Genomic DNA, 57,671 nt, shown 5'->3' with positions numbered 1-57,671 from the left:
CGACACCCTTTCGGGGGGTGCCACACTCTTATCCGGTCGACGACGACACGAAGCAGGTACTGGGCAATGAAGCATCAGCAGAACGACACACAGGCGGCGGCTCCGGTGCGCAGTCGGCGGCGACGAGTCGGCACGATCGTCGGGGCGATGCTCGGCGCGGGGGCGATGCTCGCCGCAGGACTGGCCCAGCCTCAGGTCGCCAGCGCGACCGCGACTCCGGACTCGCACCACCCCACCACCACCCTGAGCGCAGCACAGAGGGCGACGCTGCTCGGGATCGCCAAGGACACCTGGAAGTTCTTCGAGAAGGACGTCGACCCGGTGACCCACCTGCCGCTCGACAACCTCGGCCCGGGCGACACGACAGGCGCCTACACCTCCGCCGCGAACATCGGTGTCTACCTGCAGTCGGTCGTGGCCGCGAACGACCTGAAGATCATCAGTCGCCCCGAAGCCCGTTCGCTTCTCTCCGCGACCCTGAAGACTGTCGGCGCGATGCAGCGAGACCACGGTTTCCTTCACCAGCGGTATGACACCGGCACGGCTCAGGCGATCCTCAACCCGGGCCAGGCGGCCTGCGACCCGGCCGCAGCGCCCGCGCAGGACAACTGCTCGTTCCTTTCCGCGGTGGACAACGGATGGTACGCCTCCGGTCTGCTCGTGACTCGGTCGGCCTTTCCCGAGCTGAAGAAGACGGTGAACGCGCTGATCGCCCCGATGGACTTCTCGATCTTCTACGACAACCGCGCGCAGAGCGCGTGCAACACCAATGCGGCCATCGAGGGCAACCAGCCCACCGGCCAGATGTACGGCGGGTACTACTCCGGCCAGGGGCCCGCGGGCTACCACAACGGGGCGCTGTACAGCGATCCGCGCATCGCGATGTACGTGGGGATGGGTCTTCACCAGATGCCCGGCGACGTCTGGTGGCGCACCTGGCGCACACTGCCTCCGAAGCAGTGCGACACCGATCCCGACTTCTCCTGGCAGGGGCAGGCCCCGGCCGGCTACTGGACCACCATCAACGACCCGCAGTCGGGCAAGCCGTTCCGCGTCTGGGAGGGTCACTACACCTACCCCGGCACCGATCTCACACACCTCCCCACCTGGGGCGGCGGCATGTTCGAGGGGCTCATGGCCAACCAGATCGTGCCAGAGACCCAATGGGGACCGAAGGGACTCGGCCTCGCCGACATCCGCCTCGCCCAGGTGCAGCAGAAGTATGCGACCGAGCAGCTGAAACTGCCGGTCTGGGGGATGTCTCCCTCGAGCACCGCGGATGACACCGGCGGCTACGGCATCTTCGGCGAGATCGGCCAGAAGTTCGGCACTGGCAACGGGCTCTCCCAGTGCGGTGCGGGATGTGCCAACGCCGAGACCGAGACAACGGTGACCCCGCACGCGTCGTTCATCGCCCTCGGTGTGACACCGCAAGAGGCCTTCACCAACATCGAGAAGCTGCGCACTCTCTACCCGGACGTCTACACGACCGACGGTGGCTTCTACGATGCGGTGAACCCGACGACCGGGGCGGTCGGCCATCGCCGGCTGGTGCTCGACCAGTCGATGATCATGCTCTCGCTCGACAACGCCCTGGCGAACAACGCCCTTCGCAACCACTTCGCCGCCGACCCGGCGTCCTGGGCCGCGAAGCTCTACCTCGGTGTCGAGACGATGTCGCTCGGCGCGACATCGGTCGGAAAGGGACGTTGAGCATGAAGGCACGATCACTGGTCAGAACGATCGCGGTGGCCGCAGTACTGGCCCTCGCGGTTACCGGATGCAGCATCCAGATCCAGAGCAAGCCCGACCCGTCCATCGGCGCGGACACCATGCTCATCGCCGCGGACACCGGGTCACCGACCCTTACCCGCAACTTCAACCCCTATCTCAGCAATGCCCGAACGGCGACCCCGTACATCTACGAGCCGCTCGTCGTGGTGAACAACCTCGACGGCGCCGAGCATCCGTGGCTGGCGAGTTCGTACACGCAGCCCGACGCGCAGACCGTGGAATTCAGCATCCGTAAGAACGTGACCTGGTCGGACGGAGTGAAGTTCACGCCGGCCGACGTGGCCTTCACCTACGCGTTGCTCAAGAAATACCCCACCCTCGACACGAGCGGAATCTGGCAGTACATCAAGTCGGTGGATGTCGCGGGCGACGTGGTCACCGTGCACCTCAAGGGCGCCGACTCGCCGGCCGCGATCATCATCGCCCAGGTGCTGATCGTGCCGCAGCACCTCTGGAGCAAGGTCGCGAAGCCCGACACCTTCCTCAATCCGAACCCGGTGGGCACCGGGCCGTACAAGCTGGGCAACTTCTTCCCCCAGCAGTACAGCCTCGATAAGAACGAGAGGTATTGGCAGGCCGACAAGGTGGCCGCGAAGCATCTCGTGCTTCCGGGTTCCAACACCCAGCTCGACGTGGTGACCAAGGGCTACGACTGGGCCTACTCGTTCATCAGCGACGTGAAGGGCACCTGGCTCGCAGCGAACAAGGACAACAAGTACTGGTTCCCGCCGGGGGGCACGATCGTGCTGTACCCCAACCTCACGAAAGCCCCGTTCGACAATCTCGACTTCCGCCAGGGGCTGTCGGCGGCGCTCGATCGCAAGGCGGTCGGAGACTCGGCCGCTGAGGGCTACATGGACCAGGCGGGCCAGAGTGGAATGCTGCTGCCGGCCCAGAAGTCCCTGCTCAACCCGGCCCTTCCGAACGACGGGCTGATCACGCAGGACACCGCCAAGGCGATGGCCTCGTTCAGCGCCGCCGGCTACACGCTGCAGGGCGACAAGCTCGTCGATGCCGCCGGAAAGCAGGTCTCGATCTCGATCACGACGGCGAACGGGTACACCGACTGGCTGCGCGGAGTGCAGGAAGTGCAGAAGCAACTCGGAGCAGTCGGCATCGCCGTCAAGGTCATGCAGCCGCAGCCCGCGGCCTACCAGCTCGCACTGCAGAACGGCGACTACGACCTGGCGATGGGAGGATTCGGTGGCACCGGAACGGTCTACCAGGACTTCAACGCCGCACTGTCGAGCTCGTTCCTCACACCCGTCGGCAAGGCCGCTCCGAGCAACTTCGAACGGTTCTCGGATGCGACGACGGACTCACTTCTCTCGCAGTACCGCGAGACCACCGACAAGGCGAAGCAGTTGCAGCTCGGATACCAGCTGCAGAAGGTGATGTACGAAAAACTTCCCGTGATCTCCTTGTACTACGGCGGATCGTGGGGCCTCTACAACACCCAGAAGTTCACCGGCTGGCCCACGGCGGATGACCCGTACACCAGCCCGAAGAACTATCAGTCGACGCCGCTGCTCGTGTTCACGCACCTGAAGCTCGCGGACCAATCGAAGGCGGCGAAGTGATGTTCGCACTGCGAAAACTCGGCCTGTTCGTGCTCACCCTGTGGGCCGCGGTCACCCTCAACTTTATCCTTCCGCGCCTCATGCCCGGGTCGCCGACGGACGCCGCGCTGGCGAAGCTCGCCCAGAGCGGCCCGGTCTCGGCGGCCACCAAGAAGGCGATCGAAGCCCAGCTCGGGGTGCCCACCGGCAATCTCTGGGACCAGTACGTGTCGTACCTCCACCAGGTGGTCACGCTCGACTTCGGGGTGAGCTACACGTTCTTCCCGCAGCCGGTCTCGACCCTCGTCTCCGAGGCTCTGCCCTACACGATCGTGCTGGTGGGTGCCGTGACGATCATCGCCTTCATCGGCGGCACGCTTCTCGGTGTGCTCGCCGCCTGGAAGCGCGGCACCTGGCTGGATGCCCTTCCCACTCTCGGAGGCAGCTTCGGCAGCGCATTCCCCTACTTCTGGACGGCGCTGCTGCTGCTCTTCTTCCTCGGCTACGTTGCGCACCTCTTCCCCACCTCGGGGGCAGCGGGGGTCACCTCGACGCCGGCGTTCACCGGGGCGTATATCGTCGACATCCTCTATCACGCGGCACTTCCGGCCCTCACGATCCTGATCACCTCCCTCGGCGGCTGGATCCTCGGGATGCGCAACACCATGATCAACACCCTCGGTGACGACTACGTGATGTTCGCAGAGGCCAACGGGCTGAAGAGCCATACCGTGGCCATTCGCTACGCGGCCCGGAACGCGATCCTGCCGAACCTCACCTCCTTCGGGCTCGCGCTCGGCGGCGTTGTGGGAGGTTCGCTGCTCGTCGAGTCGGTGTTCGGCTATCCGGGTATCGGCTACCTGCTGCTCAAGGCGGTCACCAACCAGGACTACCCGCTCATGCAGGCCCTCTTCCTGATGATCACCGTGAGCGTGCTCGTCGCCAACTTCCTCGTCGACATCCTGTACGGCGTACTCGACCCGCGTACCCGAAAGTAGGACACGACGATGACGTCTCCCGCAACCCTCAACCCCGCTCCCGTGCAGAACAGCGGCACCCCGATGGAGGTCGCAGCGGCGCCCTCGGCCTGGCGTGTCGTCGGCCGAGTCGCCGCCACCATCTGGAGCAATCGCAAAGCACGTATCGGGGTGGTGATCCTGGGCATCTTCCTGCTCACCGCGATCTTCGCACCGCTGCTCGCCCCCTACGACGGCAGCGCCAACGGCTTCGCCCGCAGCGCCAACGGCAGCGCCGCGCACTGGTTCGGCACGACCGCCGCGGGCGAAGATGTCCTGAGCCAGCTCATCTACGGAGCCCGGGTGAGCGTGCTGGTCGGCTTCGTCGCCGGGCTGTTCTCCACGATCATCGCGGTGCTCATCGGTCTCAGCTGGGGCTATGTTCGCGGCTTCGCCGCCGACGTGATCAACTTCATCGTCAACCTGTTCCTCGTGGTTCCCGCCCTGCCGCTCATGATCGTGATCGCCGCCTACCTGCAGAACGGTGGCATCGGCATGATCATCCTCGTCGTGGTGATCACCGGCTGGGCCTGGGGCGCTCGAGTACTGCGCAGCCAGACGCAGTCGCTGCGCTCACGCGACTTCATCACGGCGGCGATCTTCAGCGGGGAGGGTTCGTTCCGCATCGTCTTCCGCGAGATCCTTCCCAACATGACCTCGCTCATCGTCGGAAGCTTCTTCGGCGCCGCGACCTCCGCCATCCTCGCCGAAGCGGGGCTCGAGTTCCTCGGGCTCGGCGACTCGTCAACGGTGAGCTGGGGCACAATGCTCTTCTGGGCGCAGAACTCCAATGCGCTGCTCACCGGCCAGTGGGTGCTGCTCTTCGCCCCCGGCCTCTGCATCGCCCTGCTCGCCACCTCTCTCACCCTGATCAACTTCGGCGTCGACGGGCTGAGCAACCCGCGTCTCCGGGAAGGAACCGGACGATGACCGACACGGCAACCCTCACCGCTCCCGTGGTCGAAACGCGCCCGCTCCTCGACGTGCGCGATCTCTCGGTCGTCTACGAGACATCCGGCACCGAGACCGTGCGCGCCGTGACCGAGGTGTCGTTCGCCCTGCAACAGGGCGAGTTCGTCGGGCTGGTCGGGGAGTCCGGATCGGGCAAGTCGACCCTCGGCTTCGCGCTGACCCGCCTCTCCAAGCCGCCGGCTCGCCTGAGCGGCGGGAGCATCCTCTTCGACGGCCGCGACATCGCAACCGTCGAGGGGGAGGAGCTGCGCCGGCAGCGGCACGGCGGATTCGCGATGGTGCTGCAGTCCGGCATGAATGCTCTCAACCCGGTGCGCAGCATCCGCAACCACTTCGTGGACATCTACCGGGCCCACGGGCACGTGGCACCGGACCGCTGGGAGGCGCGTTCGACCGAACTGGTGGAGAAGGTGGAGTTGCCGAAACAGGTGCTCGACCGCTACCCCGGCGAGCTTTCGGGCGGCATGCGCCAGCGGGTCTCCATCGCGCTGGCCCTCTCGCTCGAGCCGCAGCTTCTGGTATTCGACGAGCCGACCACCGCGCTCGACGTTCTGGTGCAGCACGCCGTGATGGACACGATCAAGCAGCTCCAGCACTCCGAGAACTTCACCGCGCTGCTCATCAGCCACGACCTCGGCGTCGTGCTCGAGGCCACCGAACGGGTGCTCGTGATGCACGAGGGCCGCATCGTCGAAGACGGCTCGGCCCGCGACATCCTGAACCGTCCGAAGGACGACTACACGCGGATGCTTCTGAGCCACTACGCCGACCCCCGGGCCGAGGTGGTGCAGCTGCCGGGCTTCGAGAACCGAGCGCCCGCGCCGACGACCGAGACCGGATCCCGGCCGAGCGCGAACCGGGCCGCCACGAAGACCCTGGTGGTCGACCACATCTCCAAGGTCTATCCACCGCCGCGCCGGGGCGAGAAGGCCGTCACGGCGGTCGACGACGTCTCTTTCACGCTCGAACCGGGTGAGGCGCTGGCGTTGGTGGGCGCATCCGGAAGCGGCAAGTCCACCATCGCCAAGCTCATCACCGCCGTGGAGAAGCCCACTTCGGGCAGCGTGACCTTCGGCGACCTGCGGGTCGACACCCTGCGCCGAGGCGCCTTCCGCGCCCTGCACCGCGATGTGCAGATGGTGTTCCAGGACCCGTATGCCGCGCTCAATCCGCTGCACACAGTCGAATACACGCTCATGCGCCCGGTGGTCAACTTCACCGGGCTGCATGGCCGCGAGGCTCGCGGCCGGGTGCTCGAACTGCTCGAGACGGTCGGGCTCTCCCCGGTTGAGCAGTTCGCCGCGAAGCTGCCTCACCAGCTCTCCGGAGGCCAACGTCAACGTGTTGTCATCGCCCGGGCGCTGGCAAGCGACCCGCAGGTGATAATCGCCGACGAGCCGGTCTCGATGCTCGACGTCTCCCTGCGTGCCGGCGTGCTCGCCCTGCTCGACGATCTCCGGGTGCAGCGCGGAGTCAGCATGCTGTACATCACGCACGACCTGCTCAGCGCCCGGGTGGTGACTGACAACATCCTGGTGCTCAACGGCGGGAAGGTCGTCGAGCGTGGCGAGACGGCGACCGTGCTTCGGCATCCCACCAACGAATACACCGTGCGGCTTCTCGATGCCGTGCCGAACCCCAGTCGCGACACCGTCTAAGGAACCCCCATGCTCGAATTCCCCGCCGGCTTCCTCTGGGGTGCCGCCACGGCCGCCCACCAGATCGAGGGCAACAACATCAACAGCAACTGGTGGGTGCACGAACATGCCGCCGACACCACGATCGTGGAGCCGAGCGGGGATGCGGCCGACAGCTATCACCGCTACCGCGAGGACATCCGGCTACTCGCAGAGCTCGGGCTCAACTCCTACCGCTTCAGCGTGGAGTGGGCACGCATCGAGCCGGAGCGCGGATTCGTCTCGCGCGCCGAGATCGACCACTACCGCCGCATGGTCGACACCTGCCTCGAGTTCGGGCTGAAGCCCATCGTCACCCTCATGCACTTCACCGTGCCGCGGTGGTTCGAGCGGGACGGATTCTGGCGGGCACCGGATGCCGCGGACCTCTTCGCCCGCTACACCGAGCTCGCCCTGCCGATCGTGTCGAGCGGCGTGGACTATGTCTGCACCATCAACGAGCCGAACATCGCGGCGATGCTCGCCGGTGGCGAGGATGCGTCGAACCTGGTCTCCTTCGGACTGCCGAACCCCGACCTGCAGGTGGCGGATGCCCTGCTCGCCTCGCACCAGCGCTCGCGCGAGGTGCTCTCCTCGGTGTCGGGCCTCAAGACCGGCTGGACGGTGGCGACACAGGCCTTCGCACCCACCACCCTGCCCGACGGCTCGGTCGAGCCCGGAGCCGCGGAGGCGCTCGCGGCCTACGGCTATCCCCGAGACGACTGGTACCTCGAGAACATCGCTGGTGACGACTTCGTCGGCGTGCAGGCTTACACGCGCACCTTCATCGGACCGGACGGCCCCGTGCCGGTCGCCGCCGGCGTGGAGACGACCCTCACCGGCTGGGAATTCTTCCCGCCGGCCGCGGAGCTGGGCATCCGTGCCGCCTGGGAGCTCAGCGACCGCGTGCCCGTGATGGTCACCGAGAACGGTATCGCGACAGCGGATGACTCGCGCCGCATCGCCTACACGCAGGGGTCGCTCGAGGGTATCCACGCGACGATCGAGGACGGCATCACCGTGCTGGGTTACCAGCACTGGAGTGCCCTCGACAACTACGAATGGGCGTCGGGGTTCGCACCGACCTTCGGGCTCATCGGCTGGGATCGCGAGACCTTCGCCCGCACGCCGAAGCCAAGCGCAGAGTGGTACGGAGGGGTGGCCCGAGCGAACGGGGTGTGACTGTCTGACTGTTCCTCTTCGTCAATCGTGGCGCGGGGAGGTCCGCTGCCGCGCGACCACCACGCACAGCACCGAGAGCGGACCCAGCAGCAGTTTCTCCCATCGGCTCGCGGAGGCGAAGTTGCCGAGCGCGCTCAGCGCCAGACGCGGTACGAGCAGGCGACCTACTCGACCGGCGGTGGTACCGGGGGAGTGGGAGCCGGATCCGTCCACCCGAGGTTGCGCGCCATCCGCTCGAGGGTGTCGAGCGCCTCGGAATACTGCTGTTCGGAGATGCCGTCGGCAGTGAGCGCTCGGGTCTTGTCGACGGTCGCCGCGAGAGCCGCGAGGGCGGTGCGGCCGGCGTCGGCGAGGGAGTATCCGGACGGCGAGAGGGCGACCCATCCGCTCTCCACGAGTTCGGCCAGATGCTCCGCCACCGTCTCGCCATCGACGGCCGACAGGAACGGCGCGAGCGCGGCATCCAGCTGTGCGCCGGTGGCCGGCCCGCGCGAGAGCACGTTGAGGAGCTGCCACTGGCGGCGGGTCACGCCGTGCTCCTCGAGGGTGTCCGCGAAACGTTCGTCGATCAGGCGATCGACGAGCTTGAGCCAGAATCCGATGGGGCGCTGATCGGTCATGAGCACAGGGTAGCGGGCACTGCGCCCCCATTCGGTGAAGTTGGAGTGTGGAGTCGCGCGGTGTGCTCGGGTACTGCGCGCCCGAAAGTGCACTCTGCGGTTAATGGTCAGCAGGCGGCGAACACTGCGCCCGATAGTTGACCCTGCTGCCGAAGGATGTGGCGCGGAGTCAACTTTTTGCCGCAGAGTTTCTTTTCCTGCGGGCGCCGAGCGCCCTACTCGACCGGCGATAGGGTCTCGACACGTCGCTGCGCTCCTACTCGACCGGCACAGGTCTCGTGCTCGACCGGCGGAGGGTCTCAGTACTCGAAGCCGAGCTCCTCGGGATAATCGCCGAGTGCGGTGAGCGTCGTCGCGGCCTTCTGCAGGTGCGCGAGCGTGAGGCCGAGCACGCCCGGACCGAAGCTGACCCGCGCGACGCCGATTTCGGCGAGCCGCTTCAGCGACACCGAGGTGGGGTTGGAGATGACCGAGACCGGGCCGTTGACATCGCGGATCGCACGCTCGACGAGCCCCTCGGTCGGCAGCCGCAACACGAAGATGCTGGTCGCGCCGGCGTCCAGGTAGCGGTTGGCCCGTTCCATCGCGCCGGCCCAGTCGGCGGGATTGCTTACGAGCGAATCCACTCGCGCGTTGATCGCGAGCGGGACACCGGCCGCATCGGCGGCTGCCCGGGCGGCGGCGACCCGTGCCACCGAGCTCTCCAGGTCACGGAGGGGGCCGGATGCCGACTCCAGCGAGTCTTCGATGTTGAGGCCCGCGGCCCCGGCTTCGATCAACCTCGCGACGTTGTCGCGAACGCCCGCGGCATCCGCTGCGTAGCCCTTCTCGAAGTCGACCGAGACCGGGATCGACACGGCAGCGGCGATGATCCGCGCGGCCTCGAGTGCCTGCTCCACCGTGAGTCCCTCGTTGTCCGGCACCCCGTGCGCGAAGCTGACGGCGTGACTGGCGGTCGCGAGGGCCTTGACGCCCTTGGCCTGCGACACGACGCGGGCGGTGACCGCATCCCAGATGTTGGTGACGATCAGCGGTTCGCCCGGGATGTGTAGCGAGGTGAGCAGGGCGGCCTTGTCGGCAGTGGAGGTCATGACTTCAGGGTATCCGGCGGTGAACAGCTAGTTCGAGCGCGCCTTCACCGGGATCAGCAGGATCAGCCCTACGAGCAGCACGATCACGATGCCGAGGATGCCCCAGTATTGGGCGCCCGCGACGGCGACGAACGTGGAGAACAGCAGAGGCGCGAGAAAGCTGACCGCGCGACCGGTGGTGGCGTAGAGCCCGAAGACCTCTCCTTCGCGTCCCGCCGGCGTGACTCGGGCGAGGAAGGTTCGGCTGGCGGACTGGGCCGGTCCCACGAAGAGACAGAGGAGGAGACCGCCGATCCAGAATGCGCTCTGCCCGCCATCGTGCGCGAGGAAGACACCGAGACCGGCGAGGATGAGCCCCACGAGCGAGACCACGATCACCGGCTTCGCCCCGAAGCGGTCGTCGAAGAGCCCCGAGATGAACGTGCTCACTCCCGCGACCACGTTCGCGGCGATGGCGAAGATGATCACCTGGCTGCTCGAGAATCCGAAGGTGCCCTGCGCGAGGATGCCGCCGAAGGTGAACACGCCCACGAGCCCGTCGCGGAACAGCGCGCTCGAGATGAGGAAGAGCACAGTGTTGCGGCTCTCCCGCCACAGGTTCGCGATGTCACGGAACAGCACGACGTACGACTCGAAGAACCCGACCCGGTCGCGGCGGTTCTCGCGGCTGATCTCCGGCACGGTGAACAGGATCGGCAGCGAGAAGGCGAGCGTCCAGAGGGCCGCGATCACGGCGATCAAGCGGATGTTGAGGCCGTCGTCGTGGGAGATTCCGAGGAACCCACCCGAGTCGGCGGTCAGGCCGACGAGCCCGAGCAGTACGAACAGCAGCAGCACGATGCCGCCGAGGTAGCCGGCCCCCCAGCCGAGACCGCTCACCTTGCCCACGGTGCGAGGCGTCGAGACCTGGATGAGCATGGCGTTGTAATTGACGGTGGCGATCTCGTAGAAGATGGTCCCCACCGAGACGAGGCCGACCCCGAGAAGGAAGAACGCGGGCTTTCCCTCGACGAAGAACATGAGGGCGGTCATCAGGACGACCACCCCGGTGTTGATGGCCAGCCAGAGCTTGCGGCGGCCCGAGGCATCCGTACGCTGCCCGAGTACCGGAGCGATCAGGGCGACGATGACTCCGGCGATGGCGAGGCCGTAGCCGAGGCTCGCGGTGAGGGATGCCTCGGCCGCGGTGAACGCCCGGTGGGCGGCGCCGGTGGGGGAGGTCTCCGCATCGCGGGCGGCGACGATCGCGGGATCCACGAAGTAGCTCGAGGTGAGGTACACCGTGAACACGAAGGTCGTGATGACCGCATTGAAGGCGGCACCACCCCAGTCCCAGAAGGCCCAGGCCACGACCCATCCGCGCGGGATCTTCTTGCCCTCCTGCAGGTCGAGGCCCGCGACCGCGATCGCGCCGGTGCGAGCGGGCTTCGGAACGGTGGGAGGAAGAGGAGCACTGTCCGTCATGTGCACAGGCTAGTGCTCGCGGGCGAACGCGAGGGTGAACGGATCGCGCGCACCCCCAGTTCTGGGCAAACTGCGCTTTCGCCTGTGGGAACGGCCGTGGTGGCCGATAGCTTAGGGAGCCAACCCGACCGCAATATATCGCAGCTCTCCGCTCTCGTTCGCCCACGCCGGGCGAGCCCTTCTAGTGGAGTCTCCGCTGCGCGCCTCAACCCGGAGCTGTGATGAAGACCTTCCTGCGTTCGCTTGTGATCACCGCGCTGGTGGCCCTCTCCATCGTCGTTCCGGTCACCTCCGGCGCCCAGGCCGCCGGCTCGCCGAACGTGCAGCTCAGCCGCACCGTCGATTCCTCGACCCTGTACGGCCGGAATGTGGCGATCACGCTGAGCGCGACCCAGACGACAGGACCCCAGGCCTACAACCTGTCGTTCACCGACATCCTGCCCGCCGGTGCCGTGATCACCTCCAGCGCCTACCCGGTTACGAAGCTCATCGCCCTGCCCGGTGGCACCACGCAGGTCATCTGGTCGAACGTGGCCGACCTCTCCACCGGCACCGTCGTGCCACTGGCCTATTCCTACTCGTATCCGACGGCCACCTATGACGTCGGGGCCGTGTTCACCGGAACCGGCGGCGCCTACGTCAACAGCGATGCCCGCACCGTGCCCAAGTTCTCGGCCACGACCGGCGCACCCACCGTCGGCAGCTTCACCGGCTCGGACACCTCAACCTCGTCGACGACCCTCGTGCCCTACCTGGTGGAGAAGTCGGAGCCGAGCCCGGAGAGCGAGCTGTTGCGTGGAGTGCACGACCACAAGACGGTCTACACGGTGAAGATCACGAACAACCTCGTCAAGTCCACTACCGGATTCACCCTCACCGACTACCTGCCCGCCGGCCTCGAATTCCTCGGCTGCACGAACGTCGACAACACCACCGTCGGTGACGTCGAGTACCCCGGATCCGGACGCATCTCCGACACTGCGCTGCCCACCATGAGCACCTGCGTTGTCCCGAGCGCCGTCACCACCGTGACCTCCGACCCGGATGGCGCCGGCCCGCTGGTGAGCGGCGTGTACACGAAGGTCGACTGGACCGGTCTCGGTGACCTGGCACCGAATGGCACCCTGATCCTCGAATACGCTGCGGCCATCCCACTGCGGGCGAATGTCGCGTTCGCCGGAACTGCCACCGCCAACCTCGACAACAACACGGGCCCGCTCACTACCGACGAGCAGCAGCTCACCAACCTCGCGGTGGCCACGGGGGTCTCCGGCGGTACGACCTACCCGGTGTCCGACACCTTCACCGTCTCGGCCGAGGATGTCGCGCTCCAGAAGTCGGTGAACCAGGCCACGATCACCCAGGGCGGCGCGAGCGCCTGGACTCTCAACATCGAGTCCTCGGAGTTCGCGCTGTCGACCGGCCCGATCACCGTCGTCGACACTCTTCCGGATGGCCTGGACTTCGTCTCCAGCACTCCTGCTCCCAGCTCGATCTCGGCCCCGGCGGCGAACGGCACGATCACGATCATCTGGACCCTCGCGGGTTTCACGGCATCGTCGAGCACCGCCACGATCACCCTGAATACCGTCGCGCGAGCCACCTACCGTTCCGGTGGCGGCCCGGTGAGTGCGAACGACTCGTGGACGAACTCCGCCACGCTGGCGACGAACGCCACCGTGATCACCGCCGCGGATGGCTCCACGAACGTGCTGCCGATCGTCGACGCGTCATCCGCTAGCCAGAGCGCCGTCGGCGTGCAGCTCGACAAGCAGGTGGCCGGGCCCGGCCCAGCGATCCCGGTCGATTGCGGTGCCGCGAGCGGATTGGCGTTTCACCAAAGCCAACAGGGGCCGTTCCATCCCGGAGACCGGGTCTGTTACCTGCTGACTGCGGACTTCCCCGGCGCACTCAACACCCTCAACAACAGCTTCACCGACTTCCTGCCGGCCGGCTACAGCTATGAGTCCTACCAGCTCGGCTCGGGCAACACAGTGACGGGCATCACCTTCAGCGGCGGCACCGTCGCGGCGCCCAATCCCACCTGGAAGATCTCGAACGCCTCGATCGGCACCCGCTTCGAGGTGCTGCTCACCACGCGCATCACCGACGCCAATGCGATCGCGACGGGGGACATCACCTCCAACCTGTTCAAGCTCACCTATGAGAACTCCGCCGGCAGCGTCTTCCAGCTGCGCGATCTCGCCGACACCCTCGTCACCAAGCCGGTGCTCGCGCTGGCCAAAGGCATAACCGCGCTCAACGGCACCGCCGTTCCGGGAGCGCCGGTCGACACCCTCACGGTGCAGCGCGATGATGCGGTCACCTATGCGGTCACCGTGAACAACACCGGCGGGCAGGATGCCTCCAACGCGGGCGTGCGCGATAACCTGCCTCCACTCATCCACTGCGCCGACGTCACCCTCATCAGCGCCGGCGGCACCTGCGACTCGGGCACCAACCGCATCGTGTGGTCGGGAGTCGCCGTCGCGGCCGGTGCCAGCACCACGCTCACCTACGTCGTGACCACACCGGCGACCGCCTCACCGCGGGACACCTACCTCAACACCGCCGGGGTCACGACGTATCAGGGCGACACGAACACCGGCACGCCTTTCACCTACGTGCCCTCGAGCAACATCGATCCGACCCTCGAGACGCAGGCGAACTCCGCCCCGGCGAAGGACACCGCCCAGGCCACCGTGCGGCAGCCGTCCATCACGAAGACCGCCGCCACCTCGGTGACCGAGGGCGGCAACGCCGACACGAGCCCGACAGTCGACCAGGCGACCATCGGTGAACTGGTCACCTACACCGCCACAGCCACTATCCCGCAGGGTACGAGCCTGTACGGCCCGGCCTCGATCACGGATGCCGTGGACGGCCGCTTCGTCATCGTCGGCACCCCCACGTTCACCGTCGCCGGGGGAGCGCCCCAGAGCGCGACGCTCGCGGGCAACACCATCACCGCGACCATCCCCACCACCTATTCGAACCTCGCGGACAGCGGTGACGACGTGGTCGTACTCTCCTTCAGCGCGCGGGTGAAGGATGTGGCCGGGACGGTGAGGGGCAACGTGATCCCCAACCAGGCGACCCTCGGCTGGTCCAACTCCGTCGGCACAGCGCGCACCGTCACCAGCGCCGCGACGCAGACCACCGTCGTGGAGCCGAACATCAGCATTCCCAAGTCGAGCAACGCGGTCGCCGGCAGCGTCGTGGCGGGCCAGATCGTCTCCTTCACGCTCGGGCTCACCAACGGCGGCGGTGCCAATGTCTCGACCGCGCACAACCTCGTCATCGTCGACACGGTGCCCTCCACGCTGACTCCGGTCGATGCGGCAGGGGTTGCGGCAGTCGACGGATCTGTGCTGCCCGCCGCTGACGGTACTACCTCGCCGAACGGCGGTGTGTGGAATCTCACTGCCCGCACGATCACCTTCAGCCGCACGTCTATCGCTCCGGCCAGCCTGGAGAACTTGACCTATCGGGCACAGGTGAACAACCCGCTGGTCAGCGGCGCCTCGATCGTCAACACGGTGAAGGTGACTGCGGACTCTCTCGCTACTGGTGGACGTACCGGATACCAGGCCACGAGTTCGCTCACCCTCACCGCTCCGGAGATCGGCGTCACGAAGTCGGCGACACCCGGCGCGCGCACGATCGGTGAGGTCGTCACCTACACGGTCGACGTCACGGTGCCCGCGTCGGTCGTCGCCTATGACGTCACCGCCCGCGACACATTGCCGGCGAACACCCGCTTCGGCCAGTTGCTCACCGCCACGTGTACGCAGGGTGCAGGATCCTGTGTACCGGACATCGTGCCGACCGTCATCGGCACCCCGACTGCTGCCGACACCGTCATCGGCTACTTTCTCGGTGACCTCGACTCTCCCGCCGCAACGGCGCGGATCGTGCACCTCACCTACACCGGCATCGTGGCCCCGGGAGCGGCCTCCGGTGACAGCCTCGTCAACTCGATCGCGCCGTTCTACAACCGCACCGACAAGATCACCGGAACGCCGACAACCGTACCGGCGGGCGTCACCTTCGATGCATCCGCAACTCCCGCGACGGCCAGCGTCGCCGTAGTCGAACCACGACTCACCATCGACAAGGACGTGGTCGGCCAGGTCGCCGACACCGACACCCGCCGTGCGAAGCCGGGTCAGACTCTCACCTACACCGTCGCCGTGCGCAACACCGGCACATCGCCCGCCTACGCCGTGAAGGTCACCGACACCCCGGACAACCGGGTCACGGGCTTCACCTCCACCCCGCCCGCCGGCGTGGTCGCTACCGACACCGACCCCTCCGACGGCACGCTCTCCTGGACCATCGCCGGCCCGATCGCCGTCAATGCAACGGTGACCATCGCCTATTCCGTGACGATGCCGGCGCTCACCGCGGCCGACGAGATCGTACCGGGTCCCGAGATCGTGAACACGGCGGACATCCCCTCCTACGCCGGGGTGGACCCGGCCCTCCAGCAGCCCGGGATCACCTACCTCGACTACAACAACGTGACGGCGGATGTCGTGGGCGTCGAGCTCGACCTCGCGTCCGTCGCCAAGCACGTCTGGTTCGACGCGAACGGTGATGGCGTCCAGAACGCCAGCGAGCCCTCTCTCCCCGGAGTCGGGGTCACCGTGCTCTACGCCGGCGCCGACGGCATCTTCGGCAACGCCGATGACGAGTCGCACAGCACCACCACCGACGCGAACGGCGACTACCTGGTTGACCAGCTGCCCGGCGGCCTCTACCGGGTGACCGCCGCGACTCCGACCGGCATGTCGCCGAGCTACGACCTCGACGGCGGCACGACCACTCCGAACGGCGTTTGGCAGGGCGCGCTCGCAGAGAACGCGAAGAAGGTCGACGTGAACTTCGGCTTCACCGGCACCGGCTCGATCGGTGACCGGGTCTGGTTCGACCAGGACGGCGACACGACCCAGGACGCCGGCGAGCCCGGTCTTCCCGGCATCCCTGTCACCGTGGTCTGGGGCGGCCCGGACGGCCTCCTGACTACGACTGCCGACAACGTGAGCTACCCCACGACCACCGGCGCGAACGGTGCCTATCTCGTGTCGAAGCTGCCCCCGGGGCCGTACATGGTCACGCTCGGCACGCTGCCGAACGGTTACACCGTGGATGCCGACCCGGCCGGTGGCACCACCAACACGAGCGCCCTGACTCTCACGGCGGGCCAGAACAACCTGGTGCAGGACTTCGGCCTCGACGGCACCGGCTCGATCGGAGACTTCGTCTGGCTCGACCGTGACGGGGACGGGGTGCAGGATGCCACGGAGCCCGGCATCGTCGGAGCGACCGTCGTGCTCACCTGGCTGGGCGTCGACGGCGTCGCCGGCGGTGGGGATGACGCCACCTTCAGCACCACCACCAACAGCACGGGTGGGTACCTCTTCGATCGCCTGCTGCCGGGCACATACTCGGTGCGGGTGACCGGCGGACTTCCGCTCGGAGCGACCAACTCCTTCGACCTCGACGGCAACAACAACTCGATCGCCCCGGTGATCCTCGCCGCCGGGCAGTCGAACCTCGGCGTCGACTTCGGCTATCACGTGACATCCATCATCGGAGACCGCGTGTGGTGGGATCGCAACCGTGACGGCGTGCAGGATGCCGGCGAGCCGGGCATCTCCGGGGTCGGCATCTCCGTCACCTACCTCGGCGCCGACGGCGTCGCGGGAGGCGGGGACGACCTCGTCTTCACCACCACGACCGACGTGACCGGCGCCTGGAGCGTGACCCAGATCCCGGACGGGAAGTTCGTCGTGCAGGTGACCGGAGGGGTTCCCACCGGCTTCTCGCCGACCTACGACGCCGACAGCGGCACGGCCTCGCCCGACGGGAAATCAACGGTCACCTTCAGCGGAAGCAACCTGCTGCAGGACTTCGGCTATGCGGGTACCAGCGGCCTCGGCGACACCGTCTGGCTCGATCTCGACGGCGACGGCGTGCAGGGGACCGGCGAACCGGGACTCTCCGGATTCACCGCGACCCTGGTCTGGTACGGACCGGATGCCGTGAAGGGGGGCACGGATGATGTCACCTTCACGACAACCACAGACGCCGCCGGGCACTACGGATTCGCCGGGCTCCCGGCCGGCGAATACGACGTGGCCGTCGCGCCCTCGGCATCCTCCACCGGGCTCGTGCCCACCTACGATCTCGACGGGACCGCCACGCCCTCCACCACTCACGTGTCCCTCGCTGCGGCGACGGTGCTCGCGACGGCGGACTTCGGATACATCGGATCCGGGTCGATCGGCGACACCGTCTGGCTCGACCAGAACGCCGACGGCGTGAAGTCCGCCGGTGAGCCCGGCCTCGCCGACGTCGTCGTCACTCTGCGCTGGGCCGGACTCGACGACCTGCTCGGCACCGCCGACGACGTGACGTCCACCACCACCACGGACTCCGCGGGTGCCTACCTGTTCGAGCGACTGCCGGCCGGCGTCTTCACCGTGACGCTGTCGAACCTTCCGGCGGGCATCACCTCCACCGTCGATCCCGATGGCGGGGCCGACAACAGGTCGCAGCTCACGCTCGCGGGGGCCGAGGCCAACCTCACGCAGGACTTCGGCTACGTCGGCGATGCCGGTGTGGGTGACCTGCTGTGGCTCGATGTGAACCATGACGGCATCCGCGATGCCGGCGAGCCGGGCATCCCGACCGTTCTCATCACCGTTCGCACGCCAGGCGCCGATGGCGTGTTCGGCACCACCGATGACATCGTGGTGAAGCAGCGAACGGATGCCGACGGCAAGTACCTCGTCGAGGGACTCCCGGCCGGCGGGGTCGTCGTCTCGTACGACCCGACCGAGCTGCCGCTCGGACGGGTGCCGTCATCCGACCTCGATGGCACCGACGCCGTCACGACAAGCACGACGCTCACCGCCGGGGCTACGCGCCTCGACGTCGACTTCGTGGTGGTCGGCAGCGCCACGCTCAACGGCACGATCTACGACGATCGCAACGGCAGTGGCCAGCGGGACGCGGGCGAGCCGGGCATCCCCGGCATCGGCGTGATCGTGGTCTGGCATGGTCCGGCTGGGAATGCAGCGGTCCACGTGGTGACGGACGCCGACGGGCACTGGCAGTTGCCGACCCTCCCGGCGGGCGACTACACGGTGACGCTCGACCCCTCGACGGTGCCCACCGGATTCCGGGCGACGACGTCGGGCCTCACTACCCTCGCGCTGCCGCCGTTCGGTGTGTTGTCGGCGGTCGATGGGCTCACGACCCTCCCCCTCGCCTCCACCGGCGGAGCGATCGGGGTCACCGGGTTGATCGCGCTGTTGCTGCTCTCGGCGGGACTGGCATCCGTGCTGGTCGCGCGTCGTCGGCGCGCCGCGTAGGGGTCCACCCCGCTCTCCCAAAACGCAGGACATTCGCCATCGCGCGGCACGTTTCGCCGCCGATGGGCCCCTTCCGTGGCGAATGTCCTGCGTTTTCGGTGCCACGTCGACAGGATCAGCGGGCGGGGAGCGCCGCTTCCCGGGCGATGCCGACCTGCTCCTGACGGGGCACGACCTTGACGCGCTCGCGCACCACGGCCGAGACGTCCGCGTCGCCGAGGGCGCGCTCGTGCGCGTCGAGGGCCAGCCACCCGTCCCAACTGGTGAAGCGGATGCCGCGCGCATCCAGCACCTCGATCACGTCACCGTCGTCCACCTCGCGTTCGAGGAGCGTGTCGATGTCGGCGAGCAGGTGGGCGACGGTCTCGGCGGCGTCGCTCTTGGTGTGGCCGATGAGCCCGACCGGTCCGCGCTTGATCCAGCCGGTGGCGTAGAGCCCCTCGGTGTCAGGGCCGAGCACCAGTCCCTCCACGTTGGGGATGACGCCCCGGGTCTCGTCGAACGGCACCTCCGGCAGTGCCGATCCGAGGTAGCCGACGGCGCGGTAGACGGCCTGGACGGGGTGGTCCACGATCTCACCGGTCTCGCGGAGCGAGCCGTCGTCCGCCAACGCGGTGCGCGCGAACCGCATGCCCTCCACCCGTCCGTCGCCGTAGATCTCGAGCGGGGAGTGCAGGAAGTGCAGGTGGAGCCGACGGGAGGCCCCGGTCGGTTCGCGGTCGAGCCAGCCGCGCAGGGTGCGGGTCATGATCTTCTGCTGGTTGCTGCCGCCGACGATTCTGGCGGCCTCCGCCTCGGGCGACTCGAAGTCTTCCGGGTATACGACGATATCGACATCGGGGATGTCGCCGAGCTCGCGAAGCTCGATCGGCGTGAACTTCACGTGGGTGGGCGTACGTCGCCCGAACACGTGCACGTCGGTGACGGGCGAGCCCTCGAGGCCGGCCTGCACGTTGGCGGGGATGTCGGTCGTAAGCAGGTTGAGCGGATGCTTCGCGAGAACGCGCGCAACGTCGAGCGCGACGTTGCCGTTGCCGATCACCGCGATGTCGGTCGCGTCCAGCGGCCAGGTGGCCGGCACGTCGGGATGCCCGTCATACCAGGACACGAACTCGGCCGCCCCGTAGGATCCCGGCAGGTCGATCCCGGGGATGTCGAGCCGGGCATCCCGGATCGCACCGGTGGCGAAGATTACCGCGTGATAATGGGCGCACAGGTCGTCGAGGTCGAGATCGACCCCGTAGGTCACGTTGCCGAGGAAGCGGATCGTGCCGGCGTCGAGCATCTCGTGCAGCGATCCCACGATGCCCTTGATGCGCGGATGGTCCGGCGCGACTCCGTACCGGATCAGCCCGTAGGGCGCCGGCAGGGAGTCGAAGAGATCGATCGTGACCTCGTGGCCCGCCTCGGCGGCGGATCGGTCGAGGATGTTACCGGCGTAGATGCCCGCCGGGCCGGCACCGATGATCGCGACGCGCAGGGGAGTGGACATGGAGCTGCCTTTCGGGCGGGAGAGGGAAGAAGGGTTTAGCGACCGCCGGCGGCCAGAAGGCCGCGACCGCGCAGGAGGCGTCGCTCGATCGGAGCGAAAACGAGCAGTTCGACCAGTATGCCGATGGCCAGGATGATGAGGATCGTCACGAGCACGCTCGACAGGTCGGCGAGCTCGCGGCTCTGCTGAAGCAGCGAGCCGAGGCCGAACCCGATCGATCCGCCGGTGGCGATGATCTCTGCAGCCATGAGCGATCGCCAGGAGAACGCCCAGCCCTGCTTGAGCCCGCCGAGATAGCCGGGCAGGGCCGCGGGCAGCACCACGAGCCTCGCTTGCTGCAACCGGGATGCCCCGAGCACGGTTCCCACTCGGCGCAGTTGGGGCGGCACCTGGTCGACGCCGGAGACGAGGCCGTTGGCGATCGACGGCACGGCGCCCATCAGCACGACGAAGTAGACCGTGGCATCGGAGAGCCCGAACCAGAGGATGGCGGCAGGCACCCAGGCGACCGAGGGCAGCACCTGCAGGCCGGAGACGAGCGGGCCGAGGGCGCGCCGCACGAGGCGCACCTCGGAGAGCAACATCCCGAGCGGGGTACCGACGGCGACGGCGATGAGGAATCCGAAGACGCCGCGGGAGAGGCTCGTGGTCACCGCAGCCTGCACCCGGCCGGTGCTCCACGAGTCGCCGAACGCGTTGACGACGTCGATCGGGCCGGGGAAGAGGTCGGGCCGCGGATGCGCGATCACTACGTAGAGCTGCCACGCCGCGACCAGCGCGACGAGCAGAACGACAGGAGGAAGCACCCCGGAGAGGAATCGGCGCCACGCCGGACGCTCGGCGACCGCGACGGACTGAAGCGCATCGAGGCCGGACTCGAGAGTACGGAGGTCGTTCGGCCGGTTTCGCTGGTTGGAGCGATCGGTCTCAGGCAACAGCGTGGGAGCGGGCATTGCGGCGGATCTCCTTCCGGAGCTGGTCGGTGATCTCGATGGCGAGCTCCGCCACTTGAGGCGATTCGATGCGGCGCGGCCCCGTGTCGGCGATGCGCCATTCGTGGGTGATCCGCCCGGGGCGGGACGACATCAGCAGCACCCGCTGGCCGAGTCGCGCGGCTTCCCGCACGTTGTGAGTCACAAAGACGATCGTGCGACCGGTGCGCCGCCAGACGAGTTCGAGCTGTTCTTGCAAAAGATCCCGGGTGATGGCGTCGAGGGCGGCGAAGGGCTCGTCCATGAGTAGCACCGCCCGGTCCTGCGCGAGGGAACGGGCGAGGGCGACCCTCTGTCGCATTCCGCCGGAGAGTTCGTGCGGGCGCTTGTCCGCGGCATCCACGAGGCTTACGACGTCGAGCAGCTCGAGCGCCTGGCGACGTCGCTGGTCGCGGGCGACTCCGCGCAGCGAGAGAGCGAGTTCGACGTTCTTACGCGCGGAGAGCCAGGGGAACAGCGCGGCATCCTGGAACATCACCGCCGCGTTGCCGCTCGCCACCGTGACGGATCCCGTCGTCGGCAGCTCGAGGCCCGCGATGATGTTGAGAAGGGTGGACTTGCCGCAGCCGGATGCCCCGAGAAGGCAGACGAACTCGCCGGGCTCGATGCTCAGGGTGACGTCGTCGAGCACGGGGGCCCCGCTCCCGCCGAAGCGCTTGCCCATCGATTCCACTCGGATGGCGGGAGACACGGTCGTCATTGCGAGCCGAGCCCATGAGCGGAGACCGTCGCATCCCCCGCGGTGCGGAGGATGCCGTTGACGAGGCCGAGATCGAACAGCCCGTCGAGACTGCCGCTCTTGGCCGTGCCGGTGCCGACGGCATGTTTGAGCAGGGTCGGATAGGTCGCGGCCTGCGGGTCGGCGGAGAAGGTGACGGATTTGAGCGCCCGCGCGATCACGGCATCCTCAAGGCCCTTGCCCGAATCCTTGGCGATCTGGCCGTTGATCACGCCCGCGGCTTCGGTGGGGTTCTTGTTCAGCCAGTCGACGGACTCGACGTGGGCGCGCAGCAGGTCCCTGACCGTCTGCGGATGGTCGGCGAGGAAGCTCTTGTTCACGAGCAGCACCGTCGTGGGGAAGGCGCCCTTCGTCCACAGCGATGCCTCGTCGACGAGCACGTGCGCCCCGCCGTCGATGACGAGCCGCGAGACCCACGGCTCGGGGAGCCAGGCGCCGTCGAGCTTGCCCGACGTGAAGAGGGTGAGCGTGTCGGCATTCTCGGTGGGGGCGATCGTCACGTCACCGCCGCCGGTGATGCTCGTGGAATAGCCCTTGCCGGCGAGCCACGACCGCAGCGCGACATCCTGCGTATTGCCGAGCTGGGGGGTCGCGAGTGTGGCGCCCTTCAGATCCGACGCGCTGGTGATCCCGTCGCGAACGACGAGGGCCGCTCCACCGGTCGCGGCTCCCGCGACGATCACTGCGGACTGGCCGCCGCTCTTGATGTAGCTGTTGATGGCCGGGCTCGGACCGATATAGGCCGCATCGATCGCGCCGGCGCTCAGCGCCTCGATGGTGGCGGGGCCAGCCGAGAAGAGCTGCGCGGTGAGTTTCGTCGAACCGAGTTCTTTGGCGAAGAAGCCCTTGGCGAGGCCTACCAGAGCCGGGCCGTGCGTCACGTTGGCGAAGTATCCGAGACGCAGCTCCGTCGCGGGCTTCGTCGTGTCGGCGCGGGCCGCGGGAGCCGCAGCAGAGCACCCGCCGAGAGCAAGGGTGAGTGTCGCCGCGACGGCGGCGGCGATCAGGATTCGCGTCGATAGTGCCCTCATGCGCGGACTTCCGTTTCACTGAGCACGATGCCGGCCGCGAGGGTCGCGCCATCCTGCGGGTTGATCACCAGAAAGGCGCCGGAACGGCGATTCTCGGCGTAGGGCTCGAGCGGCAGCGCTGCGGCGAGCCGAACCGTGGCCTGCCCGATGTCGTTGACCTCGAGTGTCGAGGCCGGCTCGAGGGCCAGGGTGTCGAGGTCGCGACGACCGGTGATGGCGGTGACGAGTGCCTGGACAGTGGCCGTTCCGAATTTCACGAGCACCCGGGCACCCGGGAGCAGCGGCCGCAGGTCGAGCCAGAACAGGCTCGCCGCGAGTTCGGTGCGCGGCGGCGGAAGGGTTCCGGCCGCGGCGATGACCGCTCCGCGCGCCAGGTCGAAGTTGTGCCCGAGGCGGAGGGAGACCGACTGTGGTGCCAGCGCCGACTCGAGTGACTTCCCGGCGAAATCGATGGCCGTGACGATGGTCGACGCCCCACCGGGGACTGTCACGGCGTCCCCGACGCGCACGATTCCCGAGGCGATCTGGCCCGCGTACGCTCGATAGTCGCGGTATTCGCCGGTATCCTCCCCGATCGCAAGCGCGCCCTGGGGCCTGATCACCAGTTGCACGGGCAGGCGGAACGCCTCGAGCCCGGCCTCCAGCGCATCGGTGGCCGGCAGTGTCTCGAGCAGTTCGAGCAGGCTCGGTCCCGTGTACCAGGGGGTGAGCGCGGATCGGTCGACGACGTTGTCTCCGGCCAGGGCCGAGACGGGGATCACGTGCACCCCCACGAGTCCGAGTTCGTCGGTGACGGCGCGCACCTGGGCCTCCACCGCGACGAACGCCTGCTCGGAGTAGCCCTGGAGGTCGATCTTGTTCACGGCGATGATCACGTGCGGCACGCGCAGCAGGTGCACGGCCGAGAGATGGCGCCGGGTTTGCTCGAGCACGCCCTTGCGCGCGTCGATGAGCACCACGACGGCATCCGCCGTCGTCGCACCGGTGACCATGTTGCGGGTGTACTGCACGTGCCCGGGGCAGTCGGCGAGGATGAATGAGCGCCGGTCCGTGGCGAAGTAGCGGTAGGCCACATCGATCGTGATTCCCTGCTCACGCTCGGCGCGCAGGCCGTCCGTGAGCAGCGCGAAGTCGATGCCGCCGGAAGCCCCGCCGAATCCGCGCTCCCTCGAGGTGCGCGTCACTGCCTCGAGCTGGTCGGCCAGGATCGCCTTCGAGTCGTGCAGCAGGCGGCCGACGAGGGTGGACTTGCCGTCGTCGACCGAGCCGGCGGTGGCGAAGCGGAACAGCGTGGATGGCGCGTGCTCGAGTGCTGCCATCAGAAATACCCGTCTCTCTTGCGGTCTTCCATTGCGGCTTCGGAGATGCGGTCGTCGGCGCGGGTGGCACCGCGTTCGGTGAGGGTGCTCGAGGTGACTTCCCGCACGACGGCGGCGACCGTGGCGGCATTCGATTCCACGGCGCCGGTGCAGCTCAGGTCGCCGACAGTGCGGTAGCGCACGGTGCGCACCTCGACGCGCTCGCTTGCGGTGGGACGGGACACCGGGCTGACGGCTCGCCACATTCCATCGCGGGCATAGACCTCCCGCTGATGCGCGTAGTAGAGCGAGGGGAGCTCGATGCCCTCGCGCTCGATGTAGCGCCACACGTCGAGTTCGGTCCAGTTGCTGATCGGGAATACCCTCAGGTGCTGGCCGACGGTGTGACGGCCGTTGTAGAGATTCCAGAGCTCTGGACGCTGGTTGCGCGGGTCCCACTGGCCGAATTCGTCGCGAAGGGAGATGATGCGCTCCTTGGCGCGGGCCTTGTCCTCGTCGCGACGCGCACCACCGAAGACGGCGTCGTGGCGACCGGCGGTGATCGCGTCAAGCAACGGAAGGGTCTGCAGAGCATTGCGTGTGCCATCCGACCGCTCCTGGAGGCGGCCGTCGTCGAGATAGTCCTGCACGGAGGCGACCTCGAGCCTCAACCCGAGTCTCGCCACCGTGTCGTCGCGAAAGCGAAGCACCTCGTCGAAATTGTGCCCGGTGTCGACGTGGAGAAGCGAGAACGGTACGCGCGCCGGCCAGAACGCCTTGGCGGCCAGGTGCAGCACCACGACAGAATCCTTGCCGCCGCTGAACATCAGCACCGGACGTTCGAACTCCGAGACGACCTCGCGGATGATGTGGATGGCTTCGCTCTCGAGCACGTCGAGGGTGGAGAGTCCGTGTCCCGTCACGACAGCCATCGGCGCCTGCGCGCTCATTCGTGCAGCCCGCATTCGGTCTTGGTGATGCCGGCCCAGCGACCCGCCCGGGGGTCCTCGCCGGGTGCGACCGCACGAGTGCAGGGCGCGCAGCCGATCGACGGGTAGCCGTTCGCCATCAGCAGGTTCACCGGCACCTCGTGGGCGGAGGCGTAGTCGAGGAGCTCGTCGAAGCTCCAGGCCGCCAGCGGATTGACCTTCACGAGGCCGTTGCGCTCGTCGAAGGTCACGAGCGGCGTGGTGCTGCGCGTGGGAGCCTCCTCGCGGCGCACTCCGGTAAACCACACCTCGTAGCCGGCCAGTGATTTCTGCAGCGGGGCCACCTTGCGCAGGGCGCAGCAGAGGGACGGATCGCGCGAGAACAGCTCGACACCGTGCTCGGCGTCCTGCTGCGGCACCGTCTTCTCGGGCAGCACGTCGACGACGCGCACCTCGAGCGCGCGGGCGACCTCGTCGCGCGTGGCGTAGGTCTCCGGGAAGTGATAGCCGGTGTCGAGGAACAGCACGTCGATGCCGGGGAGCTGCTGGGAGACGAGGTGGGGCAGTACGGCGTCGGCCATGGAGCAGGCGACGGTCACGGCATCCGTCGCGAAGTTCGCGGCGATCCACGCCACCACCTCTTCGGCGGAGGCATCGACCAGCGCTGTGGCGCCCGCCTCCGCGAGTGCGCGGAGCTCGTCGTGTGTGCGAAGGGTGGCGGTCGTCATCGGAGTGCCTCTTCCTCTGCTCGATGCGCCCAAGTTGCGAACGTCTCGTCGACGGTGCGGTCCGCGAGGAAGCGCCGCACCAGCCGCTCGACATACGCGCTCAGGTCGTCGGCGGTCACCTTGAGCCCGCGCACGGTGCGACCGAGACCGGCTTCGTCCCGGGAGTCGGACACCAGTCCGCCGCCGAGGTGCACCTGGAAACCCGGGGTCTGGCCGCCGTCGCCGTCGGGCAGCAGCTGCCCCTTGAGCCCGATGTCCGCGGTCTGGATGCGGGCGCAGGAGTTGGGGCATCCGTTCACATGCAGGCTGATCGGATGCGGCAGGTCGAGACCGGCCAGCCGGGTCTCGAGCTCGAGCACGGCATCCGTCGCTGTCTGCTTGGTGTCCACGATCGCGAGCTTGCAGAACTCGAGGCCGGTGCAGGCGATGGTGGACCGGCGGAACAGGCTGGGGCGGGCGGAGAGCCCGATCTCGTCGAGGGCGGCGATCAGCGGCTCGACCTGCTCTTCGGCGATGTCGAGCACCACGAGCTTCTGGTGCGGTGTGGTGCGAAGCCGGGCGGAGCCGTGGGCGGTGAGGAGGTCGGCGAGGGCCGTGAGCATCGAACCGGAGACCCGTCCGACGATCGGCGTGACTCCGATGAAGAATCGGCCGTCCTTCTGCGGATGCACGCCGACATGGTCGCCCGCGCTCGTGGGGGTGGGGGCGGCCGGGCCGTCGGGCAGGGCGTGCCCGAGGTATTCGGTCTCCAGGATCTCGCGGAACCTCTCCGGTCCCCACTCGGCGACGAGAAGCTTGAGGCGGGCCTTGTTGCGCAGCCGGCGGAAACCGTAGTCACGGAAGATCGCGGTCACGCCGTACCAAACGTCGGCGACCTCGTGGGGCGCCACAAAGGCGCCGAGACGCTGGGCGAGGCGCGGATCGGTGGACAGCCCGCCGCCCACCCAGAGGTCGTAGCCGACGCCGAGCACCGGATGCTCCACCGCGACGAAGCCGATGTCGTTGATCTCGTGCACCACGTCCTGGCTGGGATGCCCGGTGATCGCGGTCTTGAACTTGCGCGGCAGGTTGGCGAGCTCCGGGTCGCCGATGTACCGCTCGGTGATCTCCTGGATCGCGGAAGTCGGATCGATCAGCTCGTCGGCCGCGATGCCGGCGACGGGCGATCCGAGCACGACGCGGGGCACGTCACCGCAGGCCTCTGTCGTTCCGAGCCCCACCGCTTCGAGGCGGCGCCAGATCTCGGGAACGTCCTCGACGCGGATCCAGTGCAGCTGGATGTTCTGGCGATCGGTGAGGTCGGCGGTGTCCCGCCCGAACTCTGTCGAGATCGCACCGATCACCCGCAGTTGCTCGGTGCTGAGCTGGCCTCCGTCGATTCGCACCCGCAGCATGAAGTACTTGTCTTCGAGTTCATGGGGTTCGAGAGTGGCGGTCTTGCCACCATCGATGCCGGGCTTGCGCTGCGTGTAGAGCCCCCACCAGCGGAAGCGGCCGTGCAGGTCGGTGCCGTCGATCGAGTCGAAACCGTTCTGGGAATAGTCGTTCTCGATGCGCTCGCGAACGCTCAGTCCGCCGTCCGCCTGCTTCCACGCCTCATTGGCGTTGAGCGGCGCGGTGCCGTCGACTTTCCATTGCCCGTTGGAGCGCGCCGGAATGGATCTGGCCTCGGTGGTCACGTTCGTCAGCGGCATCGGCGTCCCCTTCGCTGGTCGACTTGCTGCTGAGGAACCTAGCGGCGAGGCATGTCCGCTGTCCCCTGAGCGGGTCACAGCCGTTCACGCGGGGTAACGGGGCGTCACACGCTGGTCAGAACCGCAGCTGCCCGATACAAGAGGGCTGCTGAGTACCGGTCGCAGACGATGTCGACGAGCTGCCGCGGTGCCGGGAGCTCGGCCGCGAGAAGCGGCGCTGTCGCGACATCCGCTCCCGAGTTCTCGACGATCGACTGGAAGTAACCGGGCGCGAGCAGGTAGCTGCTCGCCACGATCCGCGAGCCGGGGGATGCCGACCGTGCGGCGGAGATCGCTTCGGCCAGGGTCGGGGCGGCCGCCGACAGGAAGCCGACGGTTACCGGCCGGCCGAGACGGGTCGCGAGCAGGGCGGCGGCCGAATGGCATTCGGCGACGGCGCGCGCATCGCTGGATCCCGCCGCGGCGACGACCACGACATCGTCGGGTGCGAGACCGGCCTCCTCGAGCCGGGCGTGCTGCAGTTCCGCCAGTCTCGGATCCGGCCCGAGGGCCCGCGCCAGCGTCGTGGATCCCGGCCGATCGCTCACCGCCTCGTGCAGGTCGACGTGCACGTGGTAACCCGCGGAGAGCAGCAACGGCACGACCACGGCGCTCGCCGGTGTGTCCCTTGCGGGGTCGAGGGAGGCGAGGGTCTGCGGGACATCCGGTTGCTGCACGTCGACGAACCCGCTTGCCGTGGTGATGTCCGGGCGCGCCACGGCGACGGCCGCCATCAGCCGCGCGACCGCGGACCTCCCGGCCGGCGACGACGTGCCGTGCGAGATGCCGACGAGCGCGGGAGAGGCGTCAAGCATCCCGACAGTGTGCGGCAGCGCTCGACCGCGGCGGGCGAGTGTTACGGGATGCGTCACCGCCGACGACCTCCCCAAAACGCAGGAGATCCGCCACGAAACGCCGCGGTGTGCGGCGAGAGGCGGCATCCGGTGGCGAATCTCCTGCGTTTTGAGAAGGCGTGGCGTCAGTACAGCTCCGCGATGGCCTCCGCGAAGAGCTCGTCGACGTCGCAGTCCAGGCACTGGCGCACGAACCAGTCGCACACGTTCACGCAGTCCCGCTGCAGCAGAGCCATGCCGTTGGGGTTGCTCACCACCTCCACGAGCTGTGGGAGGTCGATAGCCACCACCCGGTCCTCGTGTACGAGCAGGTTGTAGGGCGAGAGGTCGCCGTGCGCGGTGCCGGCACGAGCGAAGCCGAGCAGGATCTGCCGCACCTGCGCGAAATAGTCCGCGAGCGTGGCAGCGGATGCCCGCACCTGCGCCAATCGCGGAGCCGCGTTTGAGCCGTCGCCCACGAACTCCATCAGCAGCTCGGTGCCGAACACCTGCACGGGGTAGGGGACGGCGACGCCTCGCTCGTACATTGTGCTGAGCGCCTCGAACTCCGCGTTCGCCCACGCTCCTGCCGCCACGGATCGTCCGTAGGCCGAGCCGCGGGCCACCGCTCGGGTGTCGCGGGAGCGTCGCATCTCGCGCCCCTCGCGATACTGCGAGGACCGGTGAAAGTCGCTGTTCTCGGGTGAGCGGTAGCGCTTGGCGGCGAGGATGCTGGAGCGCGCCGAGCCCGGCACGGCACGCTCGATCAGGAAGACATCCGCCTCCTTGCCGCTCTTGACGATGCCGAGCTCGGTGTCGAAGGCGCCGGCGTCGGTGACGACCCAGTCGGGGAACGGGCGCGGACCGCGCTGGCTCGGGATGGTGGAGAACCAGGTGGACCAGCGTTGGCCCTCACCCGGCTCGAGTGTAGAAAAAGTGGGGATGTCGAATGACACGAGAGAACTCCAGCGAGAGGGAGGCCACTCGGCGAAAGAGCTAGGCGGTGACCTCGAGGGAAAGGGGAAGAAGGCGGGGCACGATGACCGTGGTCATGGCAGTTCCTCCTCTCGCGTTGCAGTGGGAACAGCATGGCGCAGATCCCCCGAAACTGACAGTTGAGCTAGATCGACTCAAGTTTTCGAATCCTGACTTGACAAAGTTATTCACAGGTTTCAAACTTGAGTACGTGGGACTCAAGTCTCACCCTGGATCTCAAGAAACAGACCCCACGCAGCACCGCACAAGCAAGGAGAAAGAGCATATGGCTCGAGCAGTAGGTATCGACCTCGGAACCACGAACTCCGTCGTCTCGGTCCTCGAGGGTGGAGAACCCACCGTCATCACGAACGCCGAAGGATTCCGCACGACGCCGTCCGTCGTCGCCTTTACGAAGGATGGCGAGGTGCTCGTCGGTGAGACCGCCAAGCGTCAGAACGTCACCAACGTCGACCGCACCATCTCGTCGGTCAAGCGCCACATGGGCACCGACTGGACCGTCGACATCGACGGCAAGAAGTACACCCCGCAGGAGATCTCGGCACGCATCCTCGCCAAGCTCAAGCGCGACGCCGAGCAGTACCTCGGTGAGGCCGTGACCGACGCCGTCGTCACCGTTCCCGCGTACTTCAACGACGCCGAGCGCCAGGCCACGAAGGAGGCCGGCGAGATCGCCGGACTCAACGTGCTGCGCATCATCAACGAGCCCACCGCGGCCGCTCTCGCCTATGGCCTCGACAAGGGCAAGGAAGACGAGCTCATCCTGGTCTTCGACCTCGGTGGCGGTACTTTCGACGTCTCGCTGCTCGAAGTGGGCAAGGACGACGACTTCTCGACCATCCAGGTGCGTTCCACCTCCGGTGACAACCGCCTCGGCGGAGACGACTGGGACCAGCGCGTCGTCGACTACCTGATCAAGCGCTTCAAGGACTCGACCGGTGTCGATGTCTCGGGCGACAAGATCGCCAAGCAGCGGCTCAAGGAGGCCTCGGAGCAGGCGAAGAAGGAGCTCTCGAGCTCCATGAGCACCAGCATCCAGCTGCCGTACCTGTCGCTCACCGAGAACGGCCCGGCCAACCTCGACGAGACGCTCACCCGCGCCAAGTTCGAAGAGCTCACCGCCGACCTGCTCGAGCGCACCCGCAAGCCCTTCACCGACGTCATCAAAGAGGCCGGGATCAAGGTCGCGGATGTCGCGCACGTCGTGCTCGTCGGTGGATCGACCCGCATGCCCGCCGTCGTCGAGCTGGTCAAGAAGCTCACCGGTGGCAAGGACCCGAACAAGGGCGTCAACCCGGACGAGGTGGTCGCCGTCGGCGCCGCCCTCCAGGCCGGCGTGCTGAAGGGTGAGCGCAAGGACGTGCTGCTCATCGACGTCACCCCCCTGAGCCTCGGTATCGAGACCAAGGGCGGCATCATGACCAAGCTCATCGAGCGCAACACGGCCATCCCCACCAAGCGAAGCGAGACCTTCACCACAGCGGACGACAACCAGCCGTCCGTGGCGATCCAGGTCTTCCAGGGCGAGCGTGAGTTCACCCGCGACAACAAGAACCTCGGAACCTTCGAGCTGCAGGGCATCGCTCCTGCTCCCCGGGGCATCCCGCAGGTCGAGGTGACTTTCGACATCGACGCCAACGGCATCGTGCACGTGTCTGCAAAGGACAAGGGAACCGGCAAGGAGCAGTCGATGACGATCACCGGCGGTTCGTCGCTGTCGAAGGACGACATCGAGCGCATGGTGCGCGAGGCCGAGGAGCACGCCGCGGAGGACAAGGAACGCCGCGCCACCGCCGAGACCCGCAACACCGCCGAGCAGCTCGCGTACTCCACCGACAAGCTCATCAAGGACAATGCCGACAAGCTTCCGGATGACGTGAAGTCAGACGTGCAGGCGGATGTCGACGCGCTCAAGAGCGCCCTCGCCGGCGAAGACGAGGCGGCCGTGAAGACCGCCTTCGAGAAGCTCAGCGAGAGCCAGCAGAAGCTCGGCGAGGCGATCTACTCCCAGGAGCAGGCCGCGGCCTCCGCCGAGGGTGCAGCCGAAGGTGAGCAGGCTCCCGCCGCCGATGACGAGGACATCGTGGATGCCGAAGTCGTCGAGGACGAGCCGGAAGCCGGCGACAAGCCCGATTCCGCGAAGCCCAAGGGCAAGAAGTAGCGCTGATGGCAGCCAACAAGAATCCGAAGCCCGGCAAGGGCAAAGGCGATCCGGAGGAGCCCGATAACGGGGCATCCTCAGAGGGATTCGAAGGTCCGGATGTCGAGACGTCGTTCACCGACGATGATCTCGCCTTCCTGGCCGGCGATGCCGCTGCCGGGTCGAGTGACGGCAAGGCATCCTCGCCGAAGGATCCCGCCGCCGAGATCCTCGGTGACCTCAAGCGGGTGCAGGCCGAGTTCGCCAACTACCGCAAGCGCGTCGAGCGCGACCGGGAGGCGAACCGGGAGGCGAACATCGCCGAGGTGGTGAAATCGCTACTCCCCGTGTTCGACGACCTGTCGCTGGCCGAGGCGCATGGCGACCTCGCCGAGGGACCGATGGTGGTGATCGTGGCGAAGCTGCGGGCGAGCCTCGAGAAATTCGGGCTCACCGTGGTGGGGGAGAAGGGCGACGTGTTCGACCCCCACCAGCACGAGGCACTCGTGCAGCTGCCGACACCGGGAGTGACGGTCAACACCGTCGCCGACGTGATCGCCCCGGGCTACAAACTCGGCGAACGCCTGCTGCGGCCCGCAAAGGTCGCGGTCGCGGTTCCCGCAGAATAGAACCACAACCCCTGCTGATCGAGTAGGGAGCTCCCGCGACCGTGTCGAGATCCATCGGGTTTCGACACGGCCGCGGGCGGCCTACTCAACCAGCAACCCCGTACGAAAGGAGGCGCCTGTGGCCAGCCAGGATTGGTTCGACAAGGACTTCTACGCCGTTCTCGGCGTCTCCAAGGATGTGTCCGCGGCAGACCTCAAGAAGGCCTACCGCAAGCTCGCCCGCAAGTACCACCCGGACTCCAACCCGGGCAACGCGGCGGCGGAGGCGAAATTCAAGGAGATCAGCGAGGCGAACTCCGTGCTCGCGGACGCCGAGCAGCGCAAGGAATACGACCAGATGCGGGCCATGGGCCCCGGTCGTGCGCGCTTCACCTCGGGTGCCCCCGGCCAGAGTGCCGGCTTCGAGGATGTCTTCGGCGGCATGTTCGGCCAGGGCGGCCAGCGCGGTGGACAGCGCTCCGGCGGCTCCGGCGGTTTCGATGACATCTTCAGCGGCATGTTCGGCCAGGGAGGCTTCGGGCAGCCCAGTGGCGGATTCCGCGGTGCCGGAGGCCCGACCAAGGGTCGCGACCAGACCGCGGGAACCACTCTCGACTTCCTCACTGCCATCAACGGCGACACGGTGAAGCTGCAGCCTGCCGAGGGCAAGCCGATCAGCGTCAAGATCCCGGCCGGCGTGAGCGACGGGCAGAAGATCCGCCTCAAGGGCAAGGGCGAGCCGAGTTTCGACGGTGGCCCCGCCGGCGACCTCACCCTCACCGTGACCGTGCGACGCCATCCGGTGTTCGAGCGCGACGGCCTCAACCTGCGCGTGGATGTGCCGGTCACCTTCACCGAGGCGACCCTCGGCGCGACCATCGAGGTGCCGACCCTCGGCGGCGAGCCGGTGAAGTTGCGGGTCGCGGCGGGTACCCCCTCCGGGCGTGTGCTGCGGGTCAAGGGCCGCGGCGTCACCACCGACAAGGGGGTCGGCGACCTGCTGGCGACCGTGCAGGTGGCGGTGCCGTCGCATCTCACGACGGATGCCCGCGAAGCTCTCGAGAAGTTCGCCTCCCTGCAACCCGACGAGAATCCCCGAGCCGACCTGATCGCCAAGTCGCGGGCCTGAGCGGAAAGGCACAGCAATGGAAGCGACCGATCCGGTCTTCGCGATCGCGATCGCGGCCGAGCTCGCGGGGATGCATCCGCAGACGCTGCGCCAGTACGACCGACTCGAGCTCGTGATCCCGCAGCGCACCTCCGGACAGTCCCGGCGATACTCGATGCGGGATGTCATGCAGTTGCGCGAGATCGCACGCCTCGGCACCGAGGGCGTGAGCCTCGAGGGTATCAAGCGCATCCTCCAGCTCGAGAACCAGGTGACGGCGCTGTCCGAGCGCGTGCGCGAGCTCGAACACGCGCTCGCCGATGAGCTGCTCTCCCGCCCGGGCAACCGCGTCTTCGCCGGCGGAGGAACCGGCGAGGTGGTCTCCCTTCGGGCAGGGACCCGCGCCCAGCGCAACACCCAACTGGTCGTCTGGCGACCGCTCGACCACGATTGAGGGACAACCGATGACCGACTATCCCGCGCCCGCGTCTGGTTACATCGCGCAGCCCTACGCCCCGCGCCCAGTGCGCCCGCCGCTCACCGCCCGTGCGAAACGGGGCACGGTGATCGCGGGAGCCGTGGGATTCGTGTTGCTCGGACTCGGCTACGCCATGGTCGCGCTGCCCATCGGTCTCGCTCTGCTCGTCGGATTCTTCGCGCTGATCATCCGCGCGGCCAGCTCATCATCGGGACCGTTGCCGTCTGGCCTCGAACAGTTTCTCGCGGGCCTCGACTTCGAGCCCTGGGTCGCCGCGCTCGTCATCCTCGCCCTCGTCGGCGTCGTGGTGATGGCCGTTGCCATCGTGCTGAGCGGCCGGATTCTCGCCGCCCATCAGGTGCGGCGCCCCTGGGCCGTCACCTGGGCGGGTTTCGGCATCGCGATCGTCGGGTCGTGGGTCGTCTCCGGCATCACCGGCGTATTCACGAATGTGGGCTTCAGCGGGGTGCGGTGGGACTCGTCCTCCGCCGGCTCCACGATCGTGCTCGTCGTGGTTATCTCGGCGTTGATCGCCCTCGTGTCCAACGCCGTAGTGGGCTGGCTCTCCTTCTGGTGGATGGCGCACGCCATGCGCCCGGCGGCTGTCTCGCCACAGCCGATTGTGGCGGACCCCCATGCCTGACGTCGACCTCGACCGCCTGCGTCGCTGGCCCGACGTCGAGGCGCCCAACCTGTTCGCGGTAGACGCGAGTGATCGGCTCATCCTCGACGAGGCATCCCTCGCTGTCTCGGCCGCACCACCCGGCACCGTCGTCGTGATCAACGATCACTATGGTGCGCTCGCGATCGGCGCCGCGGCGAATCTCGGGGCAACCGGGGTGCGGGTGTTCCAGGACGCTCTCGTCGGGGAGGCCGCGCTCTCGGCGAACGCCCGCGGGATCACCTCGGAGGTGCGGAGCCTTCCCCTCGGCCGGGAGCTGCTCTCGGGGGCGAGAGTCGTACTGCTCCAGGTGCCGCGCTCCCTCGCCGAACTCGATGAGATCGCCGGCGAGATCGCCCGGTGGGCCGACCCGGACGTCGTCGTCTTCGCCGGTGGACGCATCAAGCACCTCTCGCTCACGATGAACTCCGTGCTCACGAAGCACTTCGGGCGGTTGGATGTCTCGCTCGCCCGCCAGAAGTCGCGGGTGCTGATCGCCCGCCAGCCGTTCGTCGCGGCCAGCGGGTTCCCGGTGCGCGAGTACAACGACGAGCTCGGGCTCTGGGTGTGCGCCCACGGCGCCGTCTTCGCCGGAGCGAAGCTCGATCTCGGCACCCGACTGCTGATCTCGGTGCTCGACGGAGCACTGCCGACTGCCACCACCGCCATCGATCTCGGCAGCGGCACGGGAATCCTCGCGGCGACGCTCGCTCGCTCGCGCCCCGGCATCTCGGTGATCGCGACCGACCAGTCGGCCGCGGCCGTGGCATCCTCCCTCGCCACCATGCACGCCAACGACCTCGCCGACCGGGTGACGGTCATGCGGGATGACGGCCTGAAGAGCCAGCCCGACGCCAGCGCCGACCTCATCGTGCTCAACCCGCCCTTTCATGTCGGGGCAACGGTGCACACCGGCCTCGCCGACCGCCTGTTCCGGGATGCGGCCCGCGTGCTGCGCCCCGGAGGCGAGCTCTGGACCGTCTACAACTCGCACCTCGCGTATCGGCCGACACTGCAATCGGTGATCGGCTCCACCCGCGAAGTGGTGCGCAACAACAAGTTCACGGTCACCTCGTCCCGCCGACGAGTGACCGCACTCACCGCAGAAGACAACGCGAGCCCGTCCGGTTCGCGCGTGGAAAGGTAACGCGAATGGCCAACCTCCAGGGTGCTCCCGCCACCGACGAAGAGCAGCAGAGCGCTCTCGAGAAGTACGGCGTCGACCTCACGGCGATCGCGCGCACCGGAAAGCTCGATCCGGTGATCGGTCGCGACGCCGAGATCCGCCGCGTGAGCCAGGTGCTCACCCGGCGCACCAAGAACAACCCGGTGCTCATCGGTGAGCCCGGCGTCGGAAAGACGGCCGTGGTCGAAGGCCTCGCGCAGCGCATCGTCGCCGGCGACGTCGCCGACTCCCTCAAGGGCAAGCGGCTCGTCTCCCTCGACCTGGCCGCCCTCGTGGCCGGGGCCAAATATCGTGGCGAGTTCGAAGAGCGGCTCAAGGCCGTGCTCAAGGAGATCAACGACGCCGACGGCGAGATCATCACCTTCGTTGACGAGCTGCACACCCTCATGGGTGCGGGCGGCGGCGAGGGATCGGTCGCGGCTTCCAACATGCTGAAGCCGATGTTGGCCCGCGGGGAGCTGCGGCTCATCGGCGCGACCACCCTCGATGAATATCGCGAATACATCGAGAAGGATGCCGCGCTCGAACGCCGCTTCCAGCAGGTGTTCGTCGGCGAACCGTCGGTTGAAGACACCATCGCCATCCTGCGCGGGCTGAAGGAGCGCTATGAAGCCCACCACAAGGTGGCCATCGCCGACACCGCGCTCGTGGCCGCTGCATCCCTCAGCAACCGCTACATCAGCGGGCGCCAGCTTCCTGACAAGGCAATCGACCTCGTGGACGAGGCGGCAAGCCGGTTGAAGATGGAGATCGACTCGTCTCCGGTGGAGATCGACCAGCTGAAGCGCGCGATCGACCGCATGAAGCTCGAAGAGCTCGCCCTCAAGAAGGAGAAGGACGCGGCCTCTAAGGCGCGCCTGCAGAAGCTCCGCGATGAGATGGCCGAGATGCAGAAGAAGCTCGACGGGTTGAACGCGCGCTGGACTGCCGAGAAGGCCTCCCTCCAGGGCGTCGGAGATCTGCGGATGCGCCTCAACGATGCCCGCATCGAGCTCGATCGCGCCATGCGCGAGGGTCGGTACGAAGACGCCTCACGACTCGACTACGAGGTGATCAAGAAGATCGAGCGCGACATCGCCGCGGCGGAATCGATGGAGACCACCGGCCCGCGCATGGTGAACGAGCAGGTGACAGAAGAGGACATCGCGGCGGTCGTCGCCGCCTGGACCGGCATCCCGGTCGGTCGTCTCATGCAGGGCGAGACCGACAAGCTGCTGAACCTCGAGAACGAACTCGGCAAGCGCCTCGTCGGCCAGAAGCCCGCGGTACGGGCGGTGGCGGATGCCGTGCGCCGCTCCCGCGCCGGAATCGCCGACACTGATCGACCCACCGGTTCGTTCCTGTTCCTCGGCCCGACCGGGGTCGGCAAGACCGAACTCGCCAAGGCGCTCGCCGAATTCCTCTTCGACGACGAGAAGGCGATGGTGCGCATCGACATGAGCGAGTACAGCGAGCGCCACTCGGTCGCCCGCCTCCTCGGAGCCCCTCCCGGCTACATCGGCTACGAACAGGGCGGTCAGCTCACCGAGGCCGTGCGGCGACGCCCGTACTCCGTCGTGCTTCTCGATGAGGTGGAGAAGGCGCACAGTGGCGTCTTCGACGTGCTACTGCAGGTGCTCGACGACGGCCGGCTCACCGATGGCCAGGGCCGCACCGTCGACTTCCGCAATGTCATCCTCATCCTCACCTCCAACCTCGGCAGCCAGTACCTCGTCGATGCCACCCTGAGCGCGGATGCCAAGGAGGACGCGGTCAACGCGATGGTGCGCCAGGCCTTCAAGCCGGAGTTCCTCAACCGCCTCGACGACATCGTGATCTTCAGCGCCCTGTCCAAGGACGACCTCGCCCAGATCGTGGAGCTCTACATCGACAGGCTCGCCCGGCGCCTCCAGGACCGCCGGCTCGATCTCGCGGTGACCCCGGATGCCCGCAGCTGGCTCGCCGAGCGCGGCTACGACCCGATCTACGGTGCTCGACCGCTTCGTCGCCTGATGCAGCACGAGATCGACGACAAGCTCGCCACCGCTCTGCTCAGTGGCGAGATCCGCGATGGGGACATCGTGATCGTGGACCTCGACTCCGACAACGACACGCTCAGCATCCGCAAGGGGGAAGTGCCCGCCGACGAGTAGCCCCGCGCCCGCGAGTGACACCTGCGCCCGCAAATTCGGGCGCGTGTGTCACTCGCGGGCGCGGGAGCTCTTCGGCCTCGCCCTGTTAGCCTGATTCGCGATGTCATCTCCCTCGACGCGCGAGCGCCTACAGCAGCCGAAGTCGGCACCGAAGCACTTCCTCCCGCACGTGCAGGGACTGCGGGCGGTGGCCGTGATCCTCGTCGTGCTCTACCACTTCTGGCCCGGGCGCCTCTCGGGCGGTTACATCGGCGTCGATATCTTCTTCGTGATCTCCGGGTTCCTGATCACGGGCCAGCTCGCGCGGGAGCTCGAGCGCACCGGTCGGATCGCGCTGCCCGCCTTCTGGGCGAAGCGCGTGCGCCGGCTGTTGCCGGCATCCATCACCGTGCTCATCTTTGCAACGCTCGCCACGCTGTTCATCCTGCCGCTGTCGAGCCTCCTCGACTCGCTCAAAGAGATCCTGGCCAGCACCTTCTACGTCGAGAACTGGTCGCTCGCGATCGGTTCGGTGAACTACCTGTCCTCCCACGACGCGACGGCCGCGCAGCACTACTGGTCACTGTCGCTCGAGGAGCAGTTCTACGTGTTCTGGCCGCTCTTGCTGCTCTTCGCAACCTGGGTCGGGGTCAAATTCTTCGCCAATCGTCGCTGGCTGCCGATGATCGGCCTCGTGGTGGTGGTGAGCCTGCTCTCGCTCATCGTCTCTCTCGCCTACACGGCTACGAATCCGGCCGAGGCCTTCTTCGTCACTTTCACCCGCGTGTGGGAGTTCGGCGCCGGGGCGATCCTCGCTCTGCTGCCGAAGTGGCGACCGCGGGGCGCGATCTGGCCCAACGTGCTCGGCTACGCCGGGCTGGTCGCGATCCTCATCGCCAGCTACCGGTACGGACCCAACACCCCGTTCCCCGGAACGGCGGCCCTCGTGCCGGTGCTCGGCGCAGTCGCCGTGATCGCGTCGTCCCGGGCCGAGCGCTGGTGGGACATCGGATCCGTGCTCGGCGGACGGCCGCAGCGCTTCATCGGCGACATCTCATACTCCGTGTACCTCTGGCACTGGCCGCTCATCGTCATCGCCCCCTTCATCCCGGGGTGGGGCCTCGACGGCATCAACCGCATCGCCCTCCTGCTCGCCTCCTTCGTGCTCGGCTGGCTGACCAAGCGCTACATCGAGGATCCCGCGCGCACCTGGACCGTGCTCCTCCGTCGTCCGCCGCGGGCGACCTACGCCTTCATGGGCGTGCTCATGCTCGTCTCGACCCTCTTCGTCGCCGGCACCTTCGCGGTGCAGAATCCGAAGTACCAGGCTGCGGCGGCAGAACTCGCCTCGATCAGTGCGGATCCGCCCGCCTGCTTCGGGGCAGAAGCATCCGCCGACTGCCAGAATCCGAAGCTCGCGACCGCTGTGATCCCGAGCGCCGGTTTCGGCAACGCCGACAAGCCGGGGCACGACGAATGCTTCGTTCAGCTCAACGAGTCAGCGGTCACGGCCTGCACCTTCGGTTCGAAAGCGGCGGACGCGCCGAGAGTAGCCCTCATCGGCGACAGTCACGCCTACCAGTACATCGAGACGATGATCTCGCTCGCCGACAGGAACGGCTGGGCCCTCACCACCTACCTCAAGGGCGCCTGCCCCTGGAATACGACTCCGATCGGCGGGCCGAGCCCGGCCTTCACGGACTCGTGCCAGCAGTGGCTCGGCAACCTGAAGGCGACCCTTGCCAAACAGCCCACCTATGACGCGATCTTCGTGACCGCGCTTCACGACACCCCCTATGTGACAACCGGGGGAGAGGCGGCGATCGCCGCGGGCTTCTCCTCGGCCTGGAAGCAGGCGAAGGGCGCGCCGATCGTCGCCCTCGTGGACAACCCCGACTTCCTCAGCGACCCCAACAAGTGCCTGCGTCTCAGCTCGCCGCGGGACTGCACGGAGCCGCGAAAGGACGTGCTCGCAGCGACGGATCCGATCGCGGTCGCGGCGACGGCGAGCGGGGCATCCCTCCTCGATTTCACCGACAAGTACTGCGACGAGAAGTCGTGTTTCAGCGTGGTCGGTGGTGCAAACGTCTACCGTGACCAGGATCACCTCACCGTCACCTGGACCCGCACGCTCTCCACCCAGATCGGCACGGCGATCACAGCGGCGCTCGGGCGCTGACCGCGGTCGGGCGTAGCCCCACACGCAAATAAACTGGAGACATGCGTGCAACCCTGATCCACGGCGAGCGGGACATCCGCCTCGAAGACGTGGCCGACCCCCAGCTCATCACCGCCACCGATGCCATCGTCAGAGTCGTCGCTGCCTGCGTCTGTGGGTCCGACCTCTGGCCCTACCGGGGAGTCACCCCCACGAAGCATCCGCACCGCATCGGGCACGAGTTCGTCGGAATCGTGACGGAGACCGGCGACGAGGTGTCGAAGATCCGCGTCGGCGACTTCGTGATCGCCCCGTTCTACCACTGCGACATGACCTGTGTGAACTGCCTCAACGGGGTCAGCACCTCCTGCCTCGACGGTGGCTGGTGGGGAACGGATGACCGCAACGGCAATTTTGTGGACGGTGCGCAGGGCGAATTCGTGCGGGTGCCGCACGCCGACGGCACTCTCGTCGCCACCCCGGCGCAGCCACGCCCGGAGCAGATCCCCGGCCTCCTCACGCTCGCCGATGTGATGGGCACCGGACACCACGCGGCATTCTCGGCGGGGGTCACCACGGGTGATTCCGTCGTGGTCGTCGGCGACGGCGCGGTCGGGCTCTGTGCGATCATCGCGGCCAAGCGCCTCGGCGCGACCCGCATCATCGCGATGTCGCGCCATGCCGACCGGCAGGCGCTCGCGACCGAGTTCGGGGCCACCGACATCGTCGAGGAGCGTGGCGACGAGGGAGTCGCCCGGGTCAAGGAGTTGCTCGGTGGAGTGGGGGCGGACCGGGTGCTCGAGTGCGTCGGCACGAAGGAGTCGATGGACCAGGCCATACGCACCGCCCGTCCGGGAGGTCGCATCGGTTACGTCGGCGTGCCGAACGGCGGATCGGAGTTGCCGATCCGCTCACTGTTCGGCGCCAACATCGGCGTCGCCGGCGGAGTCGCGCCTGTGCGCAACTACATCGAGGAGCTGCTGCCGGAGGTGCTCTCTGGGGCCATCACGCCCGGCCGGGTTTTCGACCTCGAGCTGCCGCTCGCGGAGGTCGCCGAGGCCTACGACGCCATGGACGACCGTCGCGCGGTGAAGGTGCTCCTGCGCCCGTAGGCCGCTGTAGCACCTGCCCGTGGCCCGTGGCCTCTCTTCTCCCGACCACCTCCCGTTTTTGCGACCACCTCACTGTGTGAACACCGAGGTGGTCGCAAAAACGGGGGATGGACGGATGGGCGGGAGATGGATGGGCGGGAGATTACGCGCCGAGTTCTTCCACTATTGCGGCGACGAACGCATCCACGTCGGCCTCCGTGGTGTCGAACGCGGTCATCCAGCGCACCTCACCCGCCGCGCGATCCCAGTCGTAGAAACGGAACTTCTCCTTCAGTCGGTCGGCCGACTCGTTGGGCAGAACGGCGAACACCGCGTTCGCCGTGGTCTCCTGGCTGAACGCGAGATTCGTGACGCGCCCGTCGCCGATCGCATCCTCGAGTGAGCGACGCAGGTGCCCGGCCATCGCATTGGCGTGGTTGGCCGAACGACGGTAGAGGTCGTTGCTGAGCAGCGCGATGAGCTGGGCCGACACGAAGCGCATCTTCGAGGCGAGTTGCATGTTGAGCTTGCGAAGGAAGATGAGGCCGTCCGAGACGTCCGGGTTCAGCACCACGATCGCCTCGCCGTAGAGCAGGCCGTTCTTGGTGCCGCCGAAGCTCAGGATGTCGACGCCGGCATCCGTCGTGAAGTCGCGGAATGGCACCTGCAGCGCCGCCGCCGCGTTGGAGATGCGCGCGCCATCCATGTGCAGCACCATGCCCTTGGAGTGCACATGTTCGGCGATCGCCCGCACTTCCTCGATCGAATAGAGCGTGCCGAGCTCGGTGGTCTGCGTGATGCTCACCGCGAGCGGCTGCGCGCGGTGCTCGTCTCCCCAGCCCCAGGCCTCCCGGTCGATCAGCTCGGGGGTGAGCTTGCCGTCCGGTGCAGGCACAGTGAGCAGCTTCAGGCCGCTGATGCGCTCGGGAGCCCCGTTCTCATCGGTGTGGATGTGGGCGGTCGAGGTGGCGACCACCGCGCCCCAGCGGGGCAGAACAGATGTCAGCGCAGTGACATTGGCACCGGTGCCGTTGAACACGGGGAATGCCTCGGCCCGCTCGCCGAAGTGCTCCTTCATGACCTCCTGGAGGCGGGCGGTGTAGACATCCTCCCCGTAGGCGATCTGGTGGCCGCCATTGGCGTCGGCGATCGCCGCGAGCACCTCGGGGTGGGCCCCGGCGTAGTTGTCGGAGGCGAAGCCGCGGTAGTTCGTGTCGTGGAGCGTGGTCATTGGACCAGTCTGCCATTCGCGGGTTGCGCGTCCGTGCTGGGGGCGCCGCGGCGAAGCGGGGCGTAGGCGGACATTCGGGGCCGGCGTGCCAGCCCGGAGTGTCCGCATACGCCCGCATTCGCGAAACTCCGGTCGCGAAACTTCGGTAGCGAAACTACGGTCGCGAAACTACGGTAGCGAAACTACGGTGCGCGCGACCGCGACGCACGCCCGTCAGCGGGCGAGCGCCTCGCGCAGCTTCACCCGGCCCCCCATGCGCAGAAGGGAGTTCTCGTAGATGCGCGAGCCGATCACGATCACGAATGCCGTCGAAACCAGCAGGATCACGAGGGAGAGCAGCGGTTCCCACCACTCGGCTGTGCCGAGGAAGATTCGCATCGGCATCCCCACCGGTGCCGAGAACGGCACATATGACATGATGCCGAGCACGATCGGATTGTCGTTGAAGATGATCACGAGCAGGTAGGGCACCATCACCAGCATCGTGACCGGGGTGGTGACCGAGGCCATGTCCTCCTGCCGGGAGACGAGGGATGCCGCGGCGGCGAAGAGCGCCGCGAGCAACACGAACCCGAAGGCGAAGAACACGACGAACCAGATGATCGACGGTCCGAGCGTGCCGAGCAGTGTGGATTGCCCGGTGACGAGCAACCCCACCCCGGCGAGGATGGCGATGAGGGCGATTTGCCCGAAGGCGAGGATGCTGTTGCCGAGCACCTTGCCCGCAAGGAGGGTGCGCACCGGGATTGTCGACATGAGGATCTCCACCACCCGTGTGGCCTTCTCCTCGACGACGCTCTGCGCGATGGTCGAGCCGAAGGTCACCGCCGACATGAAGAACACCAGCCCGAAGCCGAGCGCGACGAAGTAGATGAGCAGCGGATTCTTCTTCGAGGTGTCGAGGATCTTCACATCGGGAGCGACGCTCACCGCGGAGATCACCTCGGATGGCGCCGCATCGAGCCCGATGACGGTGATGCCGAGCGTCGACACCGTCGAGTTCGACACGATGGCCGCCTCCACGGCTCCCGAGCGCACCAGCTTCTCCGCCGCGGCGCGAGTGTCGACATCCGTCACCGCGAACTGCGGGAGATCGGGCAGGGCGTTGATCACCGAGCGCTGCACGGCCACCTTCGTCGGCTGGGCGTTCGCGCTCGCGATGCTGCCAATCACGATCGACGCGAGCACCGCCAGCAACAGGATGCCCGTTGAGACGAGGAAGGCCTTGCTTCGCAGCCGCATCATGATTTCGCGGTTGGAGACGAGAAGAGTGCTCTGCAGGAAAGTGGGGGCGACGGTGCTCATTGGATGACCTCCCGGAAGATCTGGGCGAGGGATGGATGTTGCGGGGCGAATCGCTGCACGGCGCCGTCGGCGACCGCGCGCTTCAGCACGGACTGGGCCGCTGCGGCATCCGCCGCTTCGAAGAGGGCGTGACCCCCGTCGAAGTCGACGACGGTGACACCGGGTACCTCCCGGAGCCAGCCGAGGTCTCCGTCGACGTCGAGCTCGTAGCGGTCGTGGCCGTGCTCGCGCTGAAGTTGCGCGCGGGAGCCGCTCGCGCGGATCTCGCCGTTCGCGATGATCACCAGGTCGTCGCAGAGGCGCTCCACCAGGTCGAGCTGGTGGCTTGAAAACAGCACCGGGGCCCCGGCAGAGGCGGCGTCCCGCAGCACGGTGAGCACCGAATCCACTCCGAGCGGATCGAGTCCGGAGAACGGCTCGTCGAGCACGAGCACCTCCGGCTTGTGCACGAGGGCCGCCGCGATCTGCGCGCGCTGCTGGTTGCCGAGCGAGAGGCTGTCGACGGTGTCATTGGAGCGGGCGGCGAGGTCGAGGCGTTCGAGCAGGCTCGTCGTGCTGGCGGCGGCATCCCGGACGGTCATGCCGTGGAGCCGGCCGAAGTAGGTGATCTGCTCGGCCACCTTCATCTTCGGGTAGAGGCCGCGCTCCTCCGGCATGTAGCCGAAGAGGCGACGGTCGTCGCCCGTGAGGGGCGCACCGCCGAGGCTCACTGACCCGGAATCGGCCGAAAGCACCCCGAGGATGATGCGCATCGTCGTGGTCTTTCCGGCACCGTTGCCGCCGACGAAGCCGGTGATTCGGCCGTCCCCCACGCCGAAACTCACGTCGTTGAGCGCGGTCCGACCGCCGTACTTCTTGGTCACCCTGTCGACCTGCAGCATCATGCTCCTGTCCGTTGTGATGTCAACCGTATGACGCGGCGGGAAGCGGGGCATCCCCCACGCGGTGGTTTTCCCGCTCCCTCCGACGGGGGAGTCTCAGCTGCGCGCCACGATGCCGTGCTCGTAGGCGAAGACCACGGCATGCACCCGATCGCGCACGCCGAGCTTCTGCAGGACTTTCGAGACGTGGGACTTCACAGTGGCCTCGCCGACGTAGAGGGCGTGGGCGATCTCGGAGTTGCTCATGCCCCGCGCGAGCAGCCCGAGCACCTCGCGCTCCCGCCCACTCAGGTCGTCGAGTGCCGGGTTCACCGTCGGCGGGGTCGCGGACCGACCCGCGCATCGTTCGATCACCCGCCGCGTGACATCCGGGGCGAGGAGGGCGTCACCGCGGCCGATGATCTGCACCGCTTCGATGAGCTTCTCCGGCGTCGAATTCTTCAGCAGGAAGCCGCTCGCCCCGGCCGTGAGCGCATCGAACAGGTAGTCGTCGCGATCGAAGGTGGTGAGGATGAGTACGCCGGTGCCCGGCGCCTGGACAGCGATGCGGCGAGCGGCTTCGAGGCCGTCCATGACCGGCATCTGCACATCCATGCAGACCACGTCGGGGCGCAGGTCGAGCACCTTCGAAAGGGCCTCCTCGCCGTTCCTGGCCTCGCCGACGACCGTGATGCCCGGTTCGCTCTGCAGGATCACCGAGAACCCCGCCCGCACGAGGTCCTGGTCGTCGACGATGAGCACGCGGAGGTCGGTCATCGCTTACGCCTCCCCGGTGGGGATGCGCGCGCGCACGAGGTAGCCGCCCCTGGCGCGCGGGCCGATCTGGATGGTGCCGCCGACGGCATCCACCCGCTCACGCATCCCGAGGTGGCCGTGGCCCGTTCCGGAGGCGGCGACGGCCGAGCCGGTGCCGGTGTCCCCGAGTTCGAGCTCGACGGCATCGTCGAGATAGCGCAACCGCAGGTCTATCTCGGCGCCCGGGCCGGCGTGCTTGAGGGTGTTCGTGATGGCCTCCTGCGCGATCCGGTACAGCGTTGCTCCGATCGTAGGCGGCACCGGGCGCTCGGTGCCGACGGTGCGCGAGAGGATCGTGACGCCCGCTCCCCGGGTGTCGGCGACGAGGGTCGAGAGCTGATCGATGCCGCGGGTGCTCGGGGCGTCGCCGGCCGGGTGCTCGTCGTCACGCAGGGTGGTGAGCATGCGGTGGAGCTCCGCGACAGCAGTGCGGGCGCTCGACTCGATGGAGCGGAGGGATGCCGCGGCTCCGGCCGGATCGGAATCGACGACTCGACGAGCCGCGCCCGCCTGCACGCCCATCACGGACACGTGGTGGGCGACGATGTCGTGCAGGTCCCTGGCGATCCGCACGCGTTCGAGCGACACCGCCCGCTGAGCATTGATCTCCCGTTCGGCGGCGAGCTCGGCAGTTCGGGCGACGAGTGCCGAACGCTCGCGGGCCGCAGCCCAGGCTCGATCGCCGAAGTAGAACGCCCCGCCGAAGTAGAGCAGGTTGGTCACGATCTGCAGCAGGCCGAAGGCGACGATGGGGGAGATCGCGGTGCTGCGGGGGAGGTTCGCGAGGGAGCCGGGGTCGGAGGCATGCGCGACGAGCGCGATGAAGAGCCACACGAACATCCCGATGACGATCACCACCCGCACGATCGTGGCGCGGCCCCGATGGCGCCCCCAGGCGCCCACCGAGTACAGGGCGATGAACAGGGAGATGTTGGCGAAGAGCGCCTCCGGCACGGAGAGGATCTGAGCGAGAGCGAAGACGACGGCCACCACCATCGCGACGGCCTCCGGCCAGCGACGACGCAACGCCAGCGGAGCCGCGCACACGACCACGTAGATCGCGCTGATCCAGATCGCGGACGGATGCTCGGAGTAGCCGGCGCTCTGGGAGAGCAGCACGCTCAGCGCGGTCGCCCCGAGCATCACGGCCGCGAGCGCCGCATCCCGCACGTACTCCCGGCGCTCGGGCTCGGGTCGCACCCAGTCCCGGTCGATGCCGCCGGGGATCTCGCGCCGACGGTGGGCGCTCGACGGTTCGGTCACGCCGTCAACGCTAGTCCGCACGGTCGTGCGGGGAATCCCCCCTGAGACGGAGACGTCGGTCCGCCAGCGGACGCACTCGTCTGAGCGGCCCGTGACGGCCGTGTGCCGGGGGGGAGCCAGCACCTGCCCACGCAGGTGACTGGCGAGAAGTACACCTTCATTAGTGCGACGAACATGCACTTGTCGCCAGTCAGTGCTTCGGGAGAGCGTGCTGCAGGGCGCTCGCGGCAAAGGTAGTAGCGATCTGATTGAAGGGGTTGCATTCTGCGGACATCCGGCTTAGGTTGACTAAACCGGTTCAGAAAGCTGCCGGACGGTGCGATTCGATCCGCACAACTCACGAAAAAGCACGACACGACCAGCACGACACGCACGACCCAGATCGAAGTGCCACCGGTTCAGACGACTGCCGGCGGCCAATGCGCGACCAGCACGAACGGCGCGACCGGCACGAACGGCGCGACCAGCATCGACCGGCACGACACGACACCGGTTCAGACCACTGCCGGTGATCCAGACACTCAGGGTGGAGTAGTTCATGGCTAAACAGCGCGCGACGATCACCGATGTCGCCCGGACCGCCGGCGTGAGCAAGGGCTTGGTGTCCTTCGCCCTCAACGATCGTCCGGGAGTATCGCCGGAGACTCGTGCCCGCATCCTGCTCGTCGCCGATGAGCTCGGATGGCGTCCAAGCGTCCGGGCGCGTTCGCTCAGCACCGACCGGTCCTTCGCCCTCGGACTGGTCATCGCCCGTGACCCCGAGGTCATGTCAGGAGACCCCTTCTTCCCCGCCTTCATCTCGGGAATCGAGACCGCCCTCGCCCCGGTCGGCCAGGCCCTCGTGCTGAGCGTCGTTGGTAGCGAGGCGGAGGAGGAGGCGAGCTATCGGCAGCTCGCCGACCACGACCGGGTCGACGGTGTGATCCTCACCGACCTGCGTCGCGACGATCCGCGCATCGCGCTCGTCTCGCGGCTCGGACTGCGCGCGATCACCATCGGGCATCCGGATGTCGCCTCAGACCTCCCGTCGGTGACGGTCGACGACACCCCCGGCATCAACTCAGCGGTCGAGCACCTCGTGGCACTCGGTCACCGCCGCATCGCCCACGTCGCCGGGCCCTCTCGCATGCTCCACGGCGTACGACGCAGCGAGTCCTTCCTGGCCACGCTGTCCGCGCACGGTCTCGACGGGATTGTGGTCGAGACCGACTTCACCGCTGCCGGAGGGGCGCGGGCCACCGCCGAAATCCTCGCGCTGTCCCACCGCCCGACCGCGATCGTCTATTCGAACGACGTGATGGCGATCGCGGGCCTCGGGGTCGCCGGTCGCGCCGGGCTCTCGGTGCCCGGCGACCTCTCGATCACCGGATTCGACGGCAGCGACATCGGCGCCCACCTGTTCCCCTCGCTTACAACGGTCACTACGGAGGTGCAGGAATGGGGCCGCCAGGCGGCCGGACTCCTGCTGCGCGTAATCGCCGGCGACGAGGTCGACGACATCGAACTTCCCCCGGCGCGACTCGTGATCCGCGAGTCCAGCGCCGCGCCATCCGTTGCCATTCCCTGACACCCCGAACCCCCATTCCCTGAAACCCCAGAGAAACCGAAGAGAAGGAAAGACTGTGCAAAGAAGAACAGTTATCGCCGCGACAGTGCTCGCCGGCGCGCTCGCCCTCACCGCCTGCAGTGGCGGCGGTGGGTCCACCACCACGACCGGCAAGGGTCCGATCACCATCTGGTACTCGAACAACGAGCAGGAAGTGGCCTGGGGCAAGCAGATGGTCACCGCCTGGAACGCCGCGCACCCCGACGAGAAGGTGAAGGGCCAGGAGATCCCGGCCGGAAAGAGCAGCGAGGAAGTGATCGGCGCAGCAATCGCCGCGGGAAACACCCCCTGCCTCATCTACAACACCGCACCATCCGCCGTCGGCCAGTTCGAGAAGCAGGGTGGCCTCGTCGACATTTCCAAGATCTCGGATGGCGCCTCGTACATCGAGGCTCGCAGCGGAAAGGTCGCCGACCAGTACAAGAACACGGCCGGCGAGTATTTCCAGATGCCGTGGAAGTCCAACCCCGTCGTGATCTTCTACAACAAGGACATGTTCGCGAAGGCCGGACTGGATCCCGAGAACCCGAAGCTCTCCACCTACGCCGACTTCATCGACACGTCGAAGAAGCTGGTCGCCGCGGGAGTCGCCAAGGTGGCCATCCAGCCGGCCCCCACCAGCGAGTTCTTCCAGACGCAGTTCGACTTCTACCCGCTGTATGCCGCGGCTACCGGTGGGAAGCAGATCGTGGCCGACAACAAGGCCACGTTCGCCACCCAGGACGGCTACGACGTCGCCGACTTCTGGCAGACGATGTACAAGGACAAGCTGTCGAGCCCGGAGCAGTACACCGGAGACTCCTTCGCGTCCGGCAACTCGGCCATGGCGATCGTCGGCCCGTGGGCCGTATCCGTCTATAAGGACGTGAACTGGGGATCGGTGCCCGTGCCGACCAAGGACGGCATCGCGGCCGACAAGACCTGGACTTTCAGCGACGCCAAGAACATCGGGCTCTATTCCGCCTGCAAGAACCAGGGCACGGCCTGGGACGTGCTGAAGTTCTCGACGAGCAAGGCCCAGGACCAGAAGCTGCTCGAGATCACCGGGCAGATGCCGCTGCGTTCCGACCTGCAGACGACTTACGCCGGCTATTTCGACAAGAACCCCGCCTACAAGGCGTTCGGCGACCAGGCCTCGCGCACCGTCGAGGTGCCGCCGGGGCCCAATACCGTCGAAATGCTCCAGGCGTTCCGCGATGCCTGGACGAAGACTGTCGTCACCGGCGACGGCGACGTGAAGAGCGCCCTGAAGGACGCAGCATCGAAGATCGACACGATCGCGAAGCAGAAGTAGGGATGTCCACCACGCTGACCCCTCCGGCGGTCGCCCGACCGCCGGAGGGGCGAAAGCCCGCCCGGAAAGGCACCCTTCGGGAACGCGTCCTGGGAAAGCATCCGCTCGGCCTGCTGTTCAGCGCGCCGTACCTGGTGTTCGTGGTCCTGGTCTTCGCCTATCCGCTGGTCTACTCCGTGTGGATCTCGTTCCACGACTTCTTCTTCGCGGCGCCCGGTGCCCAGGTCGAGCGTCCGTTCGTCGGCCTGCAGAACTACATCACCGCGTTCAGCGATCCGGCGGTCATCCGCTCGTTCGGCAATGTCGGTATCTTCCTGCTGATCAACGTGCCGCTCACCGTCGTGCTCTCGCTGCTGTTGGCGAGTGCGCTCAACAAGGTCACCCGCTTCCGGGCGTTCCTGCGAGTGAGCTTCTACGTGCCCTACCTCACGGCGAGTGTGGCGGTCGTCGCCGTCTGGCTCTTCCTCTTCAATGGCAACGGCATCGTGAACCAGGTTCTCGGGCCGCTCGCGCCGAGCCCGTCCTGGCTGGTCAATCCGCACTGGGCGATGCCGTCGATCGCGCTCTTCGTCACCTGGAAGCAGCTCGGGTTCTACATTTTGCTCTACCTCGCGGCCCTCCAGGCCGTGCCAAAGGAGCTTTACGAATCGGCCTCCACCGACGGGGCGGGTGCCGTGCGCAGCTTCTTCTCCGTGACGGTGCCGGGAGTGCGACCGGCCACCGTGCTCGTGCTGCTCGTCTCGACGGTGACCGGGGCGAACCTGTTCACCGAGCCCTACCTGCTCACGGGAGGAGGCGGGCCCAACGGGGCATCCGCCTCGCCGGTGTTGATCATGTACCAGGACGGGCTGCAGCAGGGGCATCCGGATACCGCCGCGGCCATCGGGGTCGTGCTGGTGATCGTGGTACTCGGTATCGCTTTCTTGCAGAACCGCTTCGCCGGAGGGAACGACTGATGGCCGCCAGGAAAAGCACGGACGTCTTCTCGCACACCCGGATGTCGCGCCCCCAGCGCATCCTCCGGGGAGTGGTGCTCGGCATCGGCGCCCTCGCCTTCCTCTTTCCCTTCTACTACATGGTGATCGGATCGCTGCAGGCCAAGCCCGACCCCTCGGTCGCCGGCGCCTTCCCCAACCCGGCCAATATCACGGGGGAGAACTACGTGCAGATCAACGATCGGATCAACCTGTTCCAGGGGTTGCTCAATTCGGGCATCTTCACGGGCGGCGTGCTGCTCGGCACCATGGTGTTCGGACTGCTCGTCGGGTATGCGCTCGCCGTGCTGCAGTGGCGGGGTCGCGGAGTGACCTTCGCGCTCGCGCTGCTGGTGCAGGTGATCCCGTTCCAGCTGCTGATGATCCCGCTGTACGTGCTCATCGCCCGTGACTACGGACTCGCCGACAACTACGTCGGCATGATCCTGCCGTTCTTCATCAACTCCACGGCGGTCGTGATCTTCCGGCAGTACTTCCTGCAGCTGCCCAAGGAGCTGTTCGAGGCGGCACGGATCGACGGGGCGAGTGAACTCGTGCTTCTCTGGCGTATCGCGATCCCACTGGTGCGGCCCGGGCTCATCACTGTGGTGCTGCTCACCTTCATCGGCCCCTGGAACGAGTTCCTCTGGCCGTTCCTGGTGACCAAGGAGGCGAGCCTGCAGCCGCTGGCCGTCTCGCTCGCCAACTACATCTCCAACATCGCGGCCTCGGCATCCAATCCGTTCGGCGCCACCCTCGCGGGTGCGGTCGTGCTGGCTGCGCCGGTCGTCGTGCTGTTCATCGTGTTCCAGAGGTACTTCGTCTCGACCAATATCGGCTCGGGCGTGAAAGGTTGACCATGTTCCCCTTCCCCTACTCCCTCACCCGCACCGGAGTGATCATGACTCCGCTGCCGGGCGACGACCTGGAGGCGGAGGGCGTGCTCAATCCCGCCACCGGGCATTCGGATGACGGCACGCTCTACCTCCTTCCCCGCATGGTGGCCACCGGCAATGTGAGCCGGGTCGGGCTTGCCCGCGTGGTCATCGAGGGCGGCGTGCCGGTGGGAGTGGAACGCGAGGGCGTAGTGCTGCAACCGGAACGGTCATGGGAGCGGGGCGCGAAGAACTCCGGCACCGAGGATCCGCGAGTCACCTTCATCCCCCGACTCGGGCTCCACGTGATGACGTACGTGGCGTTCGGCCCGCTCGGTCCGCGAACCGCGGTCGCGACATCCACCGACCTGAGGCAGTGGACGAGGCTCGGCCCGGCGCTCTTCGAATTCGACGACGCGCTCGATATCGACCTCAACCTGTTCCACAACAAGGACACGGTGTTCTTCCCCGAGCCGGTGACCGCACCGGACGGGGTGGAGAGCTTCGCGGTGCTGCACCGCCCGATGTGGGATCTCGGCGAGATCAAGCCGGGAGAGCTGCGCACTATCCCGGCCGGCATCACCGACGAGAGGCAGAGCATCTGGATCAGCTACGTGCCCGTCGCCGAGGTGGTGGCCGACATCCGCTCGATCGTACTCTGGCGCGGGCACCGGATGCTCGCCGCCCCCGAAGCGCCCTTCGAGGAGCTGAAGATCGGGGGCGGCCCGCCTCCCGTACGGGTCGACGAGGGCTGGCTGGTGCTGTATCACGGGGTCACCGGCGAGATCGACGAGGCATTCACGCAGCAGCAGAAGGTGAACTATTCCGCCGGCGGCATGATCCTGGATGCCGAGGACCCGACGAAGATCCTGGCCCGCACCGCCGAGCCGCTGCTCGCCGCCGAGACCGAGGATGAGCGCAGCGGAATCGTGCCGAACGTGGTCTTCCCCACGGCGATCGAGCGCATCGAGGGCCAGCTCTTCGTCTTCTACGGCATGGCGGACTCCAAGATCGGGGTCGCCCGCATCGACCGCGTGTAAGCCCTCGCCGCCGCGATCGTTCCCGTTCGTCGCTCTTGTTCCTGTTCGTCAGGGCCCATTCCTGAAAAGCGGGAACACTCGCACACATCCTCAACGAAAGGACAGTTCAATGAAGAACTCCATCTCGCGTCGCTTCGTCGCCGGGCTCGCCGTCATGGCGGTGATCGGATCGGTGTCGCTCGCCTCCGGCGCGGCCGGCGCAGACGGCGCTGACGCGACACGTGCACCGGCACGCCTCACCAATCTCGCGCATCTCGACTTCCTGCTCGACACCGCGTCCCCGGGCGCGATCGATGGCCACACCACCTATCGCCTCACGCAGGAACCGGCGATCACGATGCCGTGGACCTACGCGGACTCGCGTCCGGGTGGCACCTTCGCCCGGGTCGGCGGTGGACCGCTCGATGCAGCGACCGGCCACTACGGCCAGGGTGCGTACAACGCTGATGACATCACCAGGGCCGCGGTCGTCTACCTGCGGGACTGGAAGCAGACCGGCTCAGCGACGAGCCGCACGAAGGCGTATGAGCTGCTGCGATCCGTCGCCTATTTCCAGACCGTGACTGGACCGGACGCCGGAAACGTCGTGCTCTGGATGCAAGCCGATGGCACCTTCAATCCGTCGCCGGTGCCGGTGGAGCTGCCCGATCCCTCCGACAGCGGCGCGAGCTATTGGCTCGCCCGCAGCCTGTGGGCATTCGGCGAAGGGTACGCCGCCTTCAAGGACGCCGATCCGAGTTTCGCGGGCTTCCTGCAGCAGCGCCTCCAACTCGGAGTGGCCGCGCTCAACCGCGAGGTGCTGAACAAATACGGAACCTACGCCATCGCCGATGGCGCCCGCGTGCCCGCCTGGCTCATCGTCGATGGTGCGGATGCCACGGCAGAGGCCGTCCTCGGCCTGAGCGCCTACTCTGCCGAGGCCCCGGCGGATGCCACCTCCCGCACCGCGCTTTCGCAGCTCGCGGAGGGCATCTCGAAGATGGGCTCCGGATCATCCACCCAGTGGCCTTATGGCGCGATCCTGCCGTGGGCGGAGTCCCGGTCGATGTGGCATGCCTATGCGTCGCAGATGCCGGCGGCGCTCGCCGCGGCCTCCACGGTGCTGAAGAAGCCGGCACTGCTCGAGCCGGCGGTCGCGGACTCGGTCGGGTTCACCACCGAACTCCTCGCGGCCGGTGGGCCCGACAACGGGTGGTATCCCACGCCGGTCGACACCACCCAGATCGCCTATGGTGCGGATTCCCGGCTGCAGTCGCTGCTCGCCGTTGCCGCTGCGGGGGCCCGCCCCGGCATCCGCGAACTCGCCGGTATCGCCGGGTCCTGGTACTTCGGCGCCAATCCCTCGGGGAAACCGACCTACGATCCCACCACGGGGGTCACCTTCGACGGCGTGCAGCCGGACGGCACGGTCAACCACAACTCCGGGGCGGAGAGCACGATCCACGGGCTCCTTTCCATGCTCGCTCTCGATGCGAATCCGGATGTCGCGGCGCGCGCCGTCGCGACGCCGGTCTCCGTCTCGCACGACGGTCTCACCGTCGTGCAGGCGGAGTCCTCACCGGCGACAACGGGCGCAGTCGTGACTCCCGCCTCGGCCTGGACCGGCGAGTCGCAGTTCGGGGGCGGTGCCTACCTGTCCTTGCCGACGGGTTCGACCGCGACTCTCGCGATACCGGCCGGATCGGGTGCCCGGCATCTCGAGCCGGTGACCTTCCAGCCCAACCCGGGTTCGGCATCCTCGGTGTGGACGGCGGGCCGACTGCCGCTCGGCGTCATCCGCGATGGCGTCGGCGCGCCGGGGATCACCGCCGTGCCCGGCGCGCTGCTGCCGCAGACGCTTACGCTGCCGATCGGCGCCGGGGCGACGACCGTTACCGCTCGTGCCACCTCCGGAACCGTGCAGCTGGATGCCGTTATCGTGCGCCCGCTGGTGTCGCGTCTCGTGCTGCGCGGCGCTTCGGCCTCGACCGAATTGGTGCACTCGACCTCCGCTCTCCCGCTGCCCGCCCGGGTGGGCTCGGCGGCGGAGCGCGCCACCGTGCGCACCTACGATTCGGCGGGTCGTCTGCTGCAGTCGCGGGTCATCTCGGGAGTGGCGACGATCCTGCTTCGACCCGGCGGATTCGCGGTGGTGTCGCGCTGACTTCTTCCTCTGTTGGTCGAGTAGCGAGCGTGTCGAGACCGCACCCTGTTGGTCGAGTAGCGAGCGCTAGCGAGCGTGGGCCCACGTCGCTGGCGCTCCTACTCGACCGGCAGAGCGCTGGCGCTACTCGACCACTGGGCGGTCGCGCCCGGTCAGGCCCGCCGTCGACTCGATAACGGCAGTCATCTTCTTCGAGAGAGCCTCGTAGAACATCGACAGGGGGAACTCGTCGGGCAGCACCGCATCGGTCAAACCCTTCGGAGGGCCATCCAGCGGAAGATCACGCTGAGCCCAATTGGAGGCCGGATGCGGGGTGAGAGTGGTCGACACCAGGTCGTAGGCCGCGAGCCAGTGCGCCGTCTTCGGCCGGTCGATCGACCGCCAGTACAGCTCCTCGATCTCACGACCGAGCGCGATCACCTGGTCAGGAACATCCGCCCAGTCGATCGTGAGGCGGGTGTCGGTCCAGTGCAGCACGTGGTGCTGGTGCAGCCAGGCGAAGAGCAGCTGCCCGCCGACACCGTCGTAGTTGCGCACACGGGTGCCGGTGATCGCGAACCGGAAGATCCGGTCGAAGAGCACGGCGTACTGCACGAGCTTCGCGTGGTCGCGAGTCACCTCGTCGGTGTCCTCTGCGCGTTCGAGGCGCACGGCCTCGCGATACGCGGTGAGGTCGCAGCGCAGTTCCTCGAGCGAGTAGAGGAAGTACGGCATCCGCTGCTTGATCATGAAGGGATCGAACGGCAGGTCACCGCGCATGTGGGTGCGATCGTGGATGAGGTCCCACATCACGAAGGTCTCCTCCGCCAGGTGCTGGTCGTCGAGAAGTCGCGCCGCATCCTCCGGAAGCTCGAGCTTCGTGATCGCGGATGCCTCGCGCACGACCCGGCGGAACCGCGCGGCCTCCCGGTCGGCGAAGATCGCTCCCCAGGTGAAGGTCGGCACCGCGCGCATCGCGATCGTCTCGGGGAACAGCACGGCGGAGTTGGTGTCGTAGCCCTCGGTGAAGTCCACGAACCGAATCGGTACGAACAGTGCGTTCGAGTAATCGCCGGCCTCGAGGGCGGCGACGAACTCCGGCCAGATCACCTCGACGAGCACCGCTTCGACGAGGCGATCGGTGCTGCCGTTCTGCGTGTACATGGGGAACACGACGAGGTGCCGGAGGCCGTCGATGCGATGGAGCTGGGGCTGGAAGGCGGCAAGGGAGTCGAAGAAGTCCGGCACCGGGAATCCCCGGGTGCTCCAGTGCTCGAAGTCCACGGCGGCGGCACGCAGGTAGGCCTCGTCGTGCGGGAACACCGGCACGAAGCCACGAAGGTGCTCGGCGATGGTGGAGACCAGGTCACGGGCATCCGCGTGATGCGCGCTGTCCGGAATGCTGCCGTCCTGCACCTGCAGCGGGCGGAGTGCCGAGACGGCGGCCTTGAGGGTGACCCAGGCTGCGGAATGTTCGACGCCGGAGGCGGACGAGAGGGCACCGTCTTCGAGAACCTCAGGCTCCCCGACGATTGCGCTGCTGGCTGCTGATGCTGCGTATGACATGGTTCGACCTCCGATCCCCACAAGAAACGACGAGACGACGCGAAAGGCGTCTGCTTCGAGGGTATCTGCACGATCGCGCCGTTTGGTTGTCATCGGCGCGGGAAAGTTGCACAGGGAGGCGGTCTCCACGCAGAAGGCGTGCGCACTCCGAGCCAGCGCCGAAGACACGTCAGCGGACTGGTCGTTCGGGCGACCAGTCCGCCGGATCGCCTGGGTAAGGGGCGACGTGGCTCACAGTTCACCGCCATCGCTCGATCCGGGTGGAATATCGAGCGGGAATTCGAGGCGGAAAAACCGAATTCGCACTTTCATGCGCAGGTCAAAGCTAGCAGTATATTGGTCCTCCTAAAGGAGGACACGACCCCCCATTCGGGGTTCTTTTTTAGAGCGCTTCTCCGGCCTCTGCTTCAAGGGCTGCCGTCGGCACAGTGATCAGTCCGAGCATGCGCAGTGCACCTTGGGCCGCCGCGCGGTCGTGGTCACGCGCGGCGGCGATCAGTAACTGCTGGGACTCGCTGAGGGCGCGGAAGTCGATGTAGTCGGGGAGGTAGAGACTTCCCAGCTGGATGAGGTGCACCACCGAATTGATGCCGCGCACCAGTGACGGATTCTGCGAGAGAGTCACCAGGTGATTGAAGAAACGAGCATTGGCCATCGCTACCTTCTGGGGGAGCAACTCGGTGATGCGATCATTCGCGAGCGCCGGATCATCACGCACTGCCGCGAGTTTGCGGGGGTCGAGGGCCCAGCTCACATGCTCGAGGAACAGCTCGTGGTCGGAGCGCATGTCGGCCACCAGTTGCGGCGTCGCGAGAGGGATCACCTCGTTGACCAGGGCACTGTAGAGCGCGACCCAGACCACCATCGCATCCGCAGTCTGCTTGGGGCTGACGAGGGCGACACGGGTGAACCGGCTGGCGGATGCCTCGATGATGCCGATCTCCCGCAGTCGCTGCAGTGCCTCACGCACCGGTGTTCGCGAGACCCCGAGCTGTTGGGCGAGCTCCGAGTCGCTGATCCGCTGCCCCGGCAGCAGGCGTCCCTCGTGAACGGCAGACAGCACACGGTCGAACACCAGGTTCACGACGGGGCTCGTGGCGAAGGACTCCGCCGGCGCATCGGCAGTGCCGGTGCCGGTAGTCGGTGCGTCGCTCACCCTTCGACCCTACCCGGGGCGTCCCGCGTCAGCGGTCAGGACTCGAGCGTTGCGCGCACGCGGCGCAGCATCGGGTGGTGACTAGAAGATCATCGGCCGATCGTCATCTTCCGGCTCGTCGACGGCGAGGTCGACCACGACCGGCACGTGATCGCTCGGGCCGTCGCCCTTGCGTTCGTTACGGTGGATGCTCGCCGCCGTCACGAGGTCGGCGAACGCCGGCGAGCCCATGATGAAGTCGATGCGCATCCCTTCGTTGCGCGGGAAACGCAGCTGCTGGTAGTCCCAGTAGGTGAAGCCCTCCGGGACGCGCGGGCGAACGACATCCGCGAGCCCGATGGTCTCGAACTCGGTGAAGGCGGCGCGCTCGGCCGGAGAGGTGTGGGTGCTGTTCTCGAAGTCCCAGGTGGGCCAGACGTCGGTGTCGAGGGGCGCGATGTTCCAGTCGCCCATGAGGGCGAGCGGAGTGCCCGGATGCTCGGCGAGCCAGGTCTT

43 protein-coding genes (1 of these 43 running past the window's edge) are annotated in these 57,671 nt (G+C 67.4%); 22 read left to right on the top strand and 21 right to left on the bottom strand.

Features of this window, described 5'->3' with window-relative positions; translation table 11 throughout:
• Positions 1–66: 66 nt before the first annotated feature.
• The 6 genes from ACVXZ4_RS17730 to ACVXZ4_RS17705 are packed head-to-tail and all read left to right on the top strand — an operon-like array spanning position 67 to position 8,199.
• Positions 67–1,713: a glucoamylase family protein gene (locus tag ACVXZ4_RS17730; protein WP_461796102.1), complete on the top strand. Its 1,647-nt coding sequence runs from the start codon at positions 67–69 to the stop codon at positions 1,711–1,713.
• Positions 1,714–1,715: 2 nt separating this feature from the next.
• The gene (locus ACVXZ4_RS17725; protein WP_461796101.1) at positions 1,716–3,374 is read left to right on the top strand and encodes an ABC transporter substrate-binding protein; all 1,659 of its coding nucleotides are present in this window, start codon (positions 1,716–1,718) and stop codon (positions 3,372–3,374) included.
• Positions 3,371–4,351 (top strand): ABC transporter permease, encoded by a 981-nt coding sequence (locus ACVXZ4_RS17720; protein WP_461796100.1) that lies wholly within the window; start codon positions 3,371–3,373, stop codon positions 4,349–4,351. Before ACVXZ4_RS17725 ends, ACVXZ4_RS17720 begins: the two co-directional genes overlap by 4 nt.
• A gap of 9 nt (positions 4,352–4,360) precedes the next feature.
• The gene (locus ACVXZ4_RS17715; RefSeq protein ID WP_461796099.1) at positions 4,361–5,299 is read left to right on the top strand and encodes an ABC transporter permease; all 939 of its coding nucleotides are present in this window, start codon (positions 4,361–4,363) and stop codon (positions 5,297–5,299) included.
• Positions 5,296–6,999, top strand: a complete 1,704-nt coding sequence (locus ACVXZ4_RS17710; RefSeq protein ID WP_461796098.1) for an ABC transporter ATP-binding protein — start codon at positions 5,296–5,298, stop codon at positions 6,997–6,999. The genes ACVXZ4_RS17715 and ACVXZ4_RS17710 overlap by 4 nt, the downstream gene beginning before the upstream one ends.
• Before the next feature lie 9 nt (positions 7,000–7,008).
• Entirely contained in the window at positions 7,009–8,199 is a 1,191-nt protein-coding gene (locus tag ACVXZ4_RS17705; RefSeq protein WP_461796097.1) for a glycoside hydrolase family 1 protein, read from the top strand.
• Between the two features lie 164 nt (positions 8,200–8,363).
• On the opposite strand, the gene ACVXZ4_RS17700 is transcribed toward ACVXZ4_RS17705, so the two are convergent.
• From ACVXZ4_RS17700 to ACVXZ4_RS17690, 3 genes are all read right to left on the bottom strand, one after another.
• On the bottom strand, positions 8,364–8,819 hold the full coding sequence (locus ACVXZ4_RS17700) for a MarR family winged helix-turn-helix transcriptional regulator (RefSeq protein WP_461796096.1): 456 nt from the start codon (positions 8,817–8,819) through the stop codon (positions 8,364–8,366).
• Positions 8,820–9,118: 299 nt separating this feature from the next.
• Positions 9,119–9,910: an isocitrate lyase/PEP mutase family protein gene (locus ACVXZ4_RS17695; protein WP_461796095.1), complete on the bottom strand. Its 792-nt coding sequence runs from the start codon at positions 9,908–9,910 to the stop codon at positions 9,119–9,121.
• A gap of 27 nt (positions 9,911–9,937) precedes the next feature.
• A complete protein-coding gene (locus ACVXZ4_RS17690; RefSeq protein WP_461796094.1) occupies positions 9,938–11,374 on the bottom strand; it encodes an MFS transporter in 1,437 nt (478 codons plus the stop codon).
• A gap of 221 nt (positions 11,375–11,595) precedes the next feature.
• On the opposite strand from ACVXZ4_RS17690, the gene ACVXZ4_RS17685 reads away from it, so the two are divergent.
• A complete protein-coding gene (locus tag ACVXZ4_RS17685) occupies positions 11,596–18,756 on the top strand; it encodes an SdrD B-like domain-containing protein (protein WP_461796093.1) in 7,161 nt (2,386 codons plus the stop codon).
• Between the two features lie 115 nt (positions 18,757–18,871).
• On the opposite strand, the gene ACVXZ4_RS17680 is transcribed toward ACVXZ4_RS17685, so the two are convergent.
• The 10 genes from ACVXZ4_RS17680 to ACVXZ4_RS17635 form a co-directional block, all read right to left on the bottom strand.
• Positions 18,872–20,248, bottom strand: coding sequence for an FAD-dependent oxidoreductase (locus ACVXZ4_RS17680; protein WP_461796092.1), 1,377 nt, complete (start codon positions 20,246–20,248; stop codon positions 18,872–18,874).
• Positions 20,249–20,283: 35 nt separating this feature from the next.
• Positions 20,284–21,201, bottom strand: coding sequence for an ABC transporter permease (locus ACVXZ4_RS17675; protein ID WP_461796091.1), 918 nt, complete (start codon positions 21,199–21,201; stop codon positions 20,284–20,286).
• Positions 21,176–21,940 (bottom strand): ABC transporter ATP-binding protein, encoded by a 765-nt coding sequence (locus tag ACVXZ4_RS17670; RefSeq protein ID WP_461796090.1) that lies wholly within the window; start codon positions 21,938–21,940, stop codon positions 21,176–21,178. The genes ACVXZ4_RS17675 and ACVXZ4_RS17670 overlap by 26 nt, the downstream gene beginning before the upstream one ends.
• Positions 21,937–23,010, bottom strand: a complete 1,074-nt coding sequence (locus ACVXZ4_RS17665) for an ABC transporter substrate-binding protein (protein WP_461796089.1) — start codon at positions 23,008–23,010, stop codon at positions 21,937–21,939. The genes ACVXZ4_RS17670 and ACVXZ4_RS17665 overlap by 4 nt, the downstream gene beginning before the upstream one ends.
• Positions 23,007–24,329 (bottom strand): sulfate adenylyltransferase subunit 1, encoded by a 1,323-nt coding sequence (locus ACVXZ4_RS17660; protein WP_461796088.1) that lies wholly within the window; start codon positions 24,327–24,329, stop codon positions 23,007–23,009. The genes ACVXZ4_RS17665 and ACVXZ4_RS17660 overlap by 4 nt, the downstream gene beginning before the upstream one ends.
• Complete coding sequence (gene cysD / locus ACVXZ4_RS17655; RefSeq protein WP_461796087.1) at positions 24,329–25,258, bottom strand: sulfate adenylyltransferase subunit CysD; 930 nt, start codon at positions 25,256–25,258, stop codon at positions 24,329–24,331. Before cysD ends, ACVXZ4_RS17660 begins: the two co-directional genes overlap by 1 nt.
• Positions 25,255–25,965 carry a phosphoadenylyl-sulfate reductase gene (locus ACVXZ4_RS17650; RefSeq protein WP_461796086.1) on the bottom strand — a complete coding sequence of 237 codons (711 nt, stop codon included), beginning with the start codon at positions 25,963–25,965 and terminating at the stop codon, positions 25,255–25,257. The genes cysD and ACVXZ4_RS17650 overlap by 4 nt, the downstream gene beginning before the upstream one ends.
• Positions 25,962–27,659, bottom strand: coding sequence for a nitrite/sulfite reductase (locus ACVXZ4_RS17645; protein ID WP_461796085.1), 1,698 nt, complete (start codon positions 27,657–27,659; stop codon positions 25,962–25,964). Before ACVXZ4_RS17645 ends, ACVXZ4_RS17650 begins: the two co-directional genes overlap by 4 nt.
• Positions 27,660–27,763: 104 nt before the next feature.
• On the bottom strand, positions 27,764–28,513 hold the full coding sequence (locus ACVXZ4_RS17640; protein WP_461796084.1) for a sirohydrochlorin chelatase: 750 nt from the start codon (positions 28,511–28,513) through the stop codon (positions 27,764–27,766).
• Between the two features lie 164 nt (positions 28,514–28,677).
• Positions 28,678–29,487, bottom strand: coding sequence for a serine protein kinase RIO (locus tag ACVXZ4_RS17635; protein ID WP_461796083.1), 810 nt, complete (start codon positions 29,485–29,487; stop codon positions 28,678–28,680).
• Positions 29,488–29,792: 305 nt separating this feature from the next.
• Between ACVXZ4_RS17635 and dnaK the strand changes: the two genes are divergently transcribed.
• The 9 genes from dnaK to ACVXZ4_RS17590 all read left to right on the top strand — a co-directional run bounded on the left by dnaK (position 29,793) and on the right by ACVXZ4_RS17590 (position 41,089).
• Positions 29,793–31,688, top strand: coding sequence for a molecular chaperone DnaK (gene dnaK, locus ACVXZ4_RS17630; protein WP_461796082.1), 1,896 nt, complete (start codon positions 29,793–29,795; stop codon positions 31,686–31,688).
• Positions 31,689–31,693: 5 nt separating this feature from the next.
• Positions 31,694–32,296, top strand: a complete 603-nt coding sequence (locus ACVXZ4_RS17625; protein ID WP_461796081.1) for a nucleotide exchange factor GrpE — start codon at positions 31,694–31,696, stop codon at positions 32,294–32,296.
• Positions 32,297–32,414: 118 nt separating this feature from the next.
• Positions 32,415–33,404: a DnaJ C-terminal domain-containing protein gene (locus ACVXZ4_RS17620; RefSeq protein ID WP_461796080.1), complete on the top strand. Its 990-nt coding sequence runs from the start codon at positions 32,415–32,417 to the stop codon at positions 33,402–33,404.
• 16 nt (positions 33,405–33,420) lie between these two features.
• Positions 33,421–33,837, top strand: coding sequence for a heat shock protein transcriptional repressor HspR (locus tag ACVXZ4_RS17615; protein WP_461796079.1), 417 nt, complete (start codon positions 33,421–33,423; stop codon positions 33,835–33,837).
• A 10-nt stretch (positions 33,838–33,847) separates the two neighbouring features.
• Positions 33,848–34,504: a hypothetical protein gene (locus tag ACVXZ4_RS17610; protein WP_461796078.1), complete on the top strand. Its 657-nt coding sequence runs from the start codon at positions 33,848–33,850 to the stop codon at positions 34,502–34,504.
• Positions 34,497–35,669: a class I SAM-dependent methyltransferase gene (locus ACVXZ4_RS17605; protein ID WP_461796077.1), complete on the top strand. Its 1,173-nt coding sequence runs from the start codon at positions 34,497–34,499 to the stop codon at positions 35,667–35,669. Before ACVXZ4_RS17610 ends, ACVXZ4_RS17605 begins: the two co-directional genes overlap by 8 nt.
• A 5-nt stretch (positions 35,670–35,674) precedes the next feature.
• Positions 35,675–37,840, top strand: a complete 2,166-nt coding sequence (locus ACVXZ4_RS17600; RefSeq protein WP_461796076.1) for an ATP-dependent Clp protease ATP-binding subunit — start codon at positions 35,675–35,677, stop codon at positions 37,838–37,840.
• Positions 37,841–37,940: 100 nt separating this feature from the next.
• Entirely contained in the window at positions 37,941–39,998 is a 2,058-nt protein-coding gene (locus tag ACVXZ4_RS17595; RefSeq protein ID WP_461796075.1) for an acyltransferase family protein, read from the top strand.
• 41 nt (positions 39,999–40,039) lie between these two features.
• On the top strand, positions 40,040–41,089 hold the full coding sequence (locus ACVXZ4_RS17590; protein ID WP_461796074.1) for a zinc-dependent alcohol dehydrogenase family protein: 1,050 nt from the start codon (positions 40,040–40,042) through the stop codon (positions 41,087–41,089).
• A gap of 142 nt (positions 41,090–41,231) precedes the next feature.
• On the opposite strand, the gene ACVXZ4_RS17585 is transcribed toward ACVXZ4_RS17590, so the two are convergent.
• The 5 genes from ACVXZ4_RS17585 to ACVXZ4_RS17565 form a co-directional block, all read right to left on the bottom strand.
• Positions 41,232–42,299: a threonine aldolase family protein gene (locus ACVXZ4_RS17585; protein WP_461796073.1), complete on the bottom strand. Its 1,068-nt coding sequence runs from the start codon at positions 42,297–42,299 to the stop codon at positions 41,232–41,234.
• Positions 42,300–42,512: 213 nt separating this feature from the next.
• The gene (locus ACVXZ4_RS17580) at positions 42,513–43,604 is read right to left on the bottom strand and encodes an ABC transporter permease (RefSeq protein ID WP_461796072.1); all 1,092 of its coding nucleotides are present in this window, start codon (positions 43,602–43,604) and stop codon (positions 42,513–42,515) included.
• The gene (locus ACVXZ4_RS17575) at positions 43,601–44,485 is read right to left on the bottom strand and encodes an ABC transporter ATP-binding protein (protein WP_461798022.1); all 885 of its coding nucleotides are present in this window, start codon (positions 44,483–44,485) and stop codon (positions 43,601–43,603) included. Before ACVXZ4_RS17575 ends, ACVXZ4_RS17580 begins: the two co-directional genes overlap by 4 nt.
• Before the next feature lie 96 nt (positions 44,486–44,581).
• Positions 44,582–45,241 carry a response regulator gene (locus ACVXZ4_RS17570; RefSeq protein WP_461796071.1) on the bottom strand — a complete coding sequence of 220 codons (660 nt, stop codon included), beginning with the start codon at positions 45,239–45,241 and terminating at the stop codon, positions 44,582–44,584.
• A 3-nt stretch (positions 45,242–45,244) separates the two neighbouring features.
• Positions 45,245–46,543 carry a sensor histidine kinase gene (locus ACVXZ4_RS17565; RefSeq protein ID WP_461796070.1) on the bottom strand — a complete coding sequence of 433 codons (1,299 nt, stop codon included), beginning with the start codon at positions 46,541–46,543 and terminating at the stop codon, positions 45,245–45,247.
• Between the two features lie 538 nt (positions 46,544–47,081).
• Here ACVXZ4_RS17565 and ACVXZ4_RS17560 point away from each other — a divergent pair.
• The 6 genes from ACVXZ4_RS17560 to ACVXZ4_RS17535 all read left to right on the top strand — a co-directional run bounded on the left by ACVXZ4_RS17560 (position 47,082) and on the right by ACVXZ4_RS17535 (position 54,475).
• A complete protein-coding gene (locus ACVXZ4_RS17560; protein WP_461796069.1) occupies positions 47,082–48,110 on the top strand; it encodes a LacI family DNA-binding transcriptional regulator in 1,029 nt (342 codons plus the stop codon).
• Between the two features lie 55 nt (positions 48,111–48,165).
• Positions 48,166–49,443 (top strand): extracellular solute-binding protein, encoded by a 1,278-nt coding sequence (locus tag ACVXZ4_RS17555; protein ID WP_461796068.1) that lies wholly within the window; start codon positions 48,166–48,168, stop codon positions 49,441–49,443.
• A gap of 2 nt (positions 49,444–49,445) precedes the next feature.
• The gene (locus tag ACVXZ4_RS17550; RefSeq protein ID WP_461796067.1) at positions 49,446–50,399 is read left to right on the top strand and encodes a carbohydrate ABC transporter permease; all 954 of its coding nucleotides are present in this window, start codon (positions 49,446–49,448) and stop codon (positions 50,397–50,399) included.
• Between the two features lie 41 nt (positions 50,400–50,440).
• Entirely contained in the window at positions 50,441–51,274 is an 834-nt protein-coding gene (locus ACVXZ4_RS17545) for a carbohydrate ABC transporter permease (protein WP_461798021.1), read from the top strand.
• Between the two features lie 2 nt (positions 51,275–51,276).
• Positions 51,277–52,332, top strand: a complete 1,056-nt coding sequence (locus ACVXZ4_RS17540; RefSeq protein ID WP_461796066.1) for a glycoside hydrolase family 130 protein — start codon at positions 51,277–51,279, stop codon at positions 52,330–52,332.
• 109 nt (positions 52,333–52,441) lie between these two features.
• On the top strand, positions 52,442–54,475 hold the full coding sequence (locus ACVXZ4_RS17535) for a hypothetical protein (protein WP_461796065.1): 2,034 nt from the start codon (positions 52,442–52,444) through the stop codon (positions 54,473–54,475).
• A 123-nt stretch (positions 54,476–54,598) separates the two neighbouring features.
• Here the strand turns inward: ACVXZ4_RS17535 and ACVXZ4_RS17530 are convergent, their stop codons facing one another.
• The 3 genes from ACVXZ4_RS17530 to ACVXZ4_RS17520 form a co-directional block, all read right to left on the bottom strand.
• Complete coding sequence (locus tag ACVXZ4_RS17530; RefSeq protein ID WP_461796064.1) at positions 54,599–56,020, bottom strand: DUF6421 family protein; 1,422 nt, start codon at positions 56,018–56,020, stop codon at positions 54,599–54,601.
• Positions 56,021–56,402: 382 nt separating this feature from the next.
• The gene (locus ACVXZ4_RS17525) at positions 56,403–57,176 is read right to left on the bottom strand and encodes a GntR family transcriptional regulator (protein ID WP_461796063.1); all 774 of its coding nucleotides are present in this window, start codon (positions 57,174–57,176) and stop codon (positions 56,403–56,405) included.
• A gap of 81 nt (positions 57,177–57,257) precedes the next feature.
• Positions 57,258–57,671, bottom strand: partial view of an exodeoxyribonuclease III gene (locus ACVXZ4_RS17520; RefSeq protein ID WP_461796062.1) — the 3' portion only. It continues 423 nt past the right edge of the window; 414 of the gene's 837 nt are visible here — the last part of the coding sequence; the start codon falls outside the window, past its right edge; the stop codon is at positions 57,258–57,260.

Source organism: Lacisediminihabitans sp. FW035, assembly GCF_054880895.1.
Note: the sequence above shows the minus strand (reverse complement) of the source record. Positions and strands in the feature narration are given on the sequence as shown.

Coding starts and splice junctions, on each gene's coding strand:
- ACVXZ4_RS17610 (WP_461796078.1), top strand. CDS start 33,848: ATGACCGACTATCCCGCGCCCGCGTCTGGTTACATCGCGCAGCCCTAC.
- ACVXZ4_RS17575 (WP_461798022.1), bottom strand. CDS start 44,485: ATGCTGCAGGTCGACAGGGTGACCAAGAAGTACGGCGGTCGGACCGCG.
- ACVXZ4_RS17535 (WP_461796065.1), top strand. CDS start 52,442: ATGAAGAACTCCATCTCGCGTCGCTTCGTCGCCGGGCTCGCCGTCATG.
- ACVXZ4_RS17685 (WP_461796093.1), top strand. CDS start 11,596: ATGAAGACCTTCCTGCGTTCGCTTGTGATCACCGCGCTGGTGGCCCTC.
- ACVXZ4_RS17585 (WP_461796073.1), bottom strand. CDS start 42,299: ATGACCACGCTCCACGACACGAACTACCGCGGCTTCGCCTCCGACAAC.
- ACVXZ4_RS17660 (WP_461796088.1), bottom strand. CDS start 24,329: ATGGCAGCACTCGAGCACGCGCCATCCACGCTGTTCCGCTTCGCCACC.
- ACVXZ4_RS17530 (WP_461796064.1), bottom strand. CDS start 56,020: ATGTCATACGCAGCATCAGCAGCCAGCAGCGCAATCGTCGGGGAGCCT.
- ACVXZ4_RS17640 (WP_461796084.1), bottom strand. CDS start 28,513: ATGCTTGACGCCTCTCCCGCGCTCGTCGGCATCTCGCACGGCACGTCG.
- ACVXZ4_RS17625 (WP_461796081.1), top strand. CDS start 31,694: ATGGCAGCCAACAAGAATCCGAAGCCCGGCAAGGGCAAAGGCGATCCG.
- ACVXZ4_RS17675 (WP_461796091.1), bottom strand. CDS start 21,201: ATGCCCGCTCCCACGCTGTTGCCTGAGACCGATCGCTCCAACCAGCGA.
- ACVXZ4_RS17715 (WP_461796099.1), top strand. CDS start 4,361: ATGACGTCTCCCGCAACCCTCAACCCCGCTCCCGTGCAGAACAGCGGC.
- ACVXZ4_RS17645 (WP_461796085.1), bottom strand. CDS start 27,659: ATGCCGCTGACGAACGTGACCACCGAGGCCAGATCCATTCCGGCGCGC.
- ACVXZ4_RS17590 (WP_461796074.1), top strand. CDS start 40,040: ATGCGTGCAACCCTGATCCACGGCGAGCGGGACATCCGCCTCGAAGAC.
- ACVXZ4_RS17695 (WP_461796095.1), bottom strand. CDS start 9,910: ATGACCTCCACTGCCGACAAGGCCGCCCTGCTCACCTCGCTACACATC.
- ACVXZ4_RS17615 (WP_461796079.1), top strand. CDS start 33,421: ATGGAAGCGACCGATCCGGTCTTCGCGATCGCGATCGCGGCCGAGCTC.
- ACVXZ4_RS17605 (WP_461796077.1), top strand. CDS start 34,497: ATGCCTGACGTCGACCTCGACCGCCTGCGTCGCTGGCCCGACGTCGAG.
- ACVXZ4_RS17560 (WP_461796069.1), top strand. CDS start 47,082: ATGGCTAAACAGCGCGCGACGATCACCGATGTCGCCCGGACCGCCGGC.
- ACVXZ4_RS17690 (WP_461796094.1), bottom strand. CDS start 11,374: ATGACGGACAGTGCTCCTCTTCCTCCCACCGTTCCGAAGCCCGCTCGC.
- ACVXZ4_RS17570 (WP_461796071.1), bottom strand. CDS start 45,241: ATGACCGACCTCCGCGTGCTCATCGTCGACGACCAGGACCTCGTGCGG.
- ACVXZ4_RS17730 (WP_461796102.1), top strand. CDS start 67: ATGAAGCATCAGCAGAACGACACACAGGCGGCGGCTCCGGTGCGCAGT.
- ACVXZ4_RS17680 (WP_461796092.1), bottom strand. CDS start 20,248: ATGTCCACTCCCCTGCGCGTCGCGATCATCGGTGCCGGCCCGGCGGGC.
- ACVXZ4_RS17705 (WP_461796097.1), top strand. CDS start 7,009: ATGCTCGAATTCCCCGCCGGCTTCCTCTGGGGTGCCGCCACGGCCGCC.
- ACVXZ4_RS17710 (WP_461796098.1), top strand. CDS start 5,296: ATGACCGACACGGCAACCCTCACCGCTCCCGTGGTCGAAACGCGCCCG.
- ACVXZ4_RS17650 (WP_461796086.1), bottom strand. CDS start 25,965: ATGACGACCGCCACCCTTCGCACACACGACGAGCTCCGCGCACTCGCG.
- ACVXZ4_RS17670 (WP_461796090.1), bottom strand. CDS start 21,940: ATGACGACCGTGTCTCCCGCCATCCGAGTGGAATCGATGGGCAAGCGC.
- ACVXZ4_RS17550 (WP_461796067.1), top strand. CDS start 49,446: ATGTCCACCACGCTGACCCCTCCGGCGGTCGCCCGACCGCCGGAGGGG.
- ACVXZ4_RS17595 (WP_461796075.1), top strand. CDS start 37,941: ATGTCATCTCCCTCGACGCGCGAGCGCCTACAGCAGCCGAAGTCGGCA.
- ACVXZ4_RS17540 (WP_461796066.1), top strand. CDS start 51,277: ATGTTCCCCTTCCCCTACTCCCTCACCCGCACCGGAGTGATCATGACT.
- ACVXZ4_RS17545 (WP_461798021.1), top strand. CDS start 50,441: ATGTCGCGCCCCCAGCGCATCCTCCGGGGAGTGGTGCTCGGCATCGGC.
- ACVXZ4_RS17600 (WP_461796076.1), top strand. CDS start 35,675: ATGGCCAACCTCCAGGGTGCTCCCGCCACCGACGAAGAGCAGCAGAGC.
- ACVXZ4_RS17580 (WP_461796072.1), bottom strand. CDS start 43,604: ATGAGCACCGTCGCCCCCACTTTCCTGCAGAGCACTCTTCTCGTCTCC.
- ACVXZ4_RS17700 (WP_461796096.1), bottom strand. CDS start 8,819: ATGACCGATCAGCGCCCCATCGGATTCTGGCTCAAGCTCGTCGATCGC.
- ACVXZ4_RS17725 (WP_461796101.1), top strand. CDS start 1,716: ATGAAGGCACGATCACTGGTCAGAACGATCGCGGTGGCCGCAGTACTG.
- dnaK (WP_461796082.1), top strand. CDS start 29,793: ATGGCTCGAGCAGTAGGTATCGACCTCGGAACCACGAACTCCGTCGTC.
- ACVXZ4_RS17665 (WP_461796089.1), bottom strand. CDS start 23,010: ATGAGGGCACTATCGACGCGAATCCTGATCGCCGCCGCCGTCGCGGCG.
- cysD (WP_461796087.1), bottom strand. CDS start 25,258: ATGAGCGCGCAGGCGCCGATGGCTGTCGTGACGGGACACGGACTCTCC.